Genomic DNA, 57671 nt, shown 5'->3' on the forward strand with positions numbered 1-57671 from the left:
ATGGCGGGCCGCCAGTTGCCGCTGCTGTCGCTGGCCGTGCCCTTCTGGCTGGTCTTCATGATGGATGGTGTGCGCGGCGTGCGCGAAGTGTGGCCGGCCGCCCTGGTCACGGGCGCCAGCTTCGCCGTCACCCAGTATTTCACCTCGAACCATATCGGCCCTGAACTGCCGGACATCACCTCGGCCCTCGTCAGCCTGGTGTCGCTGACCCTGTTCCTGAAAGTGTGGCAGCCGAAGAATGCCAAGGTGGTCAACGCCGTCGGCGGCGGCGCCGCTGCGCTGTCCGGTTTTGGCGGCGGCGCGGGCAATGCGGACTTGCGCGGCAGCGGCAGCCGCGCCGCCTCGCCCTACACCCTGGCGCAAACGGCGCGCGCCTGGGCGCCTTTCGGCCTGCTGACGGCCATCGTCACCGTCTGGAGCCTGCCCGGCTTCAAGTCCCTGTTCGCCGCCGGCGGCGCGTTGGCCAGCCTGGTCGTCAAGATCCACGTGCCTTACCTCGATAAACTGGTGATCAAGACCATGCCCATCGTGGCGGAACCGAAGGCGTATGACGCCGTCTTCAAGCTCGATTTGCTGTCGGCCGTGGGTACGGCGATCTTGCTGACGGCCGTGCTGTCGATGTGGATGCTGCGCATGAAGCCGCGCGATGGCATCAAGGCCTTCGTCGAAACGGTGGTGGAATTGCGCCGTCCCGTGCTGTCGATCGGCCTGGTGCTGGCGTTTGCCTTCGTCGCCAATTACTCGGGCATGTCGTCCACCCTGGCCCTGCTGCTGGCCGGCAGCGGCGCCGCCTTCCCGTTCTTCTCGCCGTTCCTGGGCTGGCTGGGTGTGTTCCTGACGGGCTCCGACACGTCGTCGAACGCCTTGTTCTGCTCCCTGCAAAACACCACGGCGCACCAGATCGGCGTGTCCGACACCTTGCTGGTGGCGGCCAATACGACGGGCGGCGTGACGGGCAAGATGATTTCGCCGCAGTCGATCGCCGTCGCCTGCGCCGCCACTGGCCTGGTGGGCAAGGAGTCGGACCTGTTCCGCTTTACCCTGAAGCACAGCCTGCTGTTTGCCGTCATCATCGGCATCATCACCATGCTGCAGGCGTACGTGTTCACGGGCATGATCCCGCATTGAGCGGTCCGTAGAAGTACGTAGTAAAACTAGATGAATTGATAGTAAAACGTGCAGAGGGTCATGAAAATGACCTGATGCACTGCAGCATACCGAGGATGGCCCGGCGCAATGCCGGGTCCGCGGCGATGCCTTCCGCACCGAGGCCCGAGCCCAGTAAGGGCAGGCTGATGCAGGCCTCGTCGATCAGGCGCGCCGACATGGTGCGCACCGTTTCGCGCAGCGCCGCCTGTGCATGCGTGGCGCGCGGCGAGGCGTTCAGCAGCACCAGCGGCTTGTCGATGAACGATTCATTTCCCACCATCCAGTCCAGCGCATTTTTCATGGGACCGCTCACGCCGTGCGCGTACTCGGGACTGGCCAGCATCAGCACGTCGGCCGCGATGATCGCGTCGCGCAGGCCCGTCACGGCAGGCAAGCAGTCGGCGTCGAGATCGGGATTGAACAGGGGTAATTGCCCGAGTCCCGGATAGATGCGGATGTCGAATGGCGCTGGCGCAAGCGTGGCGATGGCGCGCAACAGGGCGGTGTTCAGCGAGGCGGCGCGCAGGCTGCCGGCGATGGCGGGGATGGTAATGGGCGTGTGCATCCCGCCTGTATAGCCCATCCTGTGCTCAAGCGCAAGGCGAGCAGGATGGCGCTATCGATGTTGCTACAGCCGTTGAGCGACTGGGGACTGCGGCAATGCTGCGTCAATCTTAACGGCTCAGACCGCTCATCCAGCTAGGCTGTGGATTGGCACGGGCCAGTTCGCGCATGCGGTATTCCAGGTCGTAACGGTCGGTCGATTCGGCCAGATACGCTTCTTCGTAAGCGCGCTCGCGGCGGTCGCTGCTTTGGTTCAGCCAGGCGCCGACGCGTTTGGCGGCGTGGACCAGGGTGGCGACGATATTGCTGTTTTGCGTGGTGTGGTAAGTAAATGCGGTAGACATGGCAGACTCCTTTAGTGGCGTGCCGCGTTGTGCTGCACTGCAATATAAGTATAGCGGTTTCAAGTTATAAGGCTACTTTTGATTTCGAATGTCAGCTATTCAATTATCGAATAATTGATGTGAAACCTGCGCAATCCGGGGCCTTTCGGGCATAATGCGGCCGCAGCAAGGTAGTTTTACTACGCGCTCGGCCTTGCGAAGATGTTGCTTTCAAACACGAGCGCTGCCGCTGCCTGGCGGCGTCCATGCAAGCGATGGGCCAGGGGAGGGCACGACAATCTTGGATAGAACAATGGAGAAAGTATGGAACACGTAAAGCAGGGGCTGGACGCATCGCGCGCACAGGCCGGCACGCAAAACAATACAGGCGCCCTGATCATTGTCACGGTGCTGTTTTTCATGTGGGGGCTGCTGACCTCGCTCAATGATGTGCTGATCCCCCATCTGCGTTCGATCTACACCCTGACGTATGTCCAGGCGATGCTGGTGCAGTTCTGCTTCTTTGGTGCCTACGCCATCGTCTCGCTGCCGGCAGGCATGCTGATCAAGAAAATCGGCTACCAGCGCGGCGTCGTCGCCGGCCTGCTGATCGCGGCCGCCGGCTGCGCCATGTTCTACCCGGCGTCCACCGGCAGCTATGCGCTGTTCCTGCTGTCCTTCTTCATCCTGGCGGCCGGCATCACCGTGCTGCAGGTGGCGGCCAACCCGTACGTGACGGAACTGGGCGACCCGCAGACGGCGTCGAGCCGCTTGACCCTGACGCAAGCGTTCAACGCGCTGGGCACCACCGTGGCGCCTGCGCTGGGCGGCATGCTGATTTTGTCGGGCACCGTGCTGACGGTGCAGCAGTTCGACCTGCTGCCGGCCGCCGAGCAACTGGCTTACCGCGCCAAGGAAGCGGCCTCCGTGCAAGGCCCGTACCTGGTGCTGGCCGCCACCCTGGTGATCCTGGCCGTGCTGTTTGCGCTGGCAAAATTGCCGAAGATTTCGCATGCCGACGATGCGGCTGCCCTGGCGCAAGATGGCAATAAAGTCTCGATCTGGTCGCACCGCCACCTGGTGCTGGGCGCGCTGGCCATCTTCCTGTACGTGGGCGGTGAAGTCAGCATCGGCAGCTTCCTGATCAACTTCCTGGGCGAGAGCCATATCGCGGGCCTCAGCCACGCCGACGCCGCCTATTTCGTCAGCTATTACTGGGGTGGCGCCATGCTGGGCCGCTTCGTCGGTTTTGCCGTGATGCGCTATGTCAGCCCGGGCAAGACCCTGGCCTTCAACGCCGCCGTCGTCATCGCGCTGATCCTCGTCGCCGTGTTCTCCAGCGGTCACACGGCCATGTGGGCATTGATCGCCGTCGGCCTGTTCAACTCCATCATGTTCCCGACCATCTTCAGCATGGCCTTGAACAAGCTGGGCGCGCAAACGGGTCAAGGTTCGGGCATCCTGTGCATGGCCATCGTCGGCGGCGCCATCGTGCCGTTCATTCAGGGCTTCCTGGCCGACCACATCAACCTGCAACTGTCCTTCCTCGTGCCGGCCGTGTGCTACACCTTCATTCTGTACTTCGGCTGGAAGTACGCCAGCATGTACAACGACAGCGCCAAGTAAGCAAGGTGGCGTGATCAAGCAAAAGGGTGGCCTCGGCCACCCTTTTTTGCATTAATGAGCGAATTGCGTGCCCAGCACGTCCTGGCATACCTCGAGCCAGGCGCGCGCCGCATGCGACAGATAGCGCCCGCTCCAGATATGCGCCACTTGCCACGCCACTTCCGGCTCGACGATGCGCACGGCCTCCAATGGCTCGCCCGCCAGGCGGTGGATGAAGGGCTCGGGCAGCAGGGCCACGCCCAGGCCCGCCGAGGCCATGGCCACCAGCCAGTCCCATTGCCCGCTCTGCGCCGCGATGGTCGGCGTGAAGCCCGCTTGCGCGAAATGCTGGCGCAGGCTGCGCGTGAGCGCGAAATCATCTTTTAACAGCACCAGCGGCAAGTCGGCCAGCGCCTTGAAGGGCAGGGTCGTGCGGTTTTTCTGGAAGGTGCCCGGCTCGGCCAGGGCCCAGATCGGATAGTTGGCCACTTCCACGGCCACGAGATCGAGTTCCGGGTCGGCCGGCAGCACCGTCATGCCGATTTCCAGCTCGCCGGCCGCCACCTTGCGCTCGATCTGCTGGCCCGTGTCTTCCTGCAGGGTCAGGCTGATATGCGGATGGCGCGCGCGGAAGGCTTTTAGTACGGGCGTAAACAGCACATTGATCATGGGCGGGATGCCGACCGTCAGGCTGCCGCGCTGCAAGGCCTGCGTGTCGCGCACTTCCAGGGTCAGCTGGCGCATATTGGCCAGCATTTCCTGGCCGTGCTGGTAGACGATGCGGCCCGTATCCGTCAGGGTCAGCTTGCGCCCGTCGCGCACCAGCAGCTGGGCGCCCACCTCGTCTTCCAGCTGGCGCACCATCTTGCTGATGGTCGACTGGGTCAGGTGCAGCGATTCGGCCGCCTGCGTAAAGCTCGACAGGCGCACGGTTTCGACGAAATAGCGCAGGGAACGGATATCCAAGAGGAGGCTCGGCGTTGGCAAAGCATGAAAATATCGACTGGATATGACGAAATTAATTCATGCCATGCATGTAGGCGGGATTTTATACTGAATCCACTTATGGGGCTGGTGTATGACAGCCATCCAGTTTGAGAATATGAGAAGATCAGGAGCATCACGATGTACGAGGACCGTATCCGCCACCCAGGCTTGCTCGGCAAAATCATGAGCGCCGATGAGGCAGCCAAATTGTTCCACAGCGGCATGCGTGTCGGCATGAGCGGTTTTACCCGTGCCGGCGACGCCAAGGCCCTGCCGCGCGCGCTGGCCGAGCGCGCCCTGCAAGACCCGCTGAGCCTGACCCTGATCACGGGCGCTTCGCTGGGCAATGGCAGCGATGGCCTGATGGCCGAGGCGGGCGTGCTGGCGCGCCGCATGCCGTTCCAGGTCGACCCTGTGCTGCGCGGCAAGATCAACAACGGTGAAGTCATGTTCATCGACCAGCATCTGTCGGAAACGGCGGAGCAACTGCGCTCGGGCAACCTGGCCGCCGTCGACATCGCCGTCATCGAAGCGACAGCCGTCACGGCGGCCGGTGCCATCATCCCGACCATGTCGGTGGGCAACTCCGCCGCCTTTGCCCAGCAGGCCACGCAGGTGATCATCGAGATCAACCTGTCCACGCCGCTGGCGCTGGAAGGCTTGCACGACATCTATATTCCGCAAAATTTGCCGGGGCGCGAACCGATTCCCCTCACGCGCGTGGACCAGCGCCTGGGCAGCACGGCGATTGCCATCGACCCGGCCCGCATCGCCGCCATCGTCATCACGGACAGCCCCGACAGCCCATCGAACGCCTTGCCGCCCGACGCGGAAACGCAAGCCATCGCCGGCCACGTGATCGCCTTTCTGGAGGGCGAAGTGGCGGCCGGACGCATGGGGCCGGAACTGCTGCCCCTGCAGGCGGGCATCGGCACCATCGCCAACGCCGTGCTGCATGGCCTGATCGGCTCGCCTTTCCGCAATATGACCATGTATTCGGAAGTGTTGCAGGACAGCGCCATTGAGCTGCTCGATTCGGGCCAGCTGGCATTCGCCTCGGCCTCGTCGATCACCCTGTCGGCCGCCGTGCATCAAAAGCTGATGGACAATATCGACCATTACCGCTCGAAAATTGTGCTGCGCCCGCAAGAGATCAGCAACCATCCGGAAATCGTGCGCCGCCTGGGCATCATCGCGCTGAACACGGCGCTGGAATTCGATATCTACGGCAACGTCAATTCCACGCATGTGTGCGGCACGCACATGATGAACGGCATCGGCGGCTCGGGCGATTTCGCGCGCAATGGGCAAGTGTCGATGTTCGTGTCGAAATCGGCGGCCAAGGGCGGGCGCATTTCCAGCGTCGTGCCAATGGTCTCGCATGTGGACCACACGGAGCATGACGTTGACGTGCTGGTGACGGAATGGGGTTTTGCCGACTTGCGTGGCCTGGCGCCGCGCGAACGGGCGCCGCTGATCATCGAGCGCTGCACGCATCCCGATTACCGCGCGCAGCTACGTGCCTATTACGACGCGGCATGCCAGCGCGGCGGTCACACGCCGCACATCCTGGAACAGGCGCTGTCGTGGCATACGCGCTACCAGGAAACGCAGAGCATGCTGGCAGCGCAGTAAATCTTCGTCAGCGCAAAGACAGGGCAGGGCGGTGCGGCACCGCGCCTGCCTTTACTTTTTCTCAGTACATGTGCAGCGCCTTGGCGCCCAGGCCCAGCAAGGCAAACGTGGTGGTGGCCTGTATGCCCATGAACCACAGGAAATGGGTGCGCATGTGCTTGCGGATGTCGCCCAGTTCCGTGCGCAGGGCGTGGCAGTCGCCGCGCAAGTCGCCGCGAAATTGCGTCAGGTCGGCACGCAGCAGCTGTGATTCGTCGTGCAATTCCGTGCGTACCTTATCGAGGCCGTCGCCAAGACGCTGTTCCAGCGTCTTGAACCATTGCCGGTCATGTTCCCGATCCGTTTCCAGTTTTGTCAGGCGCGCTTCCATGCGTACAGCATTGTTCGCGCTTTGCTGTTTGTCAAGCCGGTCCGTGGCATAGGCTTCGTTCATCTCGCACTCCTTCGCGCGAACCGCGTTGCATCAGTGCAGGCGGCATCACCCCACTGTCCGCTTTTTTGACGGGGGCAGTTTGCGCTGGATCAAACGTCAGGAAGCCGGCGCAAAGCGCAGGCGGATGCCTGTCGTGACGACGGCCAGCAAGTCGTCGATATGTGCGTTCATTTCCGGGTGCGGCGTCCATGGGTCGCCCGCATCCATGACGATGCGCAGCGACACGAGGCCGTGCAGCGATTGCCAGAAGATTTGCGTCATCGTGTGCAGTGCCGGCGGATCCTGGCGTACCTGGCCTGCTTGCGCCAGTTCGGTAAACAGGTGCAGCGCATAGGCGTACGGGTCTTGCTCGATATTGCCGTGCTCCACTTCGACGGCGTCCACTTCCGCGTGCGGACGCAGCTCCATGAAGATCAGCGAGTATTCGTCGGGATGCTGGAAGCCGTACTCGATGTAGGCGCGGCCGATCAGGCTGATGCGTTCCCATGGGTCCATGCTGGTGGCGCAGGCCGTGCGCATGGCGCGCACCAGTTCCAGCAGATCCTTGTCCATGGCCTGGGCGATCAGGGTGGCCTTGTCGCGGAACAGGGCGTACACGACGGTGGTGGAAAAGCCGGCCGCCTCGGCCACCTTGCGGATGGAGACGGCGCGCGCGCCACCCTTCTTGATGAGATCCTTGACGACGTCGATGATGTGCTCGCGCCGCGCCTGCGCCTCGCGTAATTTTCTTTCCTGAATATTGGTCAGCTTCTTGTCCACGACTCTTTCCTGGCGACTCTATGAAAGCAGGAATTATAGGGGGACGAGGGGCCGCCAATGTTTCTGGCATTGTTACAATTCAGTTTTTTGTCCGGTAGATGCGACAGTCGACCGATTTTTCGCGCTTTTGCCCGGCGCTTTTCCATCGATGCCCCGGAATGGTGCAGAAATCGCCGGGCCAGGCTTTGCGAACGAGCCCAAAGGGCGGAAAATAGCGGGATAGCTTACACTGCGTTTTTTAGCGCGACGGCGGAGCCCACGAGGCAACGCTGGAACACTTACATTCGGACGGGATCATTACATGACCATTAAAATCAGCCAGAACTTCGACTCGGGCGCCATCGACGTGGTGAGCGCCAACAGTGCCGGCGCCATCGACCTGAACTTGCGCAAGGATAGCCACGCCGACATCCACCAGTGGTTCCACTTCCGCCTGCAGGGCGCGCGGGGCCAGGCATGCACGCTGCGCTTCCTGAACGCGGGCCAGGCCACCTATCCGGCCGGCTATGAAGACTACCAGGCCGTGGCCAGCTACGACAGCGAAAACTGGTTCCGCGTGCCGACGGCGTTCGACGGCCAGGTCATGACGATCTCGCACACGCCGGAACTCGACAGCGTGTACTACGCCTACTTCGAGCCGTATTCGTGGGAACGCCATCTGCGCCTGCTGGGTGAAGTGGCTGAGCATCCGCTGGCGCGCGTGTCCGACCTGGGCAGCACGGTCGACGGCCGCGACATGAACATGGTTACCATCGGCAATCCGCAGGCGGAAAAGAAAATCTGGGTCATCGCGCGTCAGCATCCGGGCGAATCGATGGCCGAATGGTTCGTCGAAGGCTTGATCGACTCGCTGCTCGACGATGCCAACCCGATCGCGCGCAAGCTCTTGCAACGCGCCGTGTTCCACATCGTGCCGAACATGAATCCGGACGGCTCCATCCGCGGCAACCTGCGCACGAATGCGGCCGGCGCCAACCTGAACCGCGAATGGATGACGCCTTCGCTGGAGTCCAGTCCGGAAGTGCTGTGCGTGAAAAACAAGATCCACGAAACGGGCGTCGACATGTTCTTCGACATCCACGGCGATGAAGCGCTGCCGTACAACTTTGTGGCCGGCAACGAAATGCTGGAAAACTTCACGCCGGCGCAAGCGGCGCACCAGAAGGCCTTCATCGAGCGCTACAAGCAGGCCAGCCCCGACTTCCAGGACAAGTTCGGCTATGCGGCCAGCAAGTACAAGTCGGACATGCTGACCCTGGCGTCGAAATACATCGGCCACCACTTCGGCTGCCTGGCGCTGACCCTGGAAATGCCGTTCAAGGAAAACGCCGACTTGCCGGATCCAGCCGTCGGCTGGAACGGCGCGCGCAGCGCGGCCCTGGGCGCGGCCATGCTGCAGCCTATCCTGCTGTCGCTGGATTGAACGGCGTTGTTCATGGGTATCGAGATCGAGCGTAAATTTTTGCTGGCCGGCGACGCCTGGCGCGGCCTGGGCCAGCCGGTCCTGCTGCGCCAGGGCTATCTGTCGTCCGCGCGCGAGCGCGTGGTGCGCGTGCGCATCGAGGGCGAACAGGCGATGCTGACCATCAAGGGCGCGAACGTGGGTGCAACGCGCGGCGAGTGGGAGTATCCGATTCCGCTGGCCGACGCGGCCGAACTGCTCGACGGCCTGTGCGAACAGCCGCTGATCGAAAAGTACCGTCACCGCATCGAACACGCGGGCATGGTGTGGGAAGTCGACGAGTTCCTGGGCGCCAATGCGGGCCTGCTGGTGGCCGAGATCGAACTGGCCTCGGAAGACCAGGCCTTCGAGAAACCGGAGTGGATCGGCGCGGAAGTGTCGGGCGATGTCCGCTATTACAACGCGAATCTGATCCGCCATCCGTTTTCACAGTGGTGATGGTGTTGTAAATGACGTTGCAATGAAAAAGGCGGAACCGAGGTTCCGCCTTTTTTATGCGCCAACGCTGTTGTCGGATTACGCCGTGCCGGCTAATCCGACCTACGGCTTATGACAGCAGCGTAGGTCGGATTAGCGCGCAGCGCGTAATCCGACAAGCCTGCATTAATGGAAGTGTTCCGTACCTTGCGGCGTATCTTCCGGCATCTCCGCATGCGCCAGCTCGCCGACCGGGTCGGCAAACAAAGGCGCGCCGCAATCGTCGCAGTATTCGCCGACAAAGCGTTCCGCGTGGCGCTTGATCTGCGTCACGCCGGCCGCGTTCAGGTGCTCGATGATTTCATCGACGGGCGTCTTTTGCTTGTCCAGCGCGGCGATGCCGACCTGGATCAGGCCTTCGATCGGCGTGCCATCCTCGTCTTCCTGGCCGTACAAAGGCCAGACGATGCCGTAGATGACGTCCGGCGCCTGGCGCAGGGTGAAGGCGATGCGGTACTCGTCCACCTGGCCATCGGCCGCCTCCTCGCCGAAGCCGGCGATGACGGCGCGCAGCTCCGACGGCTCGATGGCCAGCGTATGCGTCAGGTAGTGCACGGCGGCGCGCACGGAGACGGGGCGTATCAGCTTGTCCGCTTCGCGGCAGGCCACGTAATACGCTTCCGGCAGCAGCAATTCCAGGCCGCAGCCGGGCAGCAGGCGGGCGAACGTCGGCGTCGCCTGCGTGCGCCATTGTTCCAGAGCGGCGCTGCGTTCGGCGATGAAGTCGAGCTGGCTCGAAGGCGTCTGCCAGCGGAACAGCGGTGCGCCCGCAGGGGCCACCACGGCCACCAGCAGGTAGCGCGTGTCGGCCAGGAAGGGCGCCGTTTCCGCCTCTTTGCCTGAAGGCTTGACGGCCGTGCCTTTCAGCGCGGCCAGTGCCAGCTTCTGCGTCTTGGCATAGGTCTCGACGTGGCTGCGCGGCAGCTGGTCGATCGAGTACAGCGTTGGCGCCATGGCCATCTTCGTGCCATCGGCCAGCAGGTGGGCGGCGAAATGCGCCGACAGCACGCCGTGCGCGTCGCCGGCCATGGGGCCGGAGGCGATGGAAAAGCGCGTCCACGCGAGGATGGGCACGGCGACGAGCAGGGCATCGTAGCGCACGTCTTCATGCGTGACGACGGCCGATTCGCTGACGGCTTCAACGCAGTCCATCAGCACGTCATAAGCGTTCAAGTCATCCTTGAACAGGCTGCCCAGGGTGTTGTCGATGGTGTCCTGGTGGCCGGTTTTGAGTAATTTCTGGAGCTGCGTATCCAGGCTGTGTTCCCAGGACCGCTCTTCGAGACGGCTGGCTGCCTGTACGATCGCCTGGGCAAAGGTGACCAGGCGCTGGCTGTCGGCAGTCAGTTTATGGGATGAATCTTTGGAAGGACGACGCATAGCGGGATAAGAGTCTCGGAAAGTGAAAAAAATGGATCAGTCAAACAATGATAAACCCTTATAACCGTATTGTAGAGGATTCAGCCGCACGCAATACGTAAGCTGTCCTTAGATCATGCCAATAGTCGAAATTTCAAGTCGGAACGGGATGCAGGGACGAAAAAAAGCGCCGGTCGGAACCGGCGCTTTGATCTTGCCTCACAGCTGGGCTGATTACTCGGCCAGCAATTGACGCAGCACGAATGGCAGGATACCGCCATGCTTGTAGTAATCGACTTCGATCGGCGTATCGATGCGCAGCAGGACTTTGACTTCCTGGCTGCTGCCGTCGGCGCGGTGGATCACCAGGGTAGCCAGTTGCTGTGGCTTGATTTCGCCTTCGAGGCCTTTCAGGTCGAAGGTTTCCTTGCCGGTGATGCCCAGGGTTTGCACGCTGTCGTCGCCGATGAATTGCAGCGGCAACACGCCCATGCCCACCAGATTCGAGCGGTGAATACGCTCGAACGAACGGGTGATCACGGCTTTCACGCCCAGCAGTTGCGTACCTTTTGCCGCCCAGTCGCGCGACGAGCCCGTACCGTACTCTTCGCCGCCGAAGACCATGGTTGGCGTGCCTTCAGCAACATATTTCATCGCTGCGTCGTAGATCGACATTTCTTCGCCGGAAGGCTGGTGGATCGTGATGCCGCCTTCGACCGCCGAACCGTCTGCCTTGGCAGGGATCATGCGGTTTTTGATACGCACGTTGGCGAACGTGCCGCGCATCATGATTTCATGGTTGCCGCGACGCGAGCCGTAGGAGTTGAAGTCCGCTTTCAGGACGCCGTTTTCCTTCAGCCATTTGCCTGCAGGGCCGTTTTCCTGGATCGAGCCGGCTGGCGAGATGTGGTCGGTGGTGATGGAATCGCCGAACACGCCCAGTGCGCGCGCGCCTTCGATGCCGGTGGCCACTGCCGCTGGCGTCATCGAGAAGTTGTCGAAGAACGGTGGTTCCGCGATGTAGGTCGATTTTGGCCAGTTGTAGACTTGACCGGACACGGTCGTGACTTTTTCCCACAGCTTGCCTGGCGCGCCCTTGACGTCGGCGTAGTTGTCCTTGAACACCTTGGCGTTCATGGCGAACTTCATCATGGCCGACACTTCAGCCGAGGTTGGCCAGATGTCGCCCAAGTAGATGTCCTTGCCGCCCTTGCCCTTGCCGACAGGTTCCGTCATCAGGTCGCGCGTCATGTTGCCGGCGATGGCGTAAGCGACGACCAGCGGTGGCGAAGCGAGGAAGTTCGAGCGGATGTTCGGGTGAATACGCGCTTCGAAGTTACGGTTGCCCGACAGTACGGCCGACGCGACGATGTCGTGCGTGGCAATGGCTGCGTTCAGCTCGGGCGTCAGGTCGCCCGCATTGCCGATACAGGTGGTGCAGCCGTAGGCGGTCACGCCGAAGCCCAGTTTTTCCAGGTAAGGCAGCAGGCCGGCAGCGGTCAGGTACTCGGTCACGACGCGCGAACCAGGGGCCAGCGAGGTCTTGATGTGCGGCGCGACTTTCAGGCCGGCTTCGACGGCTTTCTTGGCCAGCAGGCCGGCAGCCAGCATCACGCTCGGGTTCGAGGTGTTGGTGCACGAGGTGATCGCGGCGATCAGCACGTCGCCGTTCGACACTTTCACGTTGTTGGTGGTCTCGTACACGGCGTTCAGATCGGCCGGGTTCTTGTTGAAGCCGTTTTCCGACGTTGGCTTGGCGAACAGTTCGGCGAAGTTCGCCTTGACGTTGCCGATTTCGATACGGTCTTGCGGGCGTTTCGGGCCGGCCAGCGACGGAGCAACCGATGCCAGGTCCAGTTCCACCACGCGGGTGTAGTCGATGTCGCCGGCTTTTGGCACGCCGAACAGGTTCTGCGCCTTGAAGTAGCCTTCGAACGCGGCGATTTCAGCCTTGCTGCGGCCGGTGCCCTTGAAGTAATCGATGGTCGCTTCGTCGACCGGGAAGAAGCCCATGGTCGCGCCGTATTCCGGTGCCATGTTGGCGATCGTCGCGCGGTCGGTCAGGGTCAAGGATTCGGTGCCTTCGCCGAAGAATTCGACGAACTTGCCGACGACTTTTTCTTTGCGCAGCAATTCGGTGATGGTCAGTACCAGGTCGGTGGCGGTGCAGCCTTCGCGCAATGCGCCCGACAGGTTCACGCCGATCACGTCTGGCGTCAGGAAGTAGACCGGTTGGCCCAGCATGCCGGCTTCCGCCTCGATCCCGCCCACGCCCCAGCCGACCACGCCGATGCCGTTGATCATGGTGGTGTGCGAGTCGGTGCCGACCAGGGTGTCAGGGTAGTATACGTCGCCGGCTTTTTTGCCTGCGTGGTGCACGCCGCGCGCCAGGTATTCCAGGTTGACCTGGTGGACGATGCCGAAGCCTGGTGGCACGACGCCGAAGGTGTCGAATGCCTGCATGCCCCATTTCATGAACTGGTAACGCTCGTTGTTACGCGAGAATTCCAGTTTCATGTTCAGGTCCAGCGCTTTCTTTTCGCGGTAGTGATCGATGGTCACCGAGTGGTCGACCACCAGGTCGACCGGTACCAAAGGTTCGATCTTCTTGGCGTTGATGCCCATCTTGGCGGCCACGTTGCGCATCGCTGCCAGGTCGGCCAGCAATGGTACGCCGGTGAAGTCCTGCAGCACGACGCGCGCCACTACGAACGGGATCTCGTCGGTGCGCTCGGCGGTCGGGCCCCAGCTCGCCAATTGCTTGACGTGTTCTTCGGTGACTTTTTTGCCGTCGCAGTTGCGCAATACCGATTCGAGCACGATACGAATCGACACTGGCAGGCGGGAGACATTGATGCCCAGGCTTTTTTCCAGCGCAGGCAGGGAGTACAGCTTGCCCTTCTTGCTATCCGAAATATTAAAGTCCTTGAGCGTGTTCAGAGTGTTGCGGGACATGACCTCTCCTTGTTGGGTATCGTCTATTTATTGATTATTCAAATTACAAAACATGACTGAGCCCCCGAAGAGGCCCTTGCTGCTCACATCAGCCGCCGGTCGCCGGCAGCACGCCCAGCGATGGCGCGGCTTCCACCACTGCCGCCGGCTTGGCTTGCTCCGCATCCTTGCATTCATTGGCCAGCTGGCGGCCCTGCTTGGAATCGAGCAGCATGCCTTTGGCCGGGATGCCGATCCAGACGAGACCGTACAGACGGTTCTCGAAGCGGTTGGCGCCGGTGGTGGTGCCAACGCGGCTCAGGCGGTGCAGGCGCTTCTTCCAGCGCAGGGCGATGTGTTTGTCGTCAGTGGCATTGGTGTAGATGGTAATTTTATTACCAAGTTCACAATTGAAATCGGTGGAGGCCGAGCCTGCGGTGTCCGGTTCGTCGGATTCTTCCTTGTCGGCGACTGACATGGCGAGCGGATGGGCTTCCTTGGCGGCTGCCTTGGCCTTGGTGGTCTTGGCTTTCGGCTTGGCCTTGGCTGCCTTGACGGCCTTGGGATTTGCCTCTGCCGTGGCGGCGAAGCTGGCTGGCGCCAGCGTGAGGGTCATGGCGCCCAGCGCGACGCTGCAGGCAATGGCTAATTTGGAGAGGGACATCGTGTAATTCCTGTCAGTTTTCAGTGGTGCTGGAAGAGGGGGTGTTGAGTAATGCAGCGGCCGCCTCGGGCAGGCCGAGGCCCGCCAGTTTGGCGCGTTGCAAAACGGTCCAATAATATCGGTAGCTGGCGCGGTCGTGCAAGCGGCCATTTTGCGCAATCGGTCCCCAGTTGGCGCGCAGCGCTTCATTGAGGATGTTGCTGGCCTCGTTGACTTCGGACAGGCGCGGCGTGAAGGCCTTGATAATGGGCTTGATCTGGTCCGGGTGGATGCTCCACATGCGCGTGTAGCCGAACTCGGCTGTCGCGCGCTGGGCGTCATTCGCCACCACGGCCGAATCGCGCACGTCCGTCGTCACGTTATGCGACGGCACCTTGCCGTGCGCGTGGCAGGCGGCCGCCACTTCCAGCTTGGCGCGCACCACCAGCGGGTGCGTGAACTGGCCCGGCGTGCGCATGGCGGCGGCGGGAATGGCGCCGTAGTGGGCCGAAACGAAATCCATGATGCCGAAGGACAGGCATTCGACCTGGGGCAGGGCGGCGATCGCATAGGCGTCGCGCAGCGCGCCATGCGTCTCGATCAGGATGTGCACGGGCAGGTTGTCGCGGCCGGCGCGGCGCGCGTGCAGGTTGATCAGGTCGATGGCCAGCATGGCATCCTGCGCGCCGCCCACCTTGGGCACGGCGATGTAGGCCAGGCGGGACGCGGCGGTGCAGATGATTTCCACATCGCGCGCGAAAAACGGGCTGTCGACGTCGTGCACGCGCACGCCGATGCGGTTGAACTGGTTCTCGTCGCTGGCCAGCAGACCGGCGATCATCAGGGCGTGGGCTTCTTCATTGCCGGCGCTGGCGCCGTCTTCGCAGTCGAACGTGATGTCGAACAGGGGGCCAAGCTCTTGTTGCAAAGCAATCGATTTACGCATCAGCTTTTCGGAGCCGGCGTAGTGGTCGCAAGCGGCGAGCAACAGCGGCTGGCGTTTGCCTTGGAATAAAACCTCGGAAGGGTGCATGCTTAAGGCATTTCTGCAGGTAAAAATTACTTGATAAACAGTCGGGCCGCGCAGGCCGCACCGCGACATGCGCGGGGCGGCCTTCTTTGGCGGGCGGCGCATTGCCGCGCCGCCAAAACTGGACTTAGGCCAGCAGGTGTTTCACGCCTTCGCGCTCTTCGGTCAGTTCTTTCAGGGTCAGGTTGATGCGCTCTTGCGAGAATGCATCGATTTCCAGACCTTGAACGATGGTGTACTCACCGTTGTCGGTGGTGACCGGGAAGCCGAACACGGTGCCTTCAGGAATGCCATACGAGCCATCCGAAGGAACGCCCATGGTGGTCCACTTGCCAGCCGTGCCCAGCATCCAGTCATGGATGTGGTCGATGGCGGCGTTCGCTGCCGACGCTGCCGACGACAGGCCGCGCGCTTCGATGATGGCCGCGCCGCGCTTGCCGACGGTTGGCAGGAAAGTGTTGGCGTTCCATTCCTGATCGTTGATCAGGTCTTTCACAGCCTTGCCGTTGACGGTGGCGAAGCGGTAGTCGGCGTACATCGTTGGCGAGTGGTTGCCCCACACGGTCAGCTTCTCGATATCCTTGACGGCGGTGCCGGTCTTGGCAGCGACTTGCGACAGCGCGCGGTTGTGGTCCAGGCGCAGCATGGCGGTGAAGTTTTTCGCTGGCAGCGATGGCGCCGATTTCATGGCGATGTAGGCGTTGGTGTTGGCAGGGTTGCCGACCACCAGGACTTTGACATTGCGCGAAGCGACGGCGTCGAGCGCCTTGCCTTGCACCGTGAAGATCTGGGCGTTCGCTTCCAGCAGGTCCTTGCGTTCCATGCCTGGGCCGCGTGGACGCGCGCCAACCAGTACGGCCACGTCGACATCCTTGAAGGCGGTCAGCGGATCGGAGTGGGCGGTCATTTCCGTCAGCAGCGGGAAGGCGCAGTCGTCGATTTCCATCATCACGCCCTTGAGCGCCTTCTGGGCTTTTTCGTCCGGGATTTCAAGCAGTTGCAAGATGACAGGCTGGTCTTTGCCGAGCATGTCGCCATTGGCGATGCGGAACAACAGGGCGTAGCCGATCTGGCCGGCGGCGCCGGTCACTGCAACACGCATTGGGGTTTTAGCCATGATGAATCTCCAAAAATGGGAAAGAAAACGGGCTTGAAGCTGGGCTTACGCTTATCCGGAAAAACTATAATGATACCAAAACCGGCCCGCGCCACCGAAATGCTGGTGTACGCTGCCGTCACGCTTGTGCTGCACGAGGCCAGAGTGGCTGGCCGACAACATAAAACGCTGGCTCACAAGTTTTATCGAGGGCAGTTTAGGCCCCCGATCTGTATCTGTCAATCATATCTTATGTCTTATATAAGACAGATAACTACGAGTCTTTTACTGGACGCGGGCAGTGATTTGTGTTGAAATGTCGGACTATGAATTCCGCCTCGTCCAATCTGACCAACAATGCCACTGCTGCAAGCGGGGCGGTCAGTCCGACCGCGGGCACCCCGGCCACGCCCGTTGCCGCAGCGGCCAGCACCGCCGCCACCCCAGTCGCCAGCCTCAATACCACTGCCTCCACCGCCGTGGCCGCGCCTGCCGCAACTGCCTCGCCCACCTTCAGTCCCCTGTACCAGCAGATCAAGGCGCTCATCACGCAGAGCCTGCAATCGGGCGAATGGAAACCGGGCGAGCTGATTCCCAGCGAAGTCGAACTGGCAGGACGCTTCAAGGTCAGCCAGGGCACGGTGCGCAAGGCCATCGATGAACTGGCCGCCGAGAATCTCGTCATGCGCCGCCAGGGCAAGGGCACTTTCGTTTCCACCCACCATGAGGCGCGCGCGCATTTCCGCTTCCTGCGCCTGGTGCCGGACGAAGGCGTGCCGCATTATCCTGAAAGCAAGTTTATCGAAGTCAAGCGCGTGCGCGCGCCAGCCGACGTGGCGCGCCTGATGGACCTGAAGTCCGGCGACGCCGTCATCTTCATCAAGCGCGTGCAGTATTTTGACGGCGTGCCGACCATCGTCGAGGAACTGTGGCTGCCCGGCCTGATCTTCAAGGGCCTGACGGCCGAGCGCCTGGTGGAGTACAAGGGCCCCATGTACGGCCTGTTCGAAACGGAATTTGGCACGCGCATGATACGCGCGTCCGAGCAGATCCGCGCCGTGTGCGCCGACGCGGGCGCCGCCCAATTGTTAAATATCGACCTCGGCACGCCCTTGCTCAGTTCCGAGCGCGTGTCGTTTACCTACGGCGACAAGCCGGTTGAACTGCGCCGGGGCTTGTACCTGACCAGTCGCCATCATTATCAGAATGAACTCAGCTGAAGCGGCGGGGTGCCTGCGGGCGTCCGGACAAGCAGCAAGGCTGAAGTGCATCGCTTGCAAGATGCCTGCCGCAAGGCGGGCAACGGAGACAGCGGAAAGCGCAGCGACAGCATGGCCCGCCCCGGCGGGCCGTGTTTTGCCGGCGATTCTGTAATTAAATTACGTGAACTACGGAAAGTAGCGCGGTATTTTGTAGTAAAAAACCATTTTGGTTATATGTAACAATAGATATTGGTATGGGTTGCGAAAATCGGCGAAAATCGCGGCTTCAATATTTAGTTGAAATTCAAAGGGGAGGTTTTTGTTATGTCTGAAGCCGTAAGAGAAGTACCAAAAAAAGAACGGCCGCAATTCCGTAACATTCATGTTACCGAATTGTCGAACTACCGCATGGCTGTCGGCGCCATCGTCTCGATCCTGCATCGCATCAGCGGTTTCATCATTTTCGCCTTGCTGCCATGCATACTGTACATGCTGGAACTGAGCCTGCGTTCCGAAATGTCCTACGCCTACTTCCAGGGCATCGCCTCGCACTGGTTCGTCAAGCTGATCACCCTGGGTCTGGTCTGGGCCTTCCTGCACCACTTCTGCGCCGGTATCCGTCACCTGTTCATGGACGTGCACGTTGCCATCGAAAAAGATTCGGCACGCAAGACCGCCTCGTCCGTGCTGGTCGTGAGCCTGGTGTTGACGGCTCTGGTCGCTTTGAAACTGTTTGGAGTATTTTAAACATGGCAGACAATAATATCGGACCGAAACGCCTCGTCGTCGGTGCCCATTACGGCTTGCGCGATTGGCTGGCGCAACGCGTTACCGCCATCGTCATGGTGGCCTATGTGGCCATCCTGCTTATTTCTTTCCTGACCGGCAGCAACTTCAGCTATGAAGGCTGGGCTGGTCTGTTCGCACAGCAGTGGTTTAAATTGTTCAGCCTGGTGACCTTCGTCGCCCTGTTCTACCACGCATGGGTCGGCGTACGCGACATCTGGATGGACTACGTGAAAAGCGCTGGCCTCCGTCTGACCCTGCAAATTGCCACCATGCTGTGGTTGATCGCTTGTGCCGGCTGGACGGTACAGATACTCTGGAGTGTGTAATCGTGGCAGCATATAAATCTGCAATCCCTACCCGCCGCTTTGATGCGGTCATCGTTGGCGCCGGCGGTTCCGGCATGCGCGCGTCGTTGCAACTGGCTGAAGCCGGTCTGAACGTCGCTGTTTTGTCGAAAGTTTTCCCGACCCGCTCGCACACCGTGGCGGCGCAGGGCGGTATCGGCGCGTCGCTCGGCAACATGGCCGAAGACAACTGGTTCTGGCACATGTTCGACACCGTCAAGGGCGGCGACTATTTGGGCGACCAGGATGCCATCGAATTCATGTGCCGCGAAGCACCGAAGGTCGTGTACGAACTGGAACACTTCGGCATGCCATTCGACCGCAACCCTGACGGCACCATCTATCAGCGTCCATTCGGCGGCCACACGGCCCACTTCGGCGAAAAGCCCGTGCAGCGCGCTTGCGCGGCAGCCGACCGTACCGGTCACGCTCTGTTGCACACCCTGTACCAGCGCAACGTTCGCGCCCGCACGCATTTCTTCGTCGAATGGATGGCGCTTGACCTGATCCGTGACGCCGAAGGCGACGTGATCGGTGTGGTCGCGCTGGAAATGGAAACCGGCGAATGCATGATCCTGGAAGCAAAAACGACGGTCATGGCAACGGGCGGCGCAGGCCGCATCTTCGCCGCATCGACGAATGCCTTCATCAACACGGGCGACGGCATGGGCATGGCGGCACGCGCCGGCCTGCCGCTGCAAGACATGGAATTCTGGCAGTTCCACCCGACCGGCGTGGCCGGCGCGGGCGTATTGATCACCGAAGGCGTGCGCGGCGAAGGCGGCATCCTGATCAATAGCGAAGGCGAACGCTTCATGGAGCGCTATGCGCCGACCCTGAAGGATCTGGCGCCGCGCGACTTCGTCTCGCGTTCGATGGACCAGGAAATCAAGGAAGGCCGCGGCTGCGGTCCTAACAAGGATCACGTGATGCTGGACCTGCGCCATATCGGCGCCGACACCATCGCCAAGCGCCTGCCGTCGATCCTGGAAATCGGCCACAAGTTCGCCAACGTCGACGCCACCAAGGAACCGATTCCTGTCGTGCCGACGATTCACTACCAGATGGGCGGCATCCCGACGAACATCCACGGCCAGGTCGTCACCCCGACCGGTCCGGACAATTCGGCCAAGGTTGTCAACGGTCTGTACGCGATCGGCGAATGCGCCTGCGTGTCCGTGCACGGCGCCAACCGCCTGGGCACGAACTCGCTGCTCGACCTGGTGGTCTTCGGCCGCGCGGCCGGTAACCACATCGTCAACAGCGGCCTGAAAGCCAAGGAAAACAAGCCTTTGCCAGCCGATGCCGCCGAATTTGCCATGGGCCGCCTGGCGCGCCTGGAAAACTCGACCGGCACGGAAACCGTGCAGGGCGTGGCGAACGACATCCGCGCAACGATGCAGAAGTACTGCGGCGTGTTCCGTACCGACGAGATGCTGAACAAGGGCGTCGAAGAAATCATGAAGCTTGACGAGCGTCGCAAGCACGTCTCCTTCAAGGATAAATCGATGGTCTTCAACACGGCCCGCGTGGAAGCGCTGGAACTGGACAACCTGATCGAAACGGCGAAAGCGACCATCGTTTCGGCAGCCGCCCGCAAGGAATCGCGCGGCGCCCACGCCCAGGACGACCATCCGCAACGTGACGACGACAACTGGATGAAGCACACTCTGTGGTATTCGGAAGGCAACCGACTGGAATACAAGCCAGTCGTGACCAAGCCGCTGACGGTTGATACCTTCAAACCGAAACCACGTACTTTCTAAGGCTATACCATGGCACGCACTCTTAAATTCAAAATCTACCGCTACGATCCTGACCAGGATGCCAAGCCGTACATGCAAGACCTGACGGTCGAACTGAAAGACACCGACAAGATGCTGCTCGATGCACTGCAGCGCATCAAGGCGGATGTCGATGACTCGCTGGCCCTGCGCCGCTCGTGCCGCGAAGGCGTGTGCGGTTCGGACGCGATGAACATCAACGGCAAGAACGGCCTGGCATGCACCACCAACCTGAACGAACTGTCGGAGCCTATCGTGCTGCGTCCGTTGCCAGGTTTGCCAGTCATCCGCGATCTGATCGTCGACATGACGCAATTTTTCAAGCAATACGATTCGATCAAGCCTTTCCTGATCAACGATTCGATCCCGCCTGAAAAAGAGCGCCTGCAATCGCCGGAACAGCGTGAAGAACTCGATGGCCTGTACGAGTGCATCCTGTGCGCATGCTGCTCCACGTCGTGCCCGTCGTTCTGGTGGAATCCGGACAAATTCGTCGGCCCGGCTGGCCTGCTGCAAGCCTACCGCTTCATCGCCGATTCGCGCGACGAAGCCACCGGTGCGCGTCTGGACAACCTGGAAGACCCGTACCGCCTGTTCCGTTGCCATTCGATCATGAACTGCGTCGACGTCTGCCCGAAAGGGTTGAACCCGAACAAGGCGATCGGCAAGATCAAGGAATTGATGGTCCGCCGCGCGATCTGATCCCCCTGATCGCATCCGCCGGGCGCCGTTTGCGGGAAGAGGGTATCCTCTCTTGCCTGCAGGCGGCGCCTGCAAAGCAGCACCGTGCCGCAAGGCACACGTAAAGTGGTAAACCAAATGACAGAATCAATTTTGTCCTCGCATCAGGCCGACCCGGCCAACCGCGCCCGCCTGCGCTGGCGTTCACGCCGTGGCCTGCTGGAAAACGACATTATCCTGACCCGTTTTCTCGATGCGTATGAAACCGAATTGACCGATGAAGAAGTTGACGCGCTGACGCGTTTGCTGGATTTATCGGACAATGCGTTAATGGATCTGGTACTGGCCCGTAAAGAGCCGGAAGGCGAAGTCGATCTGCCGCATGTGCGCGCACTGCTGCAACGACTGCGCATTGCCTAGACGCCTGGGCGATATATTGCAAACGGTGCGAGTGGCGCGCTGTAGCACTGCCGAATGCGGTGCGAATTGCAGCCAGAATTTTTGATTTTAATTTCGACTCACTCCCGAGAAGGAAGAGCCCATGAATATCTCTGACACAAAAGCTACCCTGTCGTTCTCCGATGGCAGCCCATCGCTTGAATTTCCAATCTACAAAGGCACGGTTGGTCCGGACGTCATCGACATCCGCAAACTGTACGCCGGTAGCGGCAAGTTCACCTACGACCCAGGCTTTATGTCGACGGCCGCCTGCAACTCGTCGATCACCTACATCGACGGCGACAAGGGCGAGCTGCTGTACCGTGGTTACCCGATCGAACAGTTGGCCGTCAACGCCGACTTCATGGAATCGTGCTACCTGCTGCTGAACGGCGAACTGCCGAACGCGGCGCAAAAAGCCAAGTTCGTCGACACCGTCACCAAGCACACGATGGTGCACGAACAGATGCAATTCTTCTTCCGTGGCTTCCGCCGCGACGCGCATCCGATGTCGGTCCTGGTGGGCACCGTCGGCGCGCTGGCATCGTTCTACCATGATTCGCTGGACATCAACGATCCGCGTCACCGCGAAGTGTCGGCCATCCGCCTGATCGCCAAGATGCCAACCCTGGTCGCCATGACCTACAAGTACTCGGTCGGCCAGCCGTTCGTGTACCCACGCAACGACCTGTCGTACAGCGCCAACTTCATGCACATGATGTTCGCCAATCCGTGCGAAGAGTACAAGGTCAACGACGTGCTGGTGCGCGCCCTGGACCGCATCCTGATCCTGCACGCGGACCACGAGCAAAACGCATCGACATCGACCGTCCGTCTGGCCGGTTCGTCGGGCGCCAATCCGTTCGCCTGTATCGCTGCCGGTATCGCCTGCCTGTGGGGCCCTGCCCACGGCGGCGCCAACGAAGCGGCACTCAACATGCTGAAGGAAATCGGCACCGTCGAGAACATCCCTGCCTTCATCGAGCAAGTCAAGGACAAGAACTCCGGCGTCAAGCTGATGGGCTTTGGCCACCGCGTGTACAAGAACTTCGATCCACGCGCCAAGCTGATGCGTGAAACCTGCTACGAAGTGCTGCAAGAACTGGGTCTGCAAGACGACCCGCTGTTCAAGCTGGCGATGGAACTGGAAAAGATTGCACTGAACGACGAGTACTTCGTGTCGCGCAAACTGTACCCGAACGTCGACTTCTACTCGGGCATCGTGCAATCGGCGCTGGGCATCCCTGTGTCGCTGTTCACCGGTATCTTCGCTATGGCCCGTACGATCGGCTGGATCGCCCAGTGGAACGAAATGATCGCCGACCCAGAGCAAAAAATCGGCCGTCCGCGCCAGCTGTTCGTCGGTTCGACCACGCGTGAAGTACTGCCACTGGACAAGCGTTAATCCAGAGCGGTATCGAGCAAACAAAAAAACGGGCTTCGGCCCGTTTTTTTATGCCAGGCTGTTATGCTCGGGCCCTGGTACAACAGGAAGCACAACGCGATGAATGAAGACACCTGCGCCCCCAGCGGCGTGGCCCTGGCCGATACGGCATTTGGCTATACCTTGTCGCTGATCGGCGGCAAATACAAGATGCTGATCCTGTATGCGCTGGCGGAAAACACCGTGCTGCGGCATAACGAACTCAAGCGCCATCTCGGCGGCATCGCCTTCAAGACCCTCAGCGTCGTGCTGAAGGAGCTGGAAGCCGATGCGCTGATCGTGCGCAAGGAATATCCGCAAGTGCCGCCCAAGGTGGAATACTCGCTCTCCAGCAGGGGCGCCTCGCTGATCCCCGTGCTGCATACCTTGTGCGCGTGGGGCGAACGGCACCAGCCAGCCTGACCAGGATGCGCATGCCCGAGGGGCTTTGCATCGCCAAGTAACTTACTTTTCTTCCTGTATGACTAGTCGATGTGCGTACTTGTGAAAAGTACTCGTGATGGTTATGCTGTTTTTGCCTCTGCGGGCGCACGGTCATGTGCCACGCGCCACGGGGCAGGGTACCGGCTTGCCTGCTTTTCTGTGCATGCGGGCTGGTGCGTCCATTCATTTTCAGGAAAACAGCATGTTGAAAACCCTCGTTATCGTCTTCCATCCCTCCATCGGCACGTCGGTCGCCAACAAGCGCTGGCTGCAGGAGCTGGCGCAGTATCCCGACCGCTACACCATCCACGACGTGCACCAGGCTTACCCTGATGGAAATATCGACGTGGCGCGCGAGCAGGCGCTGGTGGAGGCGCACGCCAACGTGGTCCTGCAATTTCCCGTGTACTGGTTCAACTGCCCGCCCATGCTCAAGCAATGGCTCGATCAGGTGCTGGCGTATGGCTGGGCCTACGGTACGGGCGGCGATGCCTTCAAGGGGAGAAAAGTGGCGCTGGCCGTCACGGCCGGCATCCGCGAGGACGATTTCACGCCGGCAGGCAAGTGGCACGTCACTCTGGCGCAGCTGCTGGCGCCGTTCGATGTGACCCTGGCGTACATCGGCGCCGACAACCGCCGCTTCTTTGCCTTCTATGGCGCGGAAGACGGGCCGAAGGAAACGGGCTATGCCGAGCGGCTGGCGCGCAGCGCGCAAGCGTATGAGTGCTTCCTGGCCGCCTTGTAAGGGCGCTGGTCCAGCTTCAGTTCAATGCCGCTGGCCGGTCGTGGCGATGGTGTGCGCTAACTGCGCTGCATCGGCAAGGTTTCCCGGGTACGCGAGGGGCGGGCGGCGCGTGCAAACATATTATTCTTTCGACCAGGCGCGACAAATAGGGTAGATTGCAATACTTAGTTGCATGGATCGGACGAATCAAGGGAGTAGCGCATGGACCGCATCACCGCCGCACAAGTATTCGTCGCCATCGCCGAGCGCGGCAGCATGGTGGCCGCCAGCGAGGCGCTCGACATGTCGCGCGCCATGGTGACGCGCTACCTGGCCGAGATGGAAGAGTGGGCGGGGGCACGCCTGTTGCATCGCACCACGCGCCGGCTGAGCCTGACGGATGCGGGCGACGCCACCCTGGCGCGCTGCCGGCAGATGCTGGAAGTGGCCGGCGCCATGGCCGTCACCTCGCCCGAGGGCCTAGACACGCCGCACGGTTTGCTGCGCATCACCTGCTCGCAATCCTTGGCGCAGACGGCGCTGGCCGGCGCAGTAACCGCTTACCTGCGGCGCTACCCGCGCGCCGCCGTCGACCTGCAGATGGAGAACCGCGTCGTCAACCTGGTGGAGCAGCGCATCGACCTGGCGATACGCATCACGAACGCGCTCGAGCCCAATCTGATCGCGCGCCAGCTGGCCAGCTGCGCCTCGGTGGTGTGCGCCGCACCATCGTATCTGGCGGCGCACGGCACGCCGCGCCGGGCGCAAGACCTGGCCGTGCACAACTGCCTGACGTACACGTATTTCGGCAAGAGCCTGTGGCAATTTACCCATGACGGGGAAGCGCTCACTGTCCCCGTCAGCGGCCGCCTGTCGGCGAATGAATCGCTGGTGTTGCTGGTGGCCACGGTGGCGGGGGCGGGCATCGCCATGCAGCCGCGCTTTTCGGCCGCGCCGCTGATCGCCAGCGGGCAGCTGGTGGAACTGTTGCCCGCGTACCAGCCGCAGGACATGGGCATCTATGGCGTCTATACGTCGCGCCAGCACATGTCGCCCCTGTTGCGCACCATGCTCGACTTCCTGGTGGAGTGGTTTGCCGGCGATGCCGATTGGCTGGCGGCCATCGCGGCTGCGCCGTTGCCGGGCAGACCAGTTGCGCGCAAGCGGCACGCCGGCAGGGTCGCCGATGTGTTGTAAGCATAACAGTGACAGGCTTGCAAGCCCGGGAAAATCAACAACACAGCTTACATTTGCTTGCCAAATAAAATTCAACTAGTCGTTGTTGCGTTACAATACCGCGTGCTATTCTAAATGACGGTATGCAGAATGCTGGTGCAATATAAAAGCCCTTCCCCACAACTTGATGTGCAATCCGCTAACCGGTCAGGCCGTGTCGCGGAAGGTTAGATTAACCCGCTAATTCCTCGCGAAGCGCGAAGAAAGGTGAGCAATATATGCAGCAATTAACGACCAACTCCTACCTGTTCGGTGGGAATGCTCCGTACGTGGAAGACCTGTACGAGGCGTATCTGAACAACCCAGGCTCGGTACCCGATAACTGGCGTTCCTACTTCGACGCAATGCAGCACGTGCCTGCCGTCGATGGCACCAACAAGCCTGACGTGGCGCATGCCTCCGTCGTCGCCTCGTTCGCCGAGCGCGCGAAAGCTGGTCCGATCCGCACAGTGACCGCTTCCTTCGATGCTGAAATGGGCCGCAAGCGCGTCGCCGCCACGCAGCTGATCGCCGCTTACCGCTACCTCGGTTCGCACTGGGCCAACCTGGATCCGCTGCAACGCCAGGAACGTCCGATGATCCCGGAACTGGAGCCGAGCTTCTACGGTTTCACCGACGCGGACATGGACACCGTGTTCAACATCAGCAATACCTATTTTGGCCCCGAGACCGCCACCCTGCGCGATCTGCTCAACTATCTGCGCGATACCTACACGCGTTCGATCGGCGCCGAATTCATGTACATCTCCGACCCGGCCGAAAAGCGCTGGCTGCAAGAGAAACTGGAATCGATCCGTTCCACCCCGAATTTCACCCCAGAGAAAAAAATCCACATCCTCGACCGCCTGACCGCGGCTGAAGGCCTGGAACGCTATCTGCACACACGCTACGTGGGCCAGAAGCGCTTCTCCCTGGAAGGCGGCGAAACCTTCATCGCCTCGATGGATGAAACCATCCAGCGCGCCGGCGAAAAAGGCGTGCAGGAAATCGTCATCGGCATGGCCCACCGCGGCCGCCTGAACGTGCTGGTGAACACCCTGGGCAAAGCGCCGCAGGAACTGTTCGAAGAATTCGAAGGCAAGCATGGCGACGACCTGCCTGCCGGCGACGTGAAATACCATCAAGGCTTCTCGTCGGACATCTCCACTGCAGGCGGCCCGGTCCACCTGTCGCTGGCGTTCAACCCGTCGCACCTGGAAATCGTCAACCCTGTGGTCGAAGGTTCCGTCAAGGCCCGCATGGATCGCCGCGGCGACGCGCAGGGCGCGCAAGTGCTGCCTATCCTGGTGCACGGCGATGCCGCTTTCGCCGGCCAGGGCGTGGTCATGGAAACGCTGAATCTGGCGCAAACCCGTGGCTACCATACCGGCGGCACGGTGCATATCGTGATCAACAACCAGATCGGTTTCACCACCTCGGATCCGCGCGATGCCCGCTCGACCCTGTACTGCTCGGACGTCGTCAAGATGATCGAAGCACCGGTCCTGCACATCAACGCCGATGATCCTGAAGCCGTGGTGCTGGCGACGCAGATCGCGCTCGACTACCGCATGGAATTCAAGAAGGACATCGTCCTCGACATCATCTGCTACCGCAAGCTTGGCCACAACGAGCAAGATACGCCGGCGCTGACGCAGCCACTGATGTACAAGAAGATCGGCCAGCATCCAGGCACCCGCAAGCTGTACGCGGACAAGCTGGTGGCGCAAGGCGTGATCCCTGCCGATGGCGGCGACAAGATGGTGGCCGCCTTCCGCGACGCCATGGACGCCGGCAAGCACACCGTTGATCCGGTCATCTCGAACTTCAAGAACAAGTACGCCGTCGACTGGCTGCCGTTCCTGAACAAGAAATGGACCGATTCGGCCGACACCGCCGTGCCGATGACGGAACTGAAACGCCTGGCCACCCGCATCACCACCGTGCCGGAAGACTTCAAGGTCCACTCGCTGGTTGAAAAAGTTCTGGGCGACCGTGGCACCATGGGCCGTGGCGAAATGAACCTGGACTGGGGCATGGGCGAACACCTGGCCTACGCATCGCTGGTATCGTCCGGCTACGCCATCCGCCTGACGGGCCAGGACGCCGGCCGCGGCACCTTCGTGCACCGCCACGCCGTCTTGCACGATCAAAACCGCGAGCGTTGGGATGCAGGTACCTACATTCCGCTGCAAAACGTGTCGGACAACCAGGCGCCGTTCACCGTCATCGACTCGGTGCTGTCCGAAGAAGCCGTACTGGCCTTCGAATACGGCTACTCGACCGCTGAACCGAACACGCTGACGATCTGGGAAGCCCAGTTCGGCGACTTCGCCAACGGCGCGCAAGTGGTGATCGACCAGTTCATCAGCTCCGGCGAAGTGAAGTGGGGCCGCGCTTCGGGCCTGGTCATGATGCTGCCGCACGGTTACGAAGGCCAGGGTCCTGAGCACTCGTCCGCGCGTCCGGAGCGTTTCCTGCAGCTGTGCGCAGACAACAACATGCAAGTGGTGCAGCCGACGACGGCTTCGCAGATCTTCCATTTGCTGCGCCGCCAGATGGTGCGCCAGTTCCGCAAGCCGCTGGTCATCCTGACGCCGAAGTCGCTGTTGCGCAACAAGGATGCCGGTTCGCCGCTGACCGACCTGGCCAAGGGTGGTTTCCAGACCGTCATCGGCGAAGTCGACGACAAAATCGACGCCAAGAAAGTCAAGCGCGTGGTCGCCTGCTCGGGCAAGGTCTACTACGACCTGGTCAACGCACGCAAGACCCGTGGCCAGACCGACACGGCCATCGTGCGCCTGGAACAGCTGTATCCGTTCCCGCACAAGTCGTTCGCTGCTGAACTGAAGAAGTTCCCGAACCTGGTCGAAGTCGTCTGGGCGCAGGACGAGCCGCAAAACCAGGGCGCCTGGTTCCAGATCCAGCACAACATCTTCGAAGGCCTGGAATCGGGTCAGCGTCTGGCTTACGCCGGCCGTCCCGCTTCGGCGTCGCCTGCTGTCGGTTACTATGACAAGCACTACGCCCAGCAAAAAGATCTGCTGGAAACGGCATTCTCGAAGCTGAAGGGTTTTATCCTGACCAAGTAAGTGGCAGGATAAGGGCGCCATGCGATTGCATGGCGCCTGCTTGCATACATCATGACGGAGCGCCGCCCTTGCTACGCAGGGGCGGCGCCGCAATAACAAAATAAACGGAGTTTTACATGGCACAAATCGAAGTCAAAGTTCCCCAGTTGTCGGAATCGGTTGCAGAAGCGACCTTGCTGGCATGGCACAAGAAAGTCGGCGAAGCAGTTGCGCGCGACGAAAACATGATCGATATCGAAACCGACAAAGTCGTGCTGGAACTGCCGGCGCCTGCCGCTGGCGTGATCGTGCAAATCATCAAGGCTGACGGCGCCACCGTCGTTGCCGGCGAAGTCATCGCCATCATCGACACCGACGGCTCGGCCAAGGTCAGCCCGATGGAAGTGTCGGCCGTGCCTGCACCAGCCCTGGCTGCCGCTGCGCAAGACGCATCGACCGCTTCGGCGCCAGCCGCCGCGACCAAAGGTGATGTCGCCATGCCTGCCGCTGCCAAGATCCTGTCCGAAAAAGGCCTGTCCGCTGGCGACGTCGCCGGTTCGGGCAAAGACGGCCGCGTGACCAAGGGCGACGCCCTGGCCGCTTCCGCCAAGCCAGCTGTCGCGCCACTGGCGCCAGCCGCTGCCAAGCCAGCGCTGCAACAAGTTGCCACGCCGTCGGCCGCCAGCCTGGGCGACCGCCCTGAAGAGCGCGTGCCGATGAGCCGCCTGCGCGCACGTATCGCCGAGCGCCTGCTGCAATCGCAATCGACGAACGCCATCCTGACCACGTTCAATGAAGTGAACATGCAGCCGGTCATCGACCTGCGCAACAAGTACAAGGACAAGTTCGAGAAAGAGCACGGCGTCAAGCTGGGCTTCATGTCCTTCTTCGTCAAGGCCGCCGTCGCCGCCCTGAAAAAGTACCCGATCATCAATGCCTCCGTTGACGGCAACGACATCGTTTACCACGGCTACTTCGACATCGGTATCGCTGTCGGTTCGCCACGCGGCCTGGTCGTGCCTATCATCCGCAACGCGGACCAGCTGTCGATCGCCGACATCGAGAAAAAAATCGGTGAATTCGGCGCGAAAGCCAAGGAAGGCAAGCTGACCCTGGACGACCTGACGGGCGGCACGTTCTCGATCTCGAACGGCGGCACCTTCGGCTCCATGCTGTCGACCCCGATCATCAACCCGCCGCAATCGGCCATCCTGGGCGTGCATGCGACCAAGGACCGCGCTGTTGTCGAAAACGGCCAGATCGTGGTGCGTCCGATGAACTACCTGGCCATGTCCTACGACCACCGCATCATCGACGGCCGCGAAGCCGTCCTGGGCCTGGTGGCGATGAAAGAAGCGCTGGAAGATCCTGCACGCCTGCTGCTGGACCTGTAAGCACCGTAGTCCCCCGGCGTCGCCGCCGGGGCAATGTAGCTGATACCCCTTGCCAGAAGACGCAGCTGGCTGATCTCAATGAAAGAGGATTCCCATGAACGTCTCTGAAGAAATCAAGCGTCTGCACGAGTTGCACCTGGCGGGCGCCCTGAGCGACGCGGAATTCGCGCAAGCGAAAGCCAAGCTCCTGAGCAATATCAACCTGGACAAATCTGAGAGTCCCTCCGACTCCGGCCCGTCGAACGACCTGGTGCAGGAATTCAACCGCCTGCGCCGATCGCGCAACGACCGCTGGCTTGGCGGCGTCTGCGGCGGCCTAGGACGCGCTTCCGGCATGGAAGCGTGGATCTGGCGCCTCGTCTTCGTCCTGTTTACATTGACCTTCGGCTTCGGCGTGGTGATTTACCTTCTATTGTGGATTTTCGTACCAGACGAAGAGATTGGAATAACAAAACATGAGTACTAAACAATTTGACGTAGTTGTCATCGGTGCGGGCCCTGGCGGCTACATCGCCGCCATCCGCGCAGCGCAGCTGGGCTTTTCCGTCGCTTGCGTCGACGAGTGGTCGAACGCCAAGGGCGGCGCCGCGCCTGGCGGTACCTGCACCAACGTCGGCTGCATCCCGTCGAAAGCGCTGCTGCAATCGTCCGAGCATTTCGAACACGCGGGCCACAGCTTCGCCGAGCACGGTATCGACGTCGCCGGCCTGAAGCTGAACCTGGGCCAGATGCTCAAGCGCAAAGACACCGTCGTCAAGCAAAACAACGACGGCATCCTGTACCTGTTCAAGAAGAACAAGATCGCCTTCTTCCACGGCCGCGCCGCTTTCGCTGCCGCCGCCGCTGGCGCGTATGAGATCAGCGTGACGGGCGAAGCCAACGAAACCTTGAGCGCCAAGCACGTGGTCATCGCCACGGGTTCGAACGCACGCGAACTGCCAGGCGCACCATTCGACGAGAAACTGATCCTGTCGAACACGGGCGCACTGGCCATCGACGCCGTACCAGCCAAGCTGGGCGTCATCGGCGCCGGCGTGATCGGCCTGGAAATGGGCAGCGTCTGGCGCCGCCTCGGTTCCGACGTCACCGTGCTGGAAGGCCTGCCGGTCTTCCTGGGCGCCGTCGACGAGCAGATCGCCAAGGAAGCGTCGAAGCTGTTCACCAAGCAAGGCTTGAAGATCAACCTCGGTTGCAAGATCGGCGCGATCACGCCAGGCAAGAAAGACGTCACCGTGGAATTCGTGGACGCCAAGGGCGAAGCGCAAAAAGCCGTATTCGACAAGCTGATCATCTCGATCGGCCGCACGCCGAACACGAATGGCCTGGGCGCCGATAAAGTCGGCCTGCAGCTGGACGAACGCGGCTTCATCGCCGTCGACGGCGACTGCAAGACCAATCTGCCGAACGTGTGGGCGGTGGGCGACGTCGTGCGCGGCCCGATGCTGGCGCACAAGGCGGAAGAAGAAGGCGTTGCCGTGGCCGAGCGTATCGCCGGCCAGCATGGCCACACCAACTTCAACACGATTCCTTGGGTGATCTACACCTCGCCGGAAATCGCGTGGGTCGGCAAGACCGAGCAAACCCTGAAGGCCGAAGGCATCGCCTACAAGGCCGGCACCTTCCCGTTCATGGCCAACGGCCGTGCGCGCGCGCTGGGCGACACCTCGGGCATGGTGAAATTCCTGGCCGATGCGACCACCGATGAAATCCTCGGCGTGCACATCGTCGGCCCGATGGCCTCCGAACTGATTTCCGAAGCCGTCGTGGCGATGGAATTCAAGGCCTCGGCCGAAGACATCGCGCGCATCTGCCACGCTCACCCATCCCTGTCGGAAGCGACCAAGGAAGCGGCACTGGCGGTTGACAAGCGCACGTTGAACTTTTAATTGTAGTTAGTCCAGCAGGGGCGCTCGCGGATTTTTTCCGCCGGCGCCCTTGTGCGTTAAAGCGAATCCCATGAACGTAGAAGAGTTTTACCAGCACGCGTTGCAGAAGCGTGATTTCAAGGCCGATGCCGCCCAGCGGCGCGCGGTCGACCGCCTGCAGCTGTGCTATGACGAGTGGGTGGCCTACAAGGGCCAGCGCTCGAGCACCTTCAAGCGCCTGCTGAACCGTCCCGCCGTGCCGAAAGGCGTGTACATGTGGGGTGGCGTGGGGCGCGGCAAATCGTTCCTGATGGACAGTTTTTACTCGGTCGTGCCCCTGGTGCGCAAGACGCGCTTGCACTTCCATGAATTCATGCGCGGCGTGCACCAGCAGCTCGATGAATTGAAAGGCGTGGCCGACCCGCTCGACGAAGTCGCCAAGCGCATCGCCAAGAAATACCGCCTGATCTGTTTCGATGAATTCCACGTCTCCGACATCGCCGACGCGATGATCCTGTACAACCTGCTGTCGGCCCTGTTCGCCAACGGCGTGTCCTTCATCATGACCTCGAATTACGATCCGGACTTGCTGTATCCGGACGGCCTGCACCGCGACCGCATGCTGCCGACCATCGCACTGCTCAAGGACAAGCTCGACGTGATGAACGTCGACGCCGGCGTCGATTACCGCGGCCGCGCGCTGGAACAGGTGGAAAGTTACTATACCCCGCTGGGCGCCGATACCGACAAGGCCCTGCGCGACGCCTACACGCGCATCGCCGAAACGGCCGACGAAGACGCGCGCATCCGCATCGAGAGCCGCGAAATCCATTGCCTGCGCCGCGCCGGCGGCATCATCTGGTTCGACTTCGCCACCCTGTGCGGCGGTCCCCGTTCGCAAAATGATTATCTGGAAATCGCCAGCCGCTTCCATACGGTGATATTGTCCGGCATACCGGCCATGTCGGCGGCGCAGTCGTCCGAGGCGCGCCGCTTCACCTGGCTGATCGACGTGTTTTACGACCAGAAGGTCAAGCTGATCATGTCGGCCGAAGTGGCGCCTGATGAGCTGTACACGAACGGCATGCTGGCCAACGAGTTTCACCGCACCGTTTCGCGTATCATCGAGATGCAATCGCGCGAATACATGGAAAAAGAACAGCGCGGCGCGGCCGACGCGATCGTTTGAGGCAGGGATAAGGAACATGATGGCAAATACACTATACAAGCTGGGTGCGGCGCTGGGCCTGGTCCTGGCGTTGTCCGCCTGCGCGCACCAGGGTGCTCCGGCATTGGATGAGGTCGGCGCGCCGCAGGTGCCCGCCACCTTGTCGGTGGACGAGGCGGACGCCAAGCTGAAGCAGGTCGCTAGCGAGCGCGCGGCGGCGGAAAACGAATTTGCCGTGCGCGAACTGGAGTGCTACGACAAGTTTTTCGTCAATAACTGCCTGGACACGGCCAAGGAAAAGCGCCGCCTGATCCTCGTGCGCCTGCGCGCTGTCGAAGCGGAAGCGAATTACTTCAAGCGCGCCGAATCCGTGCGCTTGCGCGATATCGACCTGGCCCGCACGCAGGAAAGCGCGCGCCTCGACGCCGAGCAGCGCGCCGCGGCCGTGCCCAAGCCCGTGAAAGTGGTCACGCCCGAGCCGGCGCCGCCCAAGCCGCAAGGCAAGAGCGTTGCCGAGCGCGAAGCCGAGCATGCGGCGAAGGTGGCGAAACAGGCTGCCGCCGACGCTGCCGATGCGCCGCGCCGCGCGGTCCGTGAAGCGCAATATGCGAAAAAACAGGCTGACGCCGTGGCGCGCCAGAAGCGGGTGGCGCAACGCCTGGCCGAGCGCCAGGCCGAGGCGCAGGCCAAGGCTGCCAAGGCGGCCGCCGCCGCTGCCAGCACGCCGGCCGCTGCTGCGCCTGCGCCTGTGCCGCCGGCCAAATAAGCCTTCCCGCGCAGGGGCATGCCGGAAATGGCGTGCCCTAACCCGCGCGGCAGGTTAAACTACGCACGATGGCTGCCTGCGTACGCTGCGCGCGCCGGTTTCCCAACACTGTCACCAACACTGCCTGGAACGCAACACATGAGCGATGCACAGCAAATAGAGCGGCGCCTGATTGAACTCAACGTGGAACACCGCGACCTCGATGCCGTCATCGAGTTGCTGATACTCGATGGCCACCATGACGAGTTGCAGCTGCGCCGCCTGAAAAAGCGCAAATTGCAATTGAAGGATCACATCACCTTGCTGAAAATGCAGTTGGTGCCCGACGTTCCCGCCTGAGGGGCGCCAGTAGCGTCCAGTCCAGCCTTCACCTAAGTATATTTTGACCGATCACAATTTATTGCCAGTAAACCCAGATGGCCAGCCTGCTGCCTTGCCAGCCGATGTGCCAGCCGAACCGCAGGCGGCGCCCGGCAAGCACGATGCCGACATCGAGCGCCTGTTTGGCGCCGGCGGCCCGCTCGGTCCGGCCGTGGGCAGCTACAAGCCGCGCCGTTCGCAAACGGAAATGGCGAAAGCCATCGCCAGCGCCATCGACAGCCAGACGACCCTGATCGCCGAGGCGGGCACGGGCACCGGTAAAACTTTCGCCTACCTGGTGCCGGCCCTGATGTGGGGCGGCAAGACCATTGTTTCCACCGGCACGAAGAACTTGCAGGATCAATTGTTCCTGCGCGACATCCCCACCGTGCGCGCCGCGCTGCAGGCGCCCGTTTCCGTCGCCCTGCTGAAAGGCCGCTCGAACTACGTTTGCCACTATCACCTGGAACGCACGCTGCAAAACGGCCGCATGACGTCGCGCGACGACGTGGGCCATTTGCGCGAAATCTCGCGTTTCATCAAGATGACCAGCTCGGGCGACAAGGCCGAGCTGACCAAGGTGCCGGAAAACGCCATGATCTGGAACCTGGTGACGTCCACGCGCGACACCTGCATGGGCGCCGAATGCCAGTATTACCAGGATTGTTTTGTGATGAAGGCCCGCAAGGAAGCCCAGCAGGCCGACGTGGTGGTGGTCAACCACCATCTGTTCTTTGCCGACGTGGCCCTGAAAGACACGGGCGTGGCGGAATTGCTGCCATCGGCCAACACCATCATCTTCGATGAGGCGCACCAGCTGCCCGATACGGCCACCTTGTTCTTTGGTAACACGGTGTCGACCTCGCAAATCCTCGAGCTGTGCCGCGACGTGCTGGCCGAGGGCCTGGCGCACGCGCGCGGCATCGACTGGGCCAAGACCGTCACGGTGGTGGAAAAGGCGGCGCGCGACCTGCGCTTGACCTTCCCGCAGGATATCGTGCGCCTGTCGCTGCCGCAAATCGCGCCGTCGAGCGACTTTTTCCCCGCGCTCGACACCCTCAAGGATGAGCTTGACGGCATGGTGGCCGTGCTGGAAACCCAGGCGGAACGGGCGGAAACGCTGGAACAGTGCAGAGTGCGCGGCGTCGAGCTGGCGCAGCAGCTGAGCGGCTGGAAGTTCGATCCGAAGGCCAAAGTGACGGCTGGCGAGGAAGCCGTGTTCTGGGTGGAAGCGTTTTCCAGCTCCCTGCAATTGCATAAAACGCCATTGTCGATCGCGCCGATCTTCAACAACCAGCGCGAAGGCACGCCGCGCAGCTGGATTTTCACGTCCGCCACCCTGGCCGTGAAAAACGATTTCAAGCATTTTTCCGAGCAGATGGGCTTGACGGGCGAACCGTCGCATACGTGGCCAAGCCCGTTCGACTATGGCCAGCAAGGCTTGCTGTTCGTGCCGCAAAACCTGCCGCAGCCGAACTCGCTGGGCTACACGGACGCCGTCATCGATTGCGCCCTGCCCATCATCGAGGCGGCCGGCGGGCGCACCTTCTTCCTGTGCACCACCTTGCGCGCAGTCAAACGCGCGGCCGAGCGCCTGGCCGACGAATTCAAGCAGCGCGGCCTGAACTTCCCCCTGTTCGTGCAGGGAGAAAAGGGCCGCACGGAATTGCTGGACCAGTTCCGCGCCGCCGGCAATGGCGTGCTGATCGGTAGCCAGAGTTTCTGGGAAGGCGTCGACGTGCGCGGCGATGCGCTGTCGCTCGTCATCATCGACAAGCTGCCGTTCGCGCCGCCCGACGATCCCGTGCTGGCCGCGCGCATCGAAGTGATGGAAAAGCAGGGCAAGAACGGTTTCATGCACCACTCGCTGCCGGAAGCCATCATCAACCTGAAGCAGGGCGCGGGCCGGCTGATCCGCGACGAGGGCGACCGGGGCGTGCTGATGATCTGCGATCCGCGCCTGATCTCCAAGCCGTATGGCAAGCGCATCTGGCAAAGCCTGCCGCCGTTCAAGCGCACGCGCGACACCGCCGAAGTGGTCGAGTTCTTCCGCAACCTGCCCGCCAGGGGCGCTTAAGTCCCGCTTGCCGGCGCCATTCGCGCGCCGGCATATTTCCCTTTGTTATCAAGCGAGTAGCGTTTTTTGCGCGGCGCCGCCTTGCGCGTCTGGCATGCCAGAAATCGGCGTGATCGCGCCAGTTTCTGGCTTTCTTGCGAATGTCCAGGACGCCAGACACATCTTTGCGCCAGCGCAAACAGGCCGTTGCTCAGCGGTCTACAGTGACTTCATGCCTTGTGGGATCAAGGCGCGGCGATGGCAGGGCCGCACGGGGAACAGGGGGATGCCATGGAGATCCGCTACGGCTGTTTCTTGAGCTACGCGCACGGCCAATATGCGTTCATGAACAAGTTCAAGAATGACCTCATCGAGGCGCTGGCTTGCTATCTGGAGCCGCACCTGGACCGCGAGGAAGTCCTGTTCATCGACAGCGAACAACTGGGCGGCGGCGACGATATCGACCTGCGCGTGGCGCGCGCCATGTGCCAGAGCGTCTGCATGATCGTGCTGTACACGCCCAAATATGAAGCGCACGGCTACACACGGCGCGAATTTGCCGCCATGCAGCTGATCGAGCAGGAGCGGCGCGCCTGGTACGACTTGCCCAGCCATCTGATCATCCCCATCATCATGACGCGCCATCCGGACGGCTTGCCGCCGCAAATCACCGAATCGGGGCTGTACGTCGATTTTTCCGGCTACACCCTGGCCAGCGGCGACCTGAAGTCGAACCCGCAATACCTGCCCGACATCGAACGCATCGTGCAGCGCATTGCCACGCATTACCACTTGCTCAAGCGGTCAACACCGCCCGGCCACGATTGCAGCCGTTTCGTGTTGCCCGCTATTCCACCGGAATGGCGCGCCATTCCGCCTCCCCACTTTCCGCGTTAATCACGTAAAAGGTCCTGTCATGGAATGCCAACGCCTCTCCCTGCCGCCTTTGAGCGCCCCTGGCGAAGTCGTCACCTTCTATTCCTACAAGGGCGGTACCGGCCGCACCATGGCCCTGTCGAACATCGCCGTCCTGCTGGCGCGCCGTGAAAACGCCAGCGTGCCCGTGCTGATGCTGGACTGGGACATGGAAGCGCCGGGCCTGCACCATTATTTCGAGCAGCATGAGGAGCGACCGGGCGTGCTGGAATTCTTTGAAGCGTGCCGCCAGCAGCTCGAACGCCTCAGCCTGGAGACGGGGGGCAAGCGCGGCTCGGGCGCCGACGATGCCGCCCTGGCCCAGCGCGTGCTCGACGCCATCGACTGGCAGCAGTACGTGGTGCGCGTCGACCAGGGCAGTCCGCTGTACCTGATGCGCGCGGGGCGCTTCGACGCCAGCTACAGCGAGCGCCTGGCGCAGATGCGCTGGGATCAGCTGTTCGACAGCTGCCCGGCCCTGTTTCGCTGCTTCGCCGATACCCTGGCCCAGCATTTCCGCTATGTGCTCGTCGATTCGCGCACGGGGCGCACGGACAGCGCCGGCATCTGCACCACCTTGCTGCCGAAAAAGCTCGTGGTGGTCTTCACGCCGAACCGGCAAAGCCTCGAAGGCGTCGACGCGCTCGTCACGCGGGCCATCGAGTACCGCCGCAGCCATGAGGACGAACAGCGTCCGCTGCTCGTCTACCCCTTGCCCTCGCGCATAGAGATGGGCGATGGGGCGCAGCGCGCCGAGTGGCGCCGCGGCGACGCGCACAAGGGCATCGCCGGCTTCCAGCCCATGTTCGAGCGCCTGCTGCGCACTTCCTACGGCTTGCCGCAGATCGCCCTCGACAGCTATTTCGACGAAGTCCAGCTGCAGCAGACGAAAACCTTTGCGTATGGCGAGCAATTGGCCGTGCGCATAGACCAGGGCGGCGACCGTTTTTCCCTCACGCGCACCTTCGAAGCCTTTTTGCAGTGGCTGACGGGCGGCTACTTTCCCTGGCAATCGAGCCGTGAAATCGCCTTGCTGGGCGCCATCGGCGAGGCGCGCCAGGCCTTGCAGGCTGAACCTGGCCGCGCCGTGGCCCTGCCGCTGGCGCGCGACCTGGCCCGCCTGGGCGAGTTGTACCGCAAGGATGGGCGCAGCGCGCTGGCGCTCGACGCCTTCCGCCAGAGCGTCGAGATCCGCGTGCGCCTGCTGGGCGAGGAGCACCCCGACAGTCTGGCGTGCAAGAGCGGCATGGCGCGGCTGCTGCGCCAGCTGGGCAAGCTCGAGGAAGCCCGCTTCCTGGAAGAGGACGTGCTCGACGTGCGCGAGCGCGTGCTGGGCAGCGAGCATCCCGACACCCTGGCCGCCCGCGCCTGCCTGGCGAAAACCCTGTTGCTGCAGGGGGAGCTGGCGGCGGCCCTGTTGCTGCAGGATGCGGTGCTGGCAAGCTATGCGCGCCAGCTGGGCGGCGAGCATCCGCTGACCCTGGAAGCGATGGATGGCCGCGCCGCCACCTTGCTGCGCATCGGCCGGCTGGCGCAGGCGCAGCAAGTGCTGGTCACGGTGGTGGCGGCGCGCGAACGCCTGTTTGGCGCCGAGCATGGCGATACCTTGCGCAGCAAGCTGGCCCTGGCGCAGGCGCTGGGGCGCGAAGGCGACCTGGAAGGCGCGCGGCGCCTGTTCGTCGCCGTGCTGCAGGCGCAGGAGCGGCGCCTGGGCAGCGACCATGCGGCCACCCTGGCCACGCGCGACTTGCTGGCCGACATCGTGGCCGGGCAGGGCGACTGGGCCGGCGCGCGCCAGTTGCATGAAGACCAGGTGGCGGCGCGCGAGCGCACGCATGGGCTCGATCATCCGGAAACCCTGATGAGCCAGCGCAAGCTGGCCGAGGCGCTGCTACGGCGCGGTGAACTCGATGCGGCGCGCAGCGTGCAGGAGCAGGTGCTGGAAGTGCATGCGCGCCTGCTGGGCGAAGACCACCTCGATACCTTGCACAGCAAGACACAATTGGCCGGCACCTTGCAGCAGCAGGGCGACAGCGAGGCGGCGCGCCTGCTGGAAGACGCCGTGCTCAGCGGCAGTGACCGGCTCTTGAACGCCCCCGTCACGGGGCATGCGGACAGCGTGCTGGACGGTGCGCGGCATTTGCAGGAAACCATCCTGGCCGGCCGCGCCAACGGGCACGAAGGGGCCGAGCCGGACACCCTGGCCAGCATGATCTCGATGTTGCAAGGCATGATCGAGCGCGAACAGTATGCGCAGGCGGGCGAACTGGCTGAACATTTGAAGTCCTGCCTGCTGCGTCCGGGCGTGCCGGGCAAGCTGCGCCGGCGCGGCATGGCGCAGCTGAAGAGAATGTACAAATTGCAAGGCGACCTGAATGCCTTGCTGGCCTTGCAGGAAGATGAAGTGCAGGCGCTGGAGGGAGCCTTGTCGGAAGCGCGCATCGAGCAGCGCTGATGCCGCGCCCCATGTCCACGCGGCGGCACAAATAATGCGGTCTATCGGCGTGCGGCATGCGCAGTGTTGGCATTGCTTCGGGTAAAATCCCGTTATGAGAATTCTTATCAGTAACGACGACGGTTACCTGGCGCCTGGCCTGGCGGCCCTGGCCGACGCGCTCGCCCCCATTGCCGACATTGTCGTGGTGGCGCCCGACAGCAACCGTTCGGGCGCGTCCAATTCGCTGTCCCTGGACCGGCCCTTGTCCGTGCACAAGGCTGCCAACGGCTTTTATTTTGTCAACGGCACGCCCACCGACTGCGTGCACGTGGCGCTGACGGGCATGCTCATCGAGCGCCCCGACCTGGTGGTGTCCGGCATCAACAACGGCCCCAACATGGGCGACGACACCCTGTATTCGGGCACCGTCGCGGCCGCCACGGAAGGCTATCTGTTCGGCATTCCCGCCATCGCCTTTTCCCAGTCGCAGTTTGGCTGGGCCAACCTGGACGCGGCCGCCCGCGTGGCCAGGGAAATCGTCGAGCGCCAGTTTGACGCCCTGCAGAAACCGTATCTGCTGAACGTGAACATTCCCGCCATTCCTTACGAGCAAATGCAGGGCGTGGTGGCCACGCGCCTGGGCAAGCGTCATTCGGCCGAGCCCGTGATCCGCGCGCTCGATCCGCGTGGCCGTGAAATCTTCTGGATCGGCCCGGCCGGCGCGGCCAAGGAAGGCGGTCCGGGCACGGACTTCCATGCTGTTGAACATGGACAAGTATCGATCACGCCGCTGCAGATCGACCTGACCCATACCACCCAACTCGATGCACTGGCGAAAGGCCTGGCATGACCGCTCACTATGACTGACAAGCCGCGCACCTTCCCCCTGACACTCGATTCGCTGGCCGGCAAGCCCGCCAGGCCGGGCGGGGGGCAGTCGCTGGCCCAGTCCCGGATCGCCACGCCGCAGACGGCCACGCAGAATGCGGCGCAAAACGCGGCGCGCGGCGTGGCGCAGCCGTATGGCGCGCATGCGGCCATCGCGCCGTCGCGCGCGCAAGCCATCGCCAATGAGCGGGCGCAGCCGGCGGTGGTGTCGCCGCCGCGGCAAAATCCGCTCGTCTCGGAAGCCGTGCGCCGCGCCATGGTGGCCCGCGTGGCGAAACAGGGCGTCAAGGACCAGGTGGTGCTCGACGCCATGCAAGCCGTGCCGCGCCACATGTTCATGGACGAGGCGCTGGCCTCGCAGGCGTATATCGACGCCTCGCTCCCCATCGGCCACCACCAGACCATCTCGCAGCCGTACATCGTGGCGCGCATGATCGAAGTGATGCGCCAGGGCGGCAACCTGCAGCGCGTGCTGGAAATCGGCACGGGTTGCGGCTACCAGGCGGCGGTGCTGTCGCTGGTGGCGAAAGAGGTGTATTCCATCGAGCGCATCCGGCCTCTGCACGAGCTGGCGAAGGCCAATCTGCGCCCGTTGCGCGTGTCGAATCTGCGCTTGCAGTACGGAGATGGTATGCTTGGCCTGCCGCAGGCGGCGCCCTTCGATGGGATCATCCTTGCCGCAGCCGGCCTGGAAGTCCCGCAAGCCCTGCTGGAACAGCTGGCGCCCGGCGGGCGTCTGGTTGCGCCGGTGGGGGCTAAATTGCAACACTTACAACTCATTACCCGGGTGGGGAAAATGGAATGGACCAGCCAGACCCTGGAAGACTGCCATTTCGTGCCTTTGCGCCCGGGCACCATATGATCCCCGGATCAGCTAGCAAGCAGGACATACAATTACATGCGAATGATTAAGAAAAGTAACATACTTCTATGTAGCATCACCTTGGCCGCGCTGTTGAGCGGTTGCGGCACGACCGGCGTCCAGGCACCCGTCGTGGAGCGCCACCCATCGAGCAGCAGCGCCGCCGCCAGCGATCCGCGCGACCGCGACCCGGCCTATTACACGGTCAAGCGCGGCGACACCCTGCTGCGCATCGCCCTCGAGCACGGCCAGAATTACCGCGACCTGGTGGTCTGGAATGACTTGAGCAACCCGAACGACATCAAGGTCGACCAGGTGCTGCGCGTGCTGCCGCCGACTGGCGACACGGGCGGCGCACAAACGTCGGTCATCGTCATGCCGCCGGTGACGGAAGTCAAACCGGCCGCGCCTGTCGTGCCGAAGAAAACGGGTCCGCGCGGCGAGAAGCGCGCGTATTCCGACGCCACCCTGGCCGAGCTGCGCGCCGATGGCGGCAACGGCGACGTCAAGCCTGCGCCAGCGCCGGCAGCCGCCGCCGCCGCACCGGCCGCCGCCGCGGCAGCCCCTGCGGCCTCCGCGCCTGGCGACGAGAAGATCAGCTGGATGTGGCCTTCCGAAGGCAAGGTCATCGGCACTTTCGACGAAGGCAAGAACAAGGGCGTCGATATCGCCGGCAAGGCGGGCCAGCAGGTCGTGGCTGCTGGCGCGGGAAAAGTCATGTATGCCGGGAGCGGAATCCGTGGTTATGGTAATCTTGTCATCGTGAAGCACAGTAATAGTTTATTGTCGGCCTATGCGCATAACCGCAGCATCCTGGTGAAGGAAGGGCAGAACGTCAACAAAGGCCAGGCCATCGCCGAAATGGGCGATTCCGATGCCGACCGCGTGAAGCTGCACTTTGAAATCCGCCAGCAGGGCAAGCCTGTCGACCCTTCGAAATTCCTGCCTAACCGTTAGGTAAAGCAATGACACACGCGCCGCACGACCAGCTGGACGATGACCCGGAACTGCCGGAAGACGGGGCAGACGAAGTCGTGACGGACGATGCCGGCGAACTCGACGGCATTGACGCCGTCGACGCGGGCGAGGGCGGCGAAGTGGCCAGCGTCAGCGTGCTGGTCGAAAGTGTCGATGAACTGAAAAAAGTGCTGGCGGCCGAGCTGTCGACCGATACCACGCAGCACTATCTGAACCAGATCGGCACGCGGCCATTGCTGACGGCGCCGCAAGAGGTGCATTACGCCACCCTCGCCAAGCAGGGCAATTTCGAAGCCCGGCAAACCATGATCGAGCACAACCTGCGCCTCGTCGTGTCGATCGCCAAGCATTACATCAACCGCGGCGTGGTCTTGCTCGACATGATCGAGGAGGGCAACATCGGCCTGATGCGCGCCATCGACAAGTTCGAGCCCGAACGCGGTTTCCGTTTCTCGACCTACGCCACCTGGTGGATACGCCAGAGCATCGAGCGCGCCATCATGAACCAGGCCCGCACGGTGCGCCTGCCCGTGCACATGGTGCGCGAACTGAACCAGATCCTGCGCGGAAAATACCACCTGGAAGCCCAGCACCACGACGGCAAGGACGCCACCGCGGAAGATATCGCCCATCTGGTGGGCCGTCCCGTGGAAGAGGTGCAGGATATCCTGGCCCTGTCCGAGCACGCCACCTCGCTCGACGCGCCGCTCGACAACGACCCGCAGTCGTCGCTGATGGACATGCTGCCCGGCGCCAGCGAAGACAGCCCCGACGCGCGCGCGGAACACCATGAAATGACGGTGCTGGTGCGCGACTGGCTGACCAAGCTGCCCGACAAGCAGCGCGTGGTGATCATGCGCCGTTTCGGCCTCGATAACGACGACCCGGCCACCCTGGAAACCCTGGCCGAGGAAATGGGCGTGACGCGCGAGAGAGTTCGCCAGATCCAGCAGGAAGCCTTGATTAAACTCAAACGCGCCATGGCGGCGCGCGGCGTAGTAAGAGATTCTCTTTTGTAATCCCCTGGCCCGGCTGTCGCGGGCCCGCATCTGCTATCATACGCCCCGCTCGCGGCGCCTGACCTTTCCCCCGTTCTTTCAAGTTCCAGCGCGGCCCTGCGTCCTGGCCCACTCTTACCTATTGATCGCTATGCAAGAAAATATCATCGAAATCAAATCGCTCGACATGGACGCCCGTGGCGTTGGCCATATTGAAAACGAAGACGGTTCGCCGGGCAAGGTCGTGTTTGTCGAAGGCGCATTGCCGGGAGAGCGCGTCAGCTTTGTGACGTTCAAGAAAAAGAAGAACTGGGAAATGGCCCGCATGACGGCGCTGCACCGCGAATCGTCCATGCGCGTGACGCCCAAGTGCAAGCATTTCGACAATTGCGGCGGCTGCTCGATGCAGCACCTGGAACCGTCGGCGCAGGTGGCGATCAAGCAGCGCGTACTGGAAGATAACTTGTGGCATATCGGCAAGGTGCGTCCGCAAAGCATCATGCGCCCCATGTATGGACCGACGTGGGGCTACCGCTACCGCGCGCGCCTGTCCGTGCGCCACGTCAAGAAGAAAGACGCCGTGCTGGTGGGTTTCCATGAAAAGAAATCGGCTTTCGTTGCCGACATGGATAGCTGCGAAATCCTGCCGCCGCACATCTCCGCCATGCTGCTGCCGCTGCGTGGCTTGATCGCTTCGCTGTCCATCTTTGACCAGATGCCGCAGATCGAGCTGGCCGTCGGCGAAGACGTCACCGCCATGGTCTTGCGCATCATGGCGCCGTTGACGGCGGACGATGAAACCAAATTGAAGGCCTTTGCCGATGAATACGGCGTGCAATGGTGGTTGCAGGTCAAGGGGCCGGAAACGGCCGTGCCGTTCTATCCGCTCGACAAGCAATTGCATTACCTGCTGCCGGAATTTGGCGTCAAGATGCCATTCAAACCCGTCGATTTCACGCAGGTGAACCACCACATCAACCGCGTGCTGGTATCAAAAGCCCTGCGTTTGCTGGAAGTGCAGCCGACGGACCGCGTGGCCGACCTGTTCTGCGGCCTGGGCAATTTCACCTTGCCGCTGGCCACGCAAGGCAGCGAAGTGGTCGGTATCGAAGGCAGCACCACCCTGACGGAGCGGGCGCTGGAAAACGCCCTGGCCAATGGCCTGGCGGAAAAAACCTCGTTCTCGACGCGTAACCTGTTCGAAGTGACGACGGACGACCTGATCGCGCTGGGCAAGTTTGATCGCATCCTCGTCGACCCGCCGCGCGATGGCGCCATGGCCCTGTGCCAGGCGCTGGTCGGCCTGTCGCAAGTGCGTCCGGACCTGCTGCCGAAGCGCATCGTGTACGTCTCGTGCAGCCCGTCGACGCTGGCACGCGACGCCGGCATCCTGGCGCTGGAAGCAGGCTATGTGCTGAGCAAGGCGGGCGTGGTAAACATGTTCCCGCACACCTCGCACGTCGAGTCGATGGCGGTCTTTGATCTGCCGCAATAAGTCTGCCTGACACGGCGGGTGGCCAGGCAGGCACCCGCCGTTGCCGCATTCAGCGGCGCAGCAAGCTGTCCCAATACCACTTACAGCGTGTTATAAAACTGGTCTGTCTTTTCCCGCTCCAGCGTCTTTTTTCATCCTCCCTCTGCCGTTTTTTCATTGTCCAGTAGGACAACACGCCGTTTGCACCTTCCGCTACGCTTTCTGCACGAAGTGGTATTGCCCACTTTGAGGCCACTTCAAAACCACTTGACCGCCTATTTTTTCAGCAGCATGCTGTTCTTGCAACTGCAAAAATCAAAATCACAGGTAGCTTTTTATTGAAGCAGAGTGGTATTTCCGCAAACCTGAACAGGAGACAACGTGGAAAATTTAATACTCAAAAAAACGATCAGGAACATGATGGTATGTCTGGCCAGCGGTGGTGTGCTGGCGGCATGCGGCGGTGGCGGCGGTGACGCCGGTGCGCCGGCTGGCTCGCAATTGCTGGCGGCCAGCACGGTCGTCGCGTGCGTGCCTTGGCAAGAGGGCGGCACGTATAACGCGGGCACGGTGGTCACTTACCTGGGCGCCAATTACACGGCCCTGGTGACGCAGACGGATCACGTGGGCTCGGGCTGGAACCCCGTTTCCACGCCGAGCCTGTGGAGCGCCGGCGGTACCTGCGATGGCGGCACCACGCCAACGCCCACCCCGACGCCAACTCCGACCCCAACCCCGACGCCGACTCCTGCGCCAACACCGAATCCGACGCCCACCCCGACGCCAACGCCAACCGGCGGCACCTGCGCGCTGGCGTGGGTGGCCGGCACGGCTTACAGCGCGGGCGCCACCGTCAGCTATGCGGGCACGAATTACCGCGCCAACTACTGGACGCAGGGCGACAACCCGTCGACCAGCAGCGGCGCCGCCGGCACGGGCAAGCCATGGACCAGCCAGGAGATCTGCAGCACCACGCCGACGCCTACTCCAACACCTACTCCAACCCCGACGCCTACTCCAACGCCTACTCCGACACCAACGCCTACTCCGACACCAACGCCGACGCCGACGCCGACGCCAACGGGCCGCGAAGTCGGTTCCTATTTCGCGCAGTGGGGCGTGTATGGCCGCGACTATGAAGTGGCGAACGTGCACACGAGCGGCGTGGCCGACAAGCTGACCTTCATCAACTACGCTTTCGGTAATATCTATCCGAAAAATGGCGGCTATGAATGCGCCATGATCACCAAGACGGAGCCGGGCGCGACGAATCCGAATTCGCCGGACGCGGGCACGGGTGGCGATGCCGAGGCCGACTACATCCGCACGCCGAAGCGCACCGTCGATGGCCAGGCGATTCCATGGGATGCGCCATTGTCGGGCAACTTCCTGCAGCTGAGAAAACTGAAGGCGGCGCACCCGAACCTGAAACTGTTCATCTCGCTGGGCGGCTGGAGCTGGTCGAAGAATTTCTCCGTCGGTTCGGCCACCGATGCGCTGCGCAAGCAGATGGTGCGTTCGTGCATCGACATCTACATCAAGGGCAACTTGCCGGTGCAGGGCGGTCGCGGTGGCGTGGGCGCGGCGGCGAACATCTTTGACGGCATCGACATCGACTGGGAATATCCGGTCGGCGGCGGCCAGCCGTACAACACGGTCAGCCCGAACGACAAGCGCAACTTCACCTTGCTGATGGCGGAATTCCGCAGCCAGCTCGATGCGCTCGGCGCAGCCAATGGCAAGCGCTACCTGTTGACGGCCGCTGTCGGTGCCGGCAAGGACAAGATCGACAACACGGAACCGGCCCTGTACTCGCAGTACATGGATTGGATCAATCTGATGACCTACGACTTCCACGGCGGCTGGGAAAACAGCACCAACTTTAACGCCCAGCTGTTTGCCGACCCTGCCGATCCGTCGACGGGCATGGCGCGTGAATACGTGGGCGACAAGGCGGTGCAGTACATGATTGCCGCCGGCGTGCCGCGCGACAAGCTGCTGCTGGGCATACCGTTCTATGGCCGCGGCTGGACGGGCGTGGCGCCAGGGCCGAACGGCGATGGCCTGTACCAGGCGGCCACGGGCACGGCACCGGGTACCTACGAGTCGGGCATCGAGGACTATAAAATCCTCGTCGCCAAGGCTGGCACGCGCTACTACCATCCCGTGACCAAGCAGCTGTACCTGTACACGGGGGCGGGCGGCCAGTGGTGGAGCTATGATGACCCGACCGTCATCGGCACCAAGGTGAAATATGTGAAGGACCAGGGCTTGCGCGGCGCGTTCTCGTGGGAACTCGATGGCGACGCGAATGGCGTGCTGGCGACCGAGGTGTGGAAAGTGCGGTAACACTGGAGTAGAGTAAGACGCGGCCGGGCGGCATTGCTGCCCGGCCGCTTGTTCACATAAAAAACAGGAGGCGGGCGATGGCGGCGGTATCGACATTCGGAGTAAAACATCCGGAACAGGAGCTGAGCCGCGAATGGCGCAGCTGGATCGCGGAAAACCTCATGCTGGGCAGCCACCCGTCGGCGCTGATGCCGGTGCTGCAACAGGCCGGCATCGCGGAGCCCCTGGCGCGCCGCGAAATCGAGCTGGCGCTGCAAAGCCCCTACCTGGCCGGCGCCGTGCGCCTGTCGAACCGCCTGGCCAAGCGCGACTGGGTGATCGACATCCAGCGCAAGCTGAACCAGCTGCGTGACCCCGAGATTCCCCGCCGCGACAAATTGACGGCGCAAGAGTTCTTGACGGAGTTCTATTCCACCAACCAGCCCGTCATCATCACGGGCATGATGGACGACTGGCCCGCCATCGATAAATGGAGCGCGGCCTATTTCCGCGCGCATTACGCGCAGCGCGAAGTGGAAGTGCAGTTCGGCCGCGAAGCGGATGCGCAGTACGAAATGAACAGCGTGGCCCACAAGCGCAAGATGGCCTTTGGCGAGTACGCCAGCCTGGTCGAGGGCAGTGGCGCGACCAACGATTTCTACATGACGGCGAATAACAATTCGCAAAACCGGCAAGCCTTGCGCGAGCTGTGGGACGATATCGGCCAGCTGCCCGAATACCTGGAGCAGAGTGGCGGCCCCACGGGTTTTTTATGGTTCGGCCCGGCCGGCACCGTGACGCCGTTCCACCACGACCTGACCAACAACTTCATGGCGCAGGTCAAAGGGCGCAAGCGGCTGCGCATCATGGCCGCCTGCGAAGTGGCGCGCGTGTACAACCAGCGCCACTGTTTTACCCCCGTCGACGGGCGCGACATCGACCTGCGGCGCTATCCGCTGATGGCCGAAGTGCAAGTGCGCGAATGCGTGCTGGCGCCGGGCGAGATCCTGTTTCTGCCCGTCGGCTGCTGGCATTTCGTCGAGGCGCTCGACGTCTCGATGACGGTGGCGTTTACCAACTTCAAATGGGATAACGATTTTTACAGCAAGTATCCATCGAATCACGACTTTTGATTGTAGCGCTAACCCGCCCCGAACAGCCGCCGTACAGGCGGCTTTTTTCATGCTACGGCGCGCTTCTTGTATAAGATATTTCAATAAAATAATTGATTAAAATCATTTTGCAGCAATTATTTTGATATGAATGGCCACGATGTTTCATTATCCAGATGGCGATGGCGGGCGGATAATTTGATGGCTGGCGCGGCGCCAGCACCGACAACCATCTGGAGGCGGCAGGGCATGAACACGCAGCAAATGACACAGTTACAGCAAGCACCAGCAGCTAGTACGGAACTTCGGCTCGACACGCGGCTGACGCGTGAAGCGGCCGGATTGCTGGCCAGGGCCGGCATCCATTTGAATGGCCGCGCCGCCTGGGACATGCAGCTGCGCAAACGGGGTGTGCCCGAACGTGCCTTCGCCAGCGGCAACCTGGGGCTCGGTGAAGCCTACATGGATGGCGACTGGGATGCGCAGCAGCTCGACGAATTCTTTTGCCATCTGCTGCGCGCCAGGGTGGCCGATGACGTGCGCCCCATGCGCCTGGCCTTCCACGCGCTGACCGCGCGCCTGTTCAACCTGCAGACGGAGCGGCGCGCCTGGATGGTGGGCAAGGAACACTACGACCTGGGCAACGCCTTCTATGCGGCCATGCTCGATCCGCGCATGACATATACCTGCGGCTACTGGAAGGATGCGGCCAACCTGGCCGAGGCGCAGGAAGCCAAGCTCGATCTGATTTGCCGCAAGCTCAGGCTGGAGCCGGGCATGCGCGTGCTCGACATCGGCTGCGGCTGGGGCAGCTTCATGCGCTATGCGGCGGAAAAATACCAGGTGCAGTGCGTGGGCGTGACGATCTCGCAAGAGCAGGCAGCCTATGCGCGCGCCATGCCGGGCGGCGAGCAGCTGGACTTCCGCCTGCAGGACTACCGCGACACCGATGAAAAATTCGACCGCATCGTCAGCATCGGCATGTTCGAGCACGTGGGGCATAAAAATCACCGCACTTTCATGGAAGTGGCGCACCGCTGCCTGGAAGATGACGGCCTGTTTTTGCTGCACACGATCGGCAAGAACAAGCGCCATTCCACGTGCGACCCGTGGATCGACAAATACATCTTCCCGAATGGCGACTTGCCGTCGATCGGCCAGATCGGCGACGCCATGGACGATCTGTTCGTCGCCGAAGACTTGCACAACTTCGGCGCCGACTACGACAAGACCCTGATGGCCTGGCATGCGAACTTTGAGCAGGCGTGGCCGCGTTTTGCTGGCCAGCTGGGCGAGCGCTTCCACCGCATGTGGTCATACTATCTGCTGTCCTGCGCCGGCGCTTTCCGCGCGCGCGACTTGCAGCTGTGGCAGTGGGTCTTGTCGAAGCAGGGCGTGCTGGGCGGCTACGAGCGTGTCAGTTGAGATGCTCGGCAGCTGATATGATGGATTGATGGATATCAATCAAGCGCGTACCTTCTTGGAAGTGGCTTCCTGTGGCAGTTTCATCATGGCCGCCGAACGCATGCACGTGACGCAGACGGCCGTCAGCGCACGCATCCGCACCCTGGAGCAGCAACTGGGGCGCCAGCTGTTCGTGCGCAACAAGGCCGGCGCGCGGCTGACGTCGGCCGGCGAGCGCTTCATGCGCCATGCCGCCACCATGGTGCAAGTGTGGGAGCGGGCGCGCCATCAGGTGGCCTTGCCGCCGGGGCGCGATGACGCCATCAGCATCGGCTGCGAACTGAGTCTGTGGCAGCCGCTGCTGGGCGACTGGCTGATCCGCATGGCGCGCGATTGCCCCGAGATCGCCCTGCGCGCGGAAGTCGACAGTTCCGCGCGCCTGCTCGACGCCGTGCATGACGGCTCGCTCGACCTGGCCGTGCTGTACAACCCGCCGCAGCGTCCGGGCCTGGCCAGCGAATTGCTGGCCGAGGAAAAACTGGTGATGGTGACCACGCGCGCCGACGGGCAGATGCATGCCGATGCCTATGTGTACGTGGACTGGGGCCCGGCGTTTGCCGCGAACCACCAGGCCGCGTATCCGGAACTGAGCAGTCCGCCAGTGTCGATCTCGCTGGGGCCGCTGGCCCTCGTCTACCTGCTGGAGGTGGGTGGCGCCAGCTATTTCCGCATCGGCTCGGCCCAGCCGTATCTCGATGCGGGTTTGCTGCACCGCGTGCGCGACGCGCCCGAATTCTCGCATTCCGCCTACGCCGTCTACGCGGCCCAGCGCGGCAACCCGACCCTGGACCGCGCCCGCGCCTGCCTGCTGGAAGTGGCGGAGAGAATCAAGTAGATGCGACAGACGTAAAAAAGCCGACCCGAGGGTCGGCTTTTGTTTTCATACCCTAGCGCTTAGTCGCGGCTGCCGCCGGCGAAGCCCAGCAAAGACAACAGGCTGGTGAAGATGTTGTACACGTCCAGGTAGATGCGCAGGGTGGCCGAGATATAGTTGGTCTCGCCGCCGTTGATGATTTGCTGCACGTCATACAGGATGTAGGCCGAGAAGATGGCGATGGCGACCATGGAGATCACGATCGACAGTGCCGACAGGCCCAGGAAAATATTCGCCACCGATGCCAGGATCAGCACGATCACGCCGGCGAACAGCCATTTGCCCATGGCCGAGAAGTCGCGCTTCGAGACCGTGGCGATGGTTGCCATCACGGCCAGGATGGTGGCCGTGCCGCCGAATGCCGTCATGATCAGCATGCCGCCGTTCGAGTAGCCGAGCGTGCGCGTCAGGATAGGTGTGAGCATCAGGCCCATGAAGAAGGTAAAGCCCAGCAGGACGGCGACGCCGAGGCCCGAGTTCTTGGTCTTCTCAATCGCGTACATGAAGCCGAAAGCGACGACCATGAAGATGATGAAACCCATGCCGCCGGTCAGCATCGGCAAATGCATTTGCACGCCGATGAAGGCGCCCAGCACGGTCGGGATCATGGACAGCGCCAGCAGCCAGTAAGTGTTGCGCAAGACCTGATGGCGGACTTGCTGCATGCCCCCCGACAGGTCAAAGGTGCGTTGCATGTTCTGATTCATAGTGCCTCCGTGTTGTCAATTCAAATTACTGCTTTACCCAAGGATAGCATGAGGGCCGGAATTTGCCAAAAAAGCAGCTTAAGATTTCATTAAACGGGGGTGGGGCGGCAAGATGCCCCCTGCCTCTCTGGGTGATATGGGGTGGAGTATGGTAAAATCAAAGGTTGATTGAGTTCTCAATTTACCGTTTTAAACCTTACTTTTTATTGGAGTTTTCACACATGGCAATCGAACGCACCCTGTCGATCATCAAACCAGACGCAGTTGCAAAAAACGTAATCGGTCAAATCTACTCGCGTTTTGAAAACGCTGGCCTGAAAATCGTTGCAGCACGCATGACCCAACTGTCGCGCGAACAAGCTGAAGGCTTCTACGCAGCGCACAAAGAACGCGGCTTCTTCAAAGATCTGGTCGACTTCATGGTTTCCGGTCCAGTCATGATTCAAGCCCTGGAAGGCGAAAACGCCGTTCTGGCCCACCGTGACCTGATGGGCGCGACCGATCCGAAGAAAGCAGAAAAAGGCACGATCCGCGCCGATTTCGCCGATTCGATCGACGCAAACGCCGTACACGGTTCCGACGCTGTCGAAGCTGCTAAAGTGGAAATCGCTTACTTCTTCCCAGAACTGAAGGCTTAATTGCCTTAGATAACGTTATTTCCTGGCGTTATCTGTGAAATAACTTATCACCCCCTGTTCCCGCTGCGCTGTGGAGTTTTCGCTCCCGATGCGCGCGGGGACGGATTTTTAGAATAGACAAGATCATGAATACGACGACCCTCACCAACTTGCTGGACCTCGATCCCGCGCAACTCATCGCCTATTGCGCCGAGCTGGGAGAGAAACCGTTTCGTGCGAAACAATTGCAACGCTGGATACACCAGTTCGGCGCCTCCGACTTCGACGCCATGACGGACCTGGCCAAGTCGCTGCGCGACAAGCTGGCCACGCGCGCCGAAGTGCGCGCCCCGGCCATCATCAGCGACCATACGTCGACGGATGGCACGCGCAAGTGGCTGGTCGACGTGGGTAATGGCAATGCCGTGGAAACCGTGTTCATTCCGGAAGAAAACCGCGGCACCCTGTGCATCTCGACCCAGGCCGGCTGCGCCGTGAACTGCCGTTTTTGCTCGACGGGCAAGCAAGGCTTCAACCGCAACCTCAGTGTCGGCGAAATCATCGGCCAGCTGTGGATGGCGGAATTCGAATTGCGCCGTACCAAGGGCATCGAGCCTGGCCCGAAAGGCGAGCGCCAGATCACCAACGTGGTGATGATGGGCATGGGCGAGCCCCTGCTGAACTTTGAGCCGACCGTCACGGCCCTGAAATTGATGCTCGACGACAATGCCTACGGCTTGTCGCGCCGCCGCGTGACCCTGTCGACCTCGGGCGTGGTGCCGATGATGGACAAGCTGTCGCAGGAAGTGCCGGTGGCCCTGGCCGTCTCGCTGCACGCCTCGAACGATGCCCTGCGCGACGGTTTGATTCCACTGAACAAGAAATACCCGCTGAAGGAATTGATGGCGGCCTGCAAGCGCTACCTGGAATTCGCCCCGCGCGATTTCATTACCTTCGAATACTGCATGCTCGACGGCGTCAACGACAGCGACGAGCACGCGCGCGAATTGCTGGCGCTGGTGCAGGACCGCGAGTTTGGCGTGAACTGCAAGTTCAACCTGATTCCGTTCAACCCGTTTCCCGAGTCGGGCCTGTTCCGCTCGAAAAACCCGCGCATCAAGGCCTTTGCCCAAGTCCTCATGGATGGCGGCATCATCACCACCGTGCGCAAGACGCGCGGCGACGATATCGATGCGGCCTGCGGCCAGCTGGCCGGCGAAGTCAAGGACCGCACCCGGGTGCAGGAGCGCATGGAAAAGATGACTGAGTATCAACAGAAATTTGGCGCCAATTTCGGCAAGATCGTGGAGATCCGCTCCTGATGCGGGGACGCATGGCTTATCCTGGCGTACTTGCCGCGGCTGTTGTCAGCCTGGGCGTGCTGCTGGCCGGCTGTGCTTCCACCTCGGACAAGGAGCAAGCCGCATCGGTCGAGCAGCGCGCCGCCTTGCGCTTGCAGCTGGCCAGCGCCTATTATATGCAAGACCAGTTTGCGGTGGCGTTGACAGAAGCGGATCAGGCGGTGCAGCTACTGCCGGGCAACGCCCAGGTGCGCGGCATGCGCGCCCTGATTTTTGCTGCCTTGCGCCAACCTGCCGCTGCTGAAAAAGATTTTCTTTACGCATTGCGCCTTGCGCCCCACAATCCCGAGTTGAGCAATAATTATGGCCTGTTTCTGTGCCAGACCGGGCGCGCGGCGCAGTCGCTGGCGTATTTTGATGCCGCATTGCAAGATGCCGCCTATGGCACGCCTGAACTGGCGCTGCATAATGCGGCCGCGTGCAGCCTGGTCATGAAAGATTACCCGCGCGCCGCCGGCTACTGGCTCAAGGCGGAGCGTATCGCACCTGGCGCGGCAATCACATATGCCGGCCTGATGCGCGTGTATTACCAACAGCAAGACTACCGGCAAGCGGCTCATTATCTTGAGCGGCTCGGTAAAGCGGCGACAATGGAGAGCCAGACGGCCGATGTGCTGTGGCTCGGGATCAAGGTGCAGCATAAGCTCGGGGATGCGGGTGCGGAAGCTGGCCTGGGGGCGCATTTGCGCAACCACCATTCCGGCTCCCCCGAATATGCTGCTTATCAAAATGGGGCGTTTGATGAGTGAGACAGGGATACCAATGAATTCAGAGTGGGCAGAAACGCCTCAGCAGCAGCCCCAGGGCAATCTTGCGTTGGCAGGCGCACAGTTGAAGGCGCAGCGCGAAGCGCTGGGCTGGCCGGTGGAACAGGTGGCCGACCAGCTCAAGCTGGCGCCACGCCAGGTGATCGCGCTGGAAGAGGGCGACATGGCGGCTTTGCCGAACGTGGCCGTGGTGCGCGGATTCGTGCGCGCCTACGCCAAAGTGGTGCGTCTCGACGCGGCGCCGCTGGTGGCCATGATCGAAGTCCATCCGGCGCCGGCGCAAGACCCGGCCGCGCCCGTGCGGCGTGAAATTTCCGCCACGTTTTCCGAATCGCGCTTCCCGTCGATGACGCAGCGCTCGTCGAACCAGACTCCCCTCTGGATCGCCGGCGCCGTGGCCGTCGTCGTGGCGGCCGCCTTTGGCGCGTATAAACTCGGTTACGTGCCGGCCAGCCTGCTGTCCTCGCAGGCCGGGAAGGAGACGGCGCATGCGGAAGTGGGCCCCGTGGAAACGACCCTGATCAAGCCGGGCCAGGATTTGACGCCGGTGCAGTCGCCGTCCGTGCCCCTGATTTCCGTGCCGCCGCCGCCAGGCAACGATACGCAGACGGGCGCACCGGCCACCACCGCTTCGACGCCGGCCGTTGCCGAAGTGCCGCCAGCGGCCGTGCCAGCCCCGGCGACAGCGGCGACGGCTGTCGTCACGCCGCCTGCGGCTACCGCTACTACCACCGCTGCCGTGGGCGCGAATGCGCTGGTGCTGAAGGTGGAGCAGGATTCCTGGGTGGAAATCCGCCGCCCTGGCAGCGCGCCGCTGATTTCGCGCATGGTCAAGGCGGGCAGCACGGAAACGTTCGATATCACGGGCCCGGCCACCCTGGTGGTGGGTAAGCCTGCTGTGGTGCAGGCAACCTTGCGCGGCGCCAAGCTGGAGCTGCCGACCGTTGCCGGCGGCACAATTTCCCGCGTCAGCATCAAATAATTGCAGTAACCGTTCAAGCAAACTCAGAAGATAATATTATGGCTACCTCGAAAACAGGGATCGGCTCCGGTCCATCCGGCCGCCGCGACAGCCGCAAGGTGCTGATCGCGCACGGCCAGCGCCAGATCTGGGTGGGCGGCGACGCCCCCGTGGTGGTGCAGTCGATGACGAACACGGATACGGCCGACGCCATCGGCACGGCGATCCAGATCAAGGAACTGGCGCGTGCCGGTTCGGAACTGGTGCGCCTGACGGTGGACCGTCCGGAAGCGGCCGCCGCCGTTCCCTACATCCGCGAGCAGCTCGACAAGATGGACATCGACGTGCCGCTGGTGGGCGATTTTCACTATAACGGCCATACCCTGCTCAACGATTACCCCGATTGCGCGCGCGCGCTGTCGAAGTACCGCATCAATCCCGGCAACGTGGGCAAGGGCGCCAAGCGCGACACGCAATTTGCGCAAATGATCGAAGTGGCGTGCCGCTACGACAAGCCGGTGCGCATCGGCGTGAACTGGGGCAGCCTGGACCAGGCCTTGCTGGCGCGCATCATGGATGAAAACGCGGGCCGCGCCGAACCGTGGCCGGCGCAAGCCGTCATGTACGAAGCGCTGGTGACGTCGGCGATTGAAAACGCCGTGCGCGCCGAAGAGCTGGGCCTGGCGCGCGACAAGATCATCCTGTCGTGCAAGGTCTCTGGCGTGCAAGATCTGATCGCCGTGTACCGCGAACTGGCGCAGCGTTGCGACTATCCGCTACACCTGGGCCTGACGGAAGCGGGCATGGGCAGCAAGGGCATCGTGGCGTCCACCGCGGCGCTGGCCGTGCTGCTGCAAGAGGGCATCGGCGACACCATCCGCATTTCGCTCACGCCCGAACCGGGCGGCGACCGCACGCGCGAAGTGATCGTCGGCCAGGAAATTTTGCAAACCATGGGCTTGCGCAAGTTCGCGCCCATGGTCATCGCTTGCCCAGGTTGCGGCCGCACGACGTCGACCACCTTCCAGGAGCTGGCCGACAACATCCAGACGTATCTGCGCGAGCAGATGCCGGAATGGAAGAAATCGTATCCGGGCGTGGAAGCGATGAACGTTGCCGTCATGGGCTGCATCGTCAACGGTCCCGGCGAATCGAAGCATGCGAACATCGGCATCAGCCTGCCCGGCACGGGCGAGTCGCCTGCCGCGCCCGTGTTTGTCGATGGCGAAAAAGTCGTCACCCTGCGCGGCGAACGCATCGTCGAGGAATTCCAGGACATCGTCTTGAAGTATGTACAGAGTCACTATGGAAACACGGCTGCCGTCTGAGCCTGATCCGATAAAAAAGTAAAGAAGAACACTATGTCCGAAAATAAAAAGCTCGACAAGATCACCGCCGTCAAAGGCATGAACGATATCCTGCCGGCCGACGCTCCGCTGTGGGAACTGTTTGAAAACACGGCGCAATCCGTGCTGCAAAGCTATGGCTTCCAGCAAATCCGCACGCCGATCGTGGAAGAAACGAAATTGTTCGCGCGCGCCATCGGCGCCGTGACCGATATCGTGGAAAAGGAAATGTATTCGTTCACCGATTCGATGAACGGCGACAACCTGACCCTGCGTCCGGAAGGCACGGCCGGCGTGGTGCGCGCCGTGGTCGAGCACAACCTCGTCTACGAAGGCCCGAAACGCCTGTGGTACAAAGGCCAGATGTTCCGCCACGAGCGCCCGCAAAAAGGCCGCTACCGCCAGTTCCACCAGTTCGGTGCGGAAGCCATCGGCTTCACGGGCCCGGATATCGACGCCGAGCTGATCATGATGACCCGCCGCCTGTGGGATGATCTGGGCCTGGAAGGCATCCGCCTGGAACTGAACTCGATCGGCGACGCGGCCGAGCGCCTGCGCCACCGCGCCGACCTGATCGCCTACCTGGAAAGCCACAGCGAGCTGCTCGACGAAGAAGCCAAGCGCCGCCTGCACAGCAATCCGCTGCGCATTCTCGACACCAAGAACCCTGCCATGCAGGATCTGGTCAATGGCGCGCCGAAGTTGCTGGACTACCTGGGCGAGGAATCGCTGGCCCACTTCCACGGCGTGCAGAAGATTCTGAACCACAACAATATTCCATTCGTTATCAATCCACGCCTGGTGCGCGGCCTCGATTATTACAACCGCACGGTGTTCGAGTGGGTCAGCGACAAGCTGGGCGCGCAAGGCACGGTCTGCGCCGGTGGCCGCTATGACGGCATGGTGGAAATGTTCGGCGGCAAATCGACGCCCGCCGTCGGTTTCGGCATGGGCGTCGAACGCCTGGTGCTGCTGATGAAGGATGCGGCCGAGCCGGAACAGCCAGCCCAGTGCGACGTGTATCTGGTGCATCAGGGCGAGCAGGCAGGCTTGCAAGCGTTCGTGCTGGCGGAGCGGATTCGCGATGCGGGCCTGGACGTTGTGCTACATTGCGCAGCGAGCAACGGTGGCGGCAGCTTCAAGACGCAAATGAAAAAGGCCGACGCCAGCGGTGCGGCGTTTGCCGTGATCATGGGCGACGATGAAATCGCCAACAATGTCGCGACGGTGAAAGCCATGCGCGAAGCCGATGCCGGCGCGCAGCAGAACACGGTGCCGTTCGACGACGTCGTCGACTACGTGGTGGACCAGATCATCGGCGACCACGATTGCGGCCATGACCACGGTCCTGGCGGCCACGTGCATCACCACCACTGATTTGCAGCAAGACCGTTCTACCCTC

At 62.0% G+C, this 57671-nt stretch carries 51 protein-coding genes (1 of these 51 cut by a window edge); 40 read left to right on the forward strand and 11 right to left on the reverse strand.

Annotated elements, in window-relative coordinates; all coding sequences use genetic code 11:
- Nucleotides 1-1128 carry the 3' portion of a lactate permease LctP family transporter gene (locus ACPJXG_RS07575; RefSeq protein WP_425253853.1) on the forward strand. 579 nt of this gene lie to the left of the window's left edge, so the window shows 1128 of its 1707 coding nt (coding positions 580-1707); its start codon lies beyond the left edge, outside the window; the stop codon is at nt 1126-1128.
- Between the two features lie 58 nt (nt 1129-1186).
- On the opposite strand, the gene ACPJXG_RS07580 is transcribed toward ACPJXG_RS07575, so the two are convergent.
- Nucleotides 1187-1714 (reverse strand): NADPH-dependent FMN reductase, encoded by a 528-nt coding sequence (locus ACPJXG_RS07580; protein ID WP_425253854.1) that lies wholly within the window; start codon nt 1712-1714, stop codon nt 1187-1189.
- Between the two features lie 109 nt (nt 1715-1823).
- Nucleotides 1824-2057, reverse strand: coding sequence for a DUF3563 family protein (locus ACPJXG_RS07585; protein ID WP_080698581.1), 234 nt, complete (start codon nt 2055-2057; stop codon nt 1824-1826).
- A gap of 303 nt (nt 2058-2360) precedes the next feature.
- Here ACPJXG_RS07585 and fucP point away from each other — a divergent pair, with 303 nt between their 5' ends.
- Nucleotides 2361-3662 carry an L-fucose:H+ symporter permease gene (gene fucP, locus ACPJXG_RS07590; protein ID WP_425253855.1) on the forward strand — a complete coding sequence of 434 codons (1302 nt, stop codon included), beginning with the start codon at nt 2361-2363 and terminating at the stop codon, nt 3660-3662.
- A gap of 51 nt (nt 3663-3713) precedes the next feature.
- Here the strand turns inward: fucP and ACPJXG_RS07595 are convergent, their stop codons facing one another.
- Nucleotides 3714-4607, reverse strand: coding sequence for a LysR substrate-binding domain-containing protein (locus tag ACPJXG_RS07595; protein ID WP_425253856.1), 894 nt, complete (start codon nt 4605-4607; stop codon nt 3714-3716).
- A gap of 159 nt (nt 4608-4766) precedes the next feature.
- Here ACPJXG_RS07595 and ACPJXG_RS07600 point away from each other — a divergent pair, with 159 nt between their 5' ends.
- Nucleotides 4767-6263: an acetyl-CoA hydrolase/transferase family protein gene (locus ACPJXG_RS07600; RefSeq protein WP_425253857.1), complete on the forward strand. Its 1497-nt coding sequence runs from the start codon at nt 4767-4769 to the stop codon at nt 6261-6263.
- Nucleotides 6264-6324: 61 nt separating this feature from the next.
- On the opposite strand, the gene ACPJXG_RS07605 is transcribed toward ACPJXG_RS07600, so the two are convergent.
- Nucleotides 6325-6696 carry a hypothetical protein gene (locus ACPJXG_RS07605; protein ID WP_425253858.1) on the reverse strand — a complete coding sequence of 124 codons (372 nt, stop codon included), beginning with the start codon at nt 6694-6696 and terminating at the stop codon, nt 6325-6327.
- A gap of 96 nt (nt 6697-6792) precedes the next feature.
- Nucleotides 6793-7455, reverse strand: coding sequence for a TetR/AcrR family transcriptional regulator (locus ACPJXG_RS07610; RefSeq protein WP_425253859.1), 663 nt, complete (start codon nt 7453-7455; stop codon nt 6793-6795).
- A 301-nt stretch (nt 7456-7756) separates the two neighbouring features.
- Here ACPJXG_RS07610 and ACPJXG_RS07615 point away from each other — a divergent pair, with 301 nt between their 5' ends.
- Complete coding sequence (locus tag ACPJXG_RS07615; RefSeq protein ID WP_225242032.1) at nt 7757-8878, forward strand: M14 family metallopeptidase; 1122 nt, start codon at nt 7757-7759, stop codon at nt 8876-8878.
- A 12-nt stretch (nt 8879-8890) separates the two neighbouring features.
- A complete protein-coding gene (locus tag ACPJXG_RS07620) occupies nt 8891-9355 on the forward strand; it encodes a CYTH domain-containing protein (RefSeq protein WP_425253860.1) in 465 nt (154 codons plus the stop codon).
- Nucleotides 9356-9520: 165 nt separating this feature from the next.
- Here ACPJXG_RS07620 and ACPJXG_RS07625 read toward each other — a convergent pair whose 3' ends face one another.
- The 5 genes from ACPJXG_RS07625 to ACPJXG_RS07645 all read right to left on the reverse strand — a co-directional run bounded on the left by ACPJXG_RS07625 (nt 9521) and on the right by ACPJXG_RS07645 (nt 16477).
- On the reverse strand, nt 9521-10774 hold the full coding sequence (locus ACPJXG_RS07625) for a DUF2863 family protein (RefSeq protein WP_072452577.1): 1254 nt from the start codon (nt 10772-10774) through the stop codon (nt 9521-9523).
- 213 nt (nt 10775-10987) lie between these two features.
- Complete coding sequence (acnA, locus tag ACPJXG_RS07630) at nt 10988-13708, reverse strand: aconitate hydratase AcnA (protein WP_035820771.1); 2721 nt, start codon at nt 13706-13708, stop codon at nt 10988-10990.
- 88 nt (nt 13709-13796) lie between these two features.
- The gene (locus tag ACPJXG_RS07635) at nt 13797-14351 is read right to left on the reverse strand and encodes a hypothetical protein (protein WP_035820768.1); all 555 of its coding nucleotides are present in this window, start codon (nt 14349-14351) and stop codon (nt 13797-13799) included.
- Nucleotides 14352-14364: 13 nt separating this feature from the next.
- Complete coding sequence (locus ACPJXG_RS07640) at nt 14365-15363, reverse strand: HpcH/HpaI aldolase/citrate lyase family protein (protein ID WP_425253861.1); 999 nt, start codon at nt 15361-15363, stop codon at nt 14365-14367.
- Nucleotides 15364-15487: 124 nt separating this feature from the next.
- Nucleotides 15488-16477, reverse strand: a complete 990-nt coding sequence (locus tag ACPJXG_RS07645; RefSeq protein WP_034789110.1) for a malate dehydrogenase — start codon at nt 16475-16477, stop codon at nt 15488-15490.
- A gap of 305 nt (nt 16478-16782) precedes the next feature.
- Between ACPJXG_RS07645 and ACPJXG_RS07650 the strand changes: the two genes are divergently transcribed.
- The 29 genes from ACPJXG_RS07650 to ACPJXG_RS07790 all read left to right on the forward strand — a co-directional run bounded on the left by ACPJXG_RS07650 (nt 16783) and on the right by ACPJXG_RS07790 (nt 50471).
- Nucleotides 16783-17676, forward strand: coding sequence for a GntR family transcriptional regulator (locus ACPJXG_RS07650; RefSeq protein WP_219307248.1), 894 nt, complete (start codon nt 16783-16785; stop codon nt 17674-17676).
- 306 nt (nt 17677-17982) lie between these two features.
- Nucleotides 17983-18405: a succinate dehydrogenase, cytochrome b556 subunit gene (gene sdhC, locus ACPJXG_RS07655; protein WP_034752080.1), complete on the forward strand. Its 423-nt coding sequence runs from the start codon at nt 17983-17985 to the stop codon at nt 18403-18405.
- Between the two features lie 2 nt (nt 18406-18407).
- The gene (sdhD, locus tag ACPJXG_RS07660) at nt 18408-18773 is read left to right on the forward strand and encodes a succinate dehydrogenase, hydrophobic membrane anchor protein (RefSeq protein ID WP_034752078.1); all 366 of its coding nucleotides are present in this window, start codon (nt 18408-18410) and stop codon (nt 18771-18773) included.
- A 2-nt stretch (nt 18774-18775) separates the two neighbouring features.
- Nucleotides 18776-20557, forward strand: coding sequence for a succinate dehydrogenase flavoprotein subunit (sdhA, locus tag ACPJXG_RS07665; protein WP_035820761.1), 1782 nt, complete (start codon nt 18776-18778; stop codon nt 20555-20557).
- Nucleotides 20558-20566: 9 nt separating this feature from the next.
- Nucleotides 20567-21277 carry a succinate dehydrogenase iron-sulfur subunit gene (locus tag ACPJXG_RS07670; protein WP_034752075.1) on the forward strand — a complete coding sequence of 237 codons (711 nt, stop codon included), beginning with the start codon at nt 20567-20569 and terminating at the stop codon, nt 21275-21277.
- A 117-nt stretch (nt 21278-21394) separates the two neighbouring features.
- Nucleotides 21395-21676, forward strand: coding sequence for a succinate dehydrogenase assembly factor 2 (locus ACPJXG_RS07675; RefSeq protein WP_034752073.1), 282 nt, complete (start codon nt 21395-21397; stop codon nt 21674-21676).
- Nucleotides 21677-21797: 121 nt separating this feature from the next.
- On the forward strand, nt 21798-23099 hold the full coding sequence (gene gltA, locus ACPJXG_RS07680; protein WP_035820759.1) for a citrate synthase: 1302 nt from the start codon (nt 21798-21800) through the stop codon (nt 23097-23099).
- Nucleotides 23100-23198: 99 nt separating this feature from the next.
- The gene (locus ACPJXG_RS07685; protein WP_425253862.1) at nt 23199-23540 is read left to right on the forward strand and encodes a winged helix-turn-helix transcriptional regulator; all 342 of its coding nucleotides are present in this window, start codon (nt 23199-23201) and stop codon (nt 23538-23540) included.
- A gap of 223 nt (nt 23541-23763) precedes the next feature.
- Complete coding sequence (locus ACPJXG_RS07690) at nt 23764-24306, forward strand: NAD(P)H-dependent oxidoreductase (protein ID WP_425253863.1); 543 nt, start codon at nt 23764-23766, stop codon at nt 24304-24306.
- A 201-nt stretch (nt 24307-24507) separates the two neighbouring features.
- Nucleotides 24508-25482, forward strand: a complete 975-nt coding sequence (locus ACPJXG_RS07695) for a LysR family transcriptional regulator (protein WP_425253864.1) — start codon at nt 24508-24510, stop codon at nt 25480-25482.
- A 257-nt stretch (nt 25483-25739) separates the two neighbouring features.
- Entirely contained in the window at nt 25740-28592 is a 2853-nt protein-coding gene (locus ACPJXG_RS07700) for a 2-oxoglutarate dehydrogenase E1 component (RefSeq protein WP_034752063.1), read from the forward strand.
- 116 nt (nt 28593-28708) lie between these two features.
- Complete coding sequence (odhB, locus tag ACPJXG_RS07705) at nt 28709-29965, forward strand: 2-oxoglutarate dehydrogenase complex dihydrolipoyllysine-residue succinyltransferase (protein ID WP_099400300.1); 1257 nt, start codon at nt 28709-28711, stop codon at nt 29963-29965.
- Between the two features lie 94 nt (nt 29966-30059).
- Nucleotides 30060-30431, forward strand: coding sequence for a PspC domain-containing protein (locus ACPJXG_RS07710; protein ID WP_035820750.1), 372 nt, complete (start codon nt 30060-30062; stop codon nt 30429-30431).
- Nucleotides 30421-31851, forward strand: a complete 1431-nt coding sequence (lpdA, locus tag ACPJXG_RS07715; protein WP_035820749.1) for a dihydrolipoyl dehydrogenase — start codon at nt 30421-30423, stop codon at nt 31849-31851. The genes ACPJXG_RS07710 and lpdA overlap by 11 nt, the downstream gene beginning before the upstream one ends.
- Nucleotides 31852-31921: 70 nt before the next feature.
- Complete coding sequence (gene zapE, locus ACPJXG_RS07720; protein ID WP_035820745.1) at nt 31922-33019, forward strand: cell division protein ZapE; 1098 nt, start codon at nt 31922-31924, stop codon at nt 33017-33019.
- A 16-nt stretch (nt 33020-33035) separates the two neighbouring features.
- A complete protein-coding gene (locus tag ACPJXG_RS07725) occupies nt 33036-33764 on the forward strand; it encodes a hypothetical protein (protein WP_425253865.1) in 729 nt (242 codons plus the stop codon).
- Nucleotides 33765-33902: 138 nt separating this feature from the next.
- Nucleotides 33903-34103, forward strand: a complete 201-nt coding sequence (locus ACPJXG_RS07730) for a YdcH family protein (RefSeq protein ID WP_034752051.1) — start codon at nt 33903-33905, stop codon at nt 34101-34103.
- Between the two features lie 43 nt (nt 34104-34146).
- Nucleotides 34147-36201: an ATP-dependent DNA helicase gene (locus tag ACPJXG_RS07735; protein ID WP_425253866.1), complete on the forward strand. Its 2055-nt coding sequence runs from the start codon at nt 34147-34149 to the stop codon at nt 36199-36201.
- A gap of 270 nt (nt 36202-36471) precedes the next feature.
- Nucleotides 36472-37077: a toll/interleukin-1 receptor domain-containing protein gene (locus ACPJXG_RS07740; RefSeq protein ID WP_035820738.1), complete on the forward strand. Its 606-nt coding sequence runs from the start codon at nt 36472-36474 to the stop codon at nt 37075-37077.
- A gap of 19 nt (nt 37078-37096) precedes the next feature.
- A complete protein-coding gene (locus tag ACPJXG_RS07745; protein ID WP_158299986.1) occupies nt 37097-39550 on the forward strand; it encodes a tetratricopeptide repeat protein in 2454 nt (817 codons plus the stop codon).
- A gap of 94 nt (nt 39551-39644) precedes the next feature.
- Entirely contained in the window at nt 39645-40382 is a 738-nt protein-coding gene (surE, locus tag ACPJXG_RS07750; protein ID WP_034789072.1) for a 5'/3'-nucleotidase SurE, read from the forward strand.
- A 9-nt stretch (nt 40383-40391) separates the two neighbouring features.
- Nucleotides 40392-41282, forward strand: coding sequence for a protein-L-isoaspartate(D-aspartate) O-methyltransferase (locus tag ACPJXG_RS07755; protein WP_099400303.1), 891 nt, complete (start codon nt 40392-40394; stop codon nt 41280-41282).
- 42 nt (nt 41283-41324) lie between these two features.
- Nucleotides 41325-42239, forward strand: a complete 915-nt coding sequence (locus tag ACPJXG_RS07760) for a peptidoglycan DD-metalloendopeptidase family protein (protein WP_425254724.1) — start codon at nt 41325-41327, stop codon at nt 42237-42239.
- An 8-nt stretch (nt 42240-42247) separates the two neighbouring features.
- Nucleotides 42248-43279 (forward strand): RNA polymerase sigma factor RpoS, encoded by a 1032-nt coding sequence (rpoS, locus tag ACPJXG_RS07765; protein ID WP_035820730.1) that lies wholly within the window; start codon nt 42248-42250, stop codon nt 43277-43279.
- A 130-nt stretch (nt 43280-43409) separates the two neighbouring features.
- Nucleotides 43410-44753, forward strand: a complete 1344-nt coding sequence (rlmD, locus tag ACPJXG_RS07770; protein WP_070282092.1) for a 23S rRNA (uracil(1939)-C(5))-methyltransferase RlmD — start codon at nt 43410-43412, stop codon at nt 44751-44753.
- A gap of 396 nt (nt 44754-45149) precedes the next feature.
- Entirely contained in the window at nt 45150-47081 is a 1932-nt protein-coding gene (locus ACPJXG_RS07775; protein ID WP_425253867.1) for a glycosyl hydrolase family 18 protein, read from the forward strand.
- A 77-nt stretch (nt 47082-47158) separates the two neighbouring features.
- Complete coding sequence (locus tag ACPJXG_RS07780) at nt 47159-48193, forward strand: cupin-like domain-containing protein (RefSeq protein WP_425253868.1); 1035 nt, start codon at nt 47159-47161, stop codon at nt 48191-48193.
- Between the two features lie 243 nt (nt 48194-48436).
- Nucleotides 48437-49597, forward strand: coding sequence for a cyclopropane fatty acyl phospholipid synthase (cfa, locus tag ACPJXG_RS07785; RefSeq protein ID WP_425254725.1), 1161 nt, complete (start codon nt 48437-48439; stop codon nt 49595-49597).
- A 28-nt stretch (nt 49598-49625) separates the two neighbouring features.
- The gene (locus ACPJXG_RS07790) at nt 49626-50471 is read left to right on the forward strand and encodes a LysR family transcriptional regulator (protein ID WP_425253869.1); all 846 of its coding nucleotides are present in this window, start codon (nt 49626-49628) and stop codon (nt 50469-50471) included.
- 59 nt (nt 50472-50530) lie between these two features.
- Here the strand turns inward: ACPJXG_RS07790 and ACPJXG_RS07795 are convergent, their stop codons facing one another.
- Entirely contained in the window at nt 50531-51217 is a 687-nt protein-coding gene (locus tag ACPJXG_RS07795; RefSeq protein ID WP_035820723.1) for a Bax inhibitor-1/YccA family protein, read from the reverse strand.
- Between the two features lie 221 nt (nt 51218-51438).
- Between ACPJXG_RS07795 and ndk the strand changes: the two genes are divergently transcribed.
- From ndk to hisS, 6 genes are all read left to right on the forward strand, one after another.
- Complete coding sequence (ndk, locus tag ACPJXG_RS07800) at nt 51439-51855, forward strand: nucleoside-diphosphate kinase (protein WP_034752036.1); 417 nt, start codon at nt 51439-51441, stop codon at nt 51853-51855.
- A gap of 125 nt (nt 51856-51980) precedes the next feature.
- A complete protein-coding gene (gene rlmN / locus ACPJXG_RS07805) occupies nt 51981-53156 on the forward strand; it encodes a 23S rRNA (adenine(2503)-C(2))-methyltransferase RlmN (RefSeq protein WP_034752035.1) in 1176 nt (391 codons plus the stop codon).
- A gap of 56 nt (nt 53157-53212) precedes the next feature.
- Entirely contained in the window at nt 53213-53944 is a 732-nt protein-coding gene (gene pilW / locus ACPJXG_RS07810; protein ID WP_425253870.1) for a type IV pilus biogenesis/stability protein PilW, read from the forward strand.
- A gap of 67 nt (nt 53945-54011) precedes the next feature.
- Entirely contained in the window at nt 54012-54944 is a 933-nt protein-coding gene (locus ACPJXG_RS07815) for a helix-turn-helix domain-containing protein (RefSeq protein WP_425253871.1), read from the forward strand.
- Nucleotides 54945-54982: 38 nt separating this feature from the next.
- Nucleotides 54983-56251, forward strand: coding sequence for a flavodoxin-dependent (E)-4-hydroxy-3-methylbut-2-enyl-diphosphate synthase (gene ispG / locus ACPJXG_RS07820; RefSeq protein WP_425253872.1), 1269 nt, complete (start codon nt 54983-54985; stop codon nt 56249-56251).
- 33 nt (nt 56252-56284) lie between these two features.
- Entirely contained in the window at nt 56285-57646 is a 1362-nt protein-coding gene (hisS, locus tag ACPJXG_RS07825) for a histidine--tRNA ligase (protein WP_035820715.1), read from the forward strand.
- Nucleotides 57647-57671: the final 25 nt, after the last annotated feature.

The organism is Janthinobacterium sp. NFX145 (assembly GCF_049810325.1).
Classification (GTDB): Bacteria; Pseudomonadota; Gammaproteobacteria; order Burkholderiales; family Burkholderiaceae_D; genus Janthinobacterium; species Janthinobacterium rivuli.

Coding starts and splice junctions, on each gene's coding strand:
- ACPJXG_RS07725 (WP_425253865.1), top strand. CDS start 33,036: ATGATGGCAAATACACTATACAAGCTGGGTGCGGCGCTGGGCCTGGTC.
- ACPJXG_RS07650 (WP_219307248.1), top strand. CDS start 16,783: ATGAATTCCGCCTCGTCCAATCTGACCAACAATGCCACTGCTGCAAGC.
- ACPJXG_RS07740 (WP_035820738.1), top strand. CDS start 36,472: ATGGAGATCCGCTACGGCTGTTTCTTGAGCTACGCGCACGGCCAATAT.
- ACPJXG_RS07585 (WP_080698581.1), bottom strand. CDS start 2,057: ATGTCTACCGCATTTACTTACCACACCACGCAAAACAGCAATATCGTC.
- zapE (WP_035820745.1), top strand. CDS start 31,922: ATGAACGTAGAAGAGTTTTACCAGCACGCGTTGCAGAAGCGTGATTTC.
- acnA (WP_035820771.1), bottom strand. CDS start 13,708: ATGTCCCGCAACACTCTGAACACGCTCAAGGACTTTAATATTTCGGAT.
- ACPJXG_RS07620 (WP_425253860.1), top strand. CDS start 8,891: ATGGGTATCGAGATCGAGCGTAAATTTTTGCTGGCCGGCGACGCCTGG.
- ispG (WP_425253872.1), top strand. CDS start 54,983: ATGGCTACCTCGAAAACAGGGATCGGCTCCGGTCCATCCGGCCGCCGC.
- ACPJXG_RS07690 (WP_425253863.1), top strand. CDS start 23,764: ATGTTGAAAACCCTCGTTATCGTCTTCCATCCCTCCATCGGCACGTCG.
- ACPJXG_RS07640 (WP_425253861.1), bottom strand. CDS start 15,363: ATGCACCCTTCCGAGGTTTTATTCCAAGGCAAACGCCAGCCGCTGTTG.
- cfa (WP_425254725.1), top strand. CDS start 48,437: ATGACACAGTTACAGCAAGCACCAGCAGCTAGTACGGAACTTCGGCTC.
- rlmD (WP_070282092.1), top strand. CDS start 43,410: ATGCAAGAAAATATCATCGAAATCAAATCGCTCGACATGGACGCCCGT.
- ACPJXG_RS07700 (WP_034752063.1), top strand. CDS start 25,740: ATGCAGCAATTAACGACCAACTCCTACCTGTTCGGTGGGAATGCTCCG.
- fucP (WP_425253855.1), top strand. CDS start 2,361: ATGGAACACGTAAAGCAGGGGCTGGACGCATCGCGCGCACAGGCCGGC.
- ACPJXG_RS07670 (WP_034752075.1), top strand. CDS start 20,567: ATGGCACGCACTCTTAAATTCAAAATCTACCGCTACGATCCTGACCAG.
- gltA (WP_035820759.1), top strand. CDS start 21,798: ATGAATATCTCTGACACAAAAGCTACCCTGTCGTTCTCCGATGGCAGC.
- ACPJXG_RS07755 (WP_099400303.1), top strand. CDS start 40,392: ATGACTGACAAGCCGCGCACCTTCCCCCTGACACTCGATTCGCTGGCC.
- ACPJXG_RS07730 (WP_034752051.1), top strand. CDS start 33,903: ATGAGCGATGCACAGCAAATAGAGCGGCGCCTGATTGAACTCAACGTG.
- ACPJXG_RS07795 (WP_035820723.1), bottom strand. CDS start 51,217: ATGAATCAGAACATGCAACGCACCTTTGACCTGTCGGGGGGCATGCAG.
- rpoS (WP_035820730.1), top strand. CDS start 42,248: ATGACACACGCGCCGCACGACCAGCTGGACGATGACCCGGAACTGCCG.
- odhB (WP_099400300.1), top strand. CDS start 28,709: ATGGCACAAATCGAAGTCAAAGTTCCCCAGTTGTCGGAATCGGTTGCA.
- sdhC (WP_034752080.1), top strand. CDS start 17,983: ATGTCTGAAGCCGTAAGAGAAGTACCAAAAAAAGAACGGCCGCAATTC.
- ACPJXG_RS07780 (WP_425253868.1), top strand. CDS start 47,159: ATGGCGGCGGTATCGACATTCGGAGTAAAACATCCGGAACAGGAGCTG.
- ACPJXG_RS07615 (WP_225242032.1), top strand. CDS start 7,757: ATGACCATTAAAATCAGCCAGAACTTCGACTCGGGCGCCATCGACGTG.
- ACPJXG_RS07745 (WP_158299986.1), top strand. CDS start 37,097: ATGGAATGCCAACGCCTCTCCCTGCCGCCTTTGAGCGCCCCTGGCGAA.
- ACPJXG_RS07775 (WP_425253867.1), top strand. CDS start 45,150: ATGATGGTATGTCTGGCCAGCGGTGGTGTGCTGGCGGCATGCGGCGGT.
- ACPJXG_RS07695 (WP_425253864.1), top strand. CDS start 24,508: ATGGACCGCATCACCGCCGCACAAGTATTCGTCGCCATCGCCGAGCGC.
- rlmN (WP_034752035.1), top strand. CDS start 51,981: ATGAATACGACGACCCTCACCAACTTGCTGGACCTCGATCCCGCGCAA.
- hisS (WP_035820715.1), top strand. CDS start 56,285: ATGTCCGAAAATAAAAAGCTCGACAAGATCACCGCCGTCAAAGGCATG.
- ACPJXG_RS07580 (WP_425253854.1), bottom strand. CDS start 1,714: ATGCACACGCCCATTACCATCCCCGCCATCGCCGGCAGCCTGCGCGCC.
- ACPJXG_RS07605 (WP_425253858.1), bottom strand. CDS start 6,696: ATGAACGAAGCCTATGCCACGGACCGGCTTGACAAACAGCAAAGCGCG.
- ACPJXG_RS07635 (WP_035820768.1), bottom strand. CDS start 14,351: ATGTCCCTCTCCAAATTAGCCATTGCCTGCAGCGTCGCGCTGGGCGCC.
- ACPJXG_RS07645 (WP_034789110.1), bottom strand. CDS start 16,477: ATGGCTAAAACCCCAATGCGTGTTGCAGTGACCGGCGCCGCCGGCCAG.
- ACPJXG_RS07760 (WP_425254724.1), top strand. CDS start 41,325: ATGATTAAGAAAAGTAACATACTTCTATGTAGCATCACCTTGGCCGCG.
- ACPJXG_RS07600 (WP_425253857.1), top strand. CDS start 4,767: ATGTACGAGGACCGTATCCGCCACCCAGGCTTGCTCGGCAAAATCATG.
- ACPJXG_RS07685 (WP_425253862.1), top strand. CDS start 23,199: ATGAATGAAGACACCTGCGCCCCCAGCGGCGTGGCCCTGGCCGATACG.
- ACPJXG_RS07710 (WP_035820750.1), top strand. CDS start 30,060: ATGAACGTCTCTGAAGAAATCAAGCGTCTGCACGAGTTGCACCTGGCG.
- lpdA (WP_035820749.1), top strand. CDS start 30,421: ATGAGTACTAAACAATTTGACGTAGTTGTCATCGGTGCGGGCCCTGGC.
- surE (WP_034789072.1), top strand. CDS start 39,645: ATGAGAATTCTTATCAGTAACGACGACGGTTACCTGGCGCCTGGCCTG.
- ACPJXG_RS07790 (WP_425253869.1), top strand. CDS start 49,626: ATGGATATCAATCAAGCGCGTACCTTCTTGGAAGTGGCTTCCTGTGGC.
- ACPJXG_RS07625 (WP_072452577.1), bottom strand. CDS start 10,774: ATGCGTCGTCCTTCCAAAGATTCATCCCATAAACTGACTGCCGACAGC.
- sdhD (WP_034752078.1), top strand. CDS start 18,408: ATGGCAGACAATAATATCGGACCGAAACGCCTCGTCGTCGGTGCCCAT.
- ACPJXG_RS07675 (WP_034752073.1), top strand. CDS start 21,395: ATGACAGAATCAATTTTGTCCTCGCATCAGGCCGACCCGGCCAACCGC.
- ndk (WP_034752036.1), top strand. CDS start 51,439: ATGGCAATCGAACGCACCCTGTCGATCATCAAACCAGACGCAGTTGCA.